Annotated in this window: 49 protein-coding genes (2 of these 49 only partly in view); 15 read left to right on the top strand and 34 right to left on the bottom strand. The window is 72.6% G+C overall.

The features are described from left to right. From AB0B35_RS05405 to AB0B35_RS05415, 3 genes are all read right to left on the bottom strand, one after another. Positions 1-58, bottom strand: the 5' end (the start) of a protein-coding gene (locus AB0B35_RS05405; protein WP_360537095.1) for a hypothetical protein. 632 nt of this gene lie to the left of the window's left edge; only the first 58 of its 690 coding nucleotides appear in the window; the start codon lies at positions 56-58; the stop codon falls past the left edge of the window. Between the two features lie 81 nt (positions 59-139). Then, positions 140-526, bottom strand: coding sequence for a VOC family protein (locus AB0B35_RS05410; RefSeq protein ID WP_360537097.1), 387 nt, complete (start codon positions 524-526; stop codon positions 140-142). Next, on the bottom strand, positions 523-810 hold the full coding sequence (locus AB0B35_RS05415) for a metalloregulator ArsR/SmtB family transcription factor (RefSeq protein WP_361040978.1): 288 nt from the start codon (positions 808-810) through the stop codon (positions 523-525). Before AB0B35_RS05415 ends, AB0B35_RS05410 begins: the two co-directional genes overlap by 4 nt. 90 nt (positions 811-900) lie before the next feature. Between AB0B35_RS05415 and AB0B35_RS05420 the strand changes: the two genes are divergently transcribed. From AB0B35_RS05420 to AB0B35_RS05430, 3 genes are read left to right on the top strand one after another with little or no spacing between them, the layout of a single operon-like run. After that, entirely contained in the window at positions 901-1,554 is a 654-nt protein-coding gene (locus AB0B35_RS05420) for a DUF402 domain-containing protein (protein ID WP_361040980.1), read from the top strand. Positions 1,555-1,609: 55 nt separating this feature from the next. Beyond that, on the top strand, positions 1,610-2,059 hold the full coding sequence (locus tag AB0B35_RS05425; RefSeq protein WP_361040982.1) for a hypothetical protein: 450 nt from the start codon (positions 1,610-1,612) through the stop codon (positions 2,057-2,059). Between the two features lie 41 nt (positions 2,060-2,100). Further along, on the top strand, positions 2,101-2,304 hold the full coding sequence (locus tag AB0B35_RS05430) for a hypothetical protein (protein WP_360537105.1): 204 nt from the start codon (positions 2,101-2,103) through the stop codon (positions 2,302-2,304). Between the two features lie 100 nt (positions 2,305-2,404). Here AB0B35_RS05430 and AB0B35_RS05435 read toward each other — a convergent pair whose 3' ends face one another. Genes AB0B35_RS05435 through AB0B35_RS05460 form a run of 6 tightly spaced genes read right to left on the bottom strand, consistent with a single transcriptional unit; the run spans position 2,405 to position 8,993 of the window. After that, positions 2,405-3,358, bottom strand: a complete 954-nt coding sequence (locus AB0B35_RS05435) for an acetylxylan esterase (protein WP_361040984.1) — start codon at positions 3,356-3,358, stop codon at positions 2,405-2,407. A 3-nt stretch (positions 3,359-3,361) separates the two neighbouring features. Then, complete coding sequence (locus tag AB0B35_RS05440; protein WP_361040987.1) at positions 3,362-4,192, bottom strand: carbohydrate ABC transporter permease; 831 nt, start codon at positions 4,190-4,192, stop codon at positions 3,362-3,364. Continuing rightward, entirely contained in the window at positions 4,182-5,075 is an 894-nt protein-coding gene (locus AB0B35_RS05445; protein ID WP_361040990.1) for a sugar ABC transporter permease, read from the bottom strand. Before AB0B35_RS05445 ends, AB0B35_RS05440 begins: the two co-directional genes overlap by 11 nt. Further along, positions 5,072-6,349 carry a sugar ABC transporter substrate-binding protein gene (locus AB0B35_RS05450; protein ID WP_361040993.1) on the bottom strand — a complete coding sequence of 426 codons (1,278 nt, stop codon included), beginning with the start codon at positions 6,347-6,349 and terminating at the stop codon, positions 5,072-5,074. The genes AB0B35_RS05445 and AB0B35_RS05450 overlap by 4 nt, the downstream gene beginning before the upstream one ends. 26 nt (positions 6,350-6,375) lie before the next feature. Next, entirely contained in the window at positions 6,376-7,950 is a 1,575-nt protein-coding gene (locus tag AB0B35_RS05455) for an FAD-dependent oxidoreductase (protein ID WP_361040995.1), read from the bottom strand. Positions 7,951-7,952: 2 nt separating this feature from the next. Beyond that, positions 7,953-8,993, bottom strand: a complete 1,041-nt coding sequence (locus AB0B35_RS05460; RefSeq protein WP_361040998.1) for a LacI family DNA-binding transcriptional regulator — start codon at positions 8,991-8,993, stop codon at positions 7,953-7,955. A gap of 232 nt (positions 8,994-9,225) precedes the next feature. Between AB0B35_RS05460 and AB0B35_RS05465 the strand changes: the two genes are divergently transcribed. Beyond that, positions 9,226-10,209, top strand: coding sequence for a hypothetical protein (locus AB0B35_RS05465; protein WP_361041000.1), 984 nt, complete (start codon positions 9,226-9,228; stop codon positions 10,207-10,209). 144 nt (positions 10,210-10,353) lie between these two features. Then, the gene (locus AB0B35_RS05470; RefSeq protein ID WP_361041003.1) at positions 10,354-11,907 is read left to right on the top strand and encodes a phospholipase D family protein; all 1,554 of its coding nucleotides are present in this window, start codon (positions 10,354-10,356) and stop codon (positions 11,905-11,907) included. A gap of 4 nt (positions 11,908-11,911) precedes the next feature. Here the strand turns inward: AB0B35_RS05470 and AB0B35_RS05475 are convergent, their stop codons facing one another. After that, entirely contained in the window at positions 11,912-12,247 is a 336-nt protein-coding gene (locus AB0B35_RS05475) for a hypothetical protein (protein ID WP_361041005.1), read from the bottom strand. A gap of 60 nt (positions 12,248-12,307) precedes the next feature. On the opposite strand from AB0B35_RS05475, the gene AB0B35_RS05480 reads away from it, so the two are divergent. The 4 genes from AB0B35_RS05480 to AB0B35_RS05495 all read left to right on the top strand — a co-directional run bounded on the left by AB0B35_RS05480 (position 12,308) and on the right by AB0B35_RS05495 (position 15,061). Beyond that, positions 12,308-12,754: a hypothetical protein gene (locus AB0B35_RS05480; protein ID WP_361041008.1), complete on the top strand. Its 447-nt coding sequence runs from the start codon at positions 12,308-12,310 to the stop codon at positions 12,752-12,754. A 45-nt stretch (positions 12,755-12,799) separates the two neighbouring features. Further along, positions 12,800-13,171 (top strand): hypothetical protein, encoded by a 372-nt coding sequence (locus AB0B35_RS05485; protein WP_361041010.1) that lies wholly within the window; start codon positions 12,800-12,802, stop codon positions 13,169-13,171. 115 nt (positions 13,172-13,286) lie between these two features. After that, positions 13,287-14,504 (top strand): esterase-like activity of phytase family protein, encoded by a 1,218-nt coding sequence (locus tag AB0B35_RS05490; protein ID WP_361041012.1) that lies wholly within the window; start codon positions 13,287-13,289, stop codon positions 14,502-14,504. Between the two features lie 182 nt (positions 14,505-14,686). Next, a complete protein-coding gene (locus tag AB0B35_RS05495; protein ID WP_361041015.1) occupies positions 14,687-15,061 on the top strand; it encodes a DUF4259 domain-containing protein in 375 nt (124 codons plus the stop codon). Here AB0B35_RS05495 and AB0B35_RS05500 read toward each other — a convergent pair. Next, positions 15,058-16,008 (bottom strand): NADP-dependent oxidoreductase, encoded by a 951-nt coding sequence (locus AB0B35_RS05500; RefSeq protein ID WP_361041017.1) that lies wholly within the window; start codon positions 16,006-16,008, stop codon positions 15,058-15,060. The genes AB0B35_RS05495 and AB0B35_RS05500 overlap by 4 nt on opposite strands. A gap of 282 nt (positions 16,009-16,290) precedes the next feature. On the opposite strand from AB0B35_RS05500, the gene AB0B35_RS05505 reads away from it, so the two are divergent. Together AB0B35_RS05505 and AB0B35_RS05510 are read left to right on the top strand one after the other, a co-directional pair. Beyond that, on the top strand, positions 16,291-17,850 hold the full coding sequence (locus AB0B35_RS05505; protein ID WP_361041020.1) for an MFS transporter: 1,560 nt from the start codon (positions 16,291-16,293) through the stop codon (positions 17,848-17,850). 61 nt (positions 17,851-17,911) lie between these two features. Then, entirely contained in the window at positions 17,912-19,276 is a 1,365-nt protein-coding gene (locus tag AB0B35_RS05510) for a condensation domain-containing protein (protein WP_361041022.1), read from the top strand. Positions 19,277-19,279: 3 nt separating this feature from the next. On the opposite strand, the gene AB0B35_RS05515 is transcribed toward AB0B35_RS05510, so the two are convergent. From AB0B35_RS05515 to AB0B35_RS05575, 13 genes are all read right to left on the bottom strand, one after another. After that, a complete protein-coding gene (locus tag AB0B35_RS05515) occupies positions 19,280-22,339 on the bottom strand; it encodes a beta-ketoacyl synthase N-terminal-like domain-containing protein (protein ID WP_361041024.1) in 3,060 nt (1,019 codons plus the stop codon). Further along, complete coding sequence (locus AB0B35_RS05520; protein ID WP_361041026.1) at positions 22,336-25,923, bottom strand: amino acid adenylation domain-containing protein; 3,588 nt, start codon at positions 25,921-25,923, stop codon at positions 22,336-22,338. The genes AB0B35_RS05515 and AB0B35_RS05520 overlap by 4 nt, the downstream gene beginning before the upstream one ends. A 2-nt stretch (positions 25,924-25,925) precedes the next feature. After that, complete coding sequence (locus tag AB0B35_RS05525) at positions 25,926-28,277, bottom strand: lantibiotic dehydratase (RefSeq protein ID WP_361041028.1); 2,352 nt, start codon at positions 28,275-28,277, stop codon at positions 25,926-25,928. Then, positions 28,270-29,652 carry a polyketide synthase gene (locus tag AB0B35_RS05530; RefSeq protein ID WP_361041030.1) on the bottom strand — a complete coding sequence of 461 codons (1,383 nt, stop codon included), beginning with the start codon at positions 29,650-29,652 and terminating at the stop codon, positions 28,270-28,272. Before AB0B35_RS05530 ends, AB0B35_RS05525 begins: the two co-directional genes overlap by 8 nt. Beyond that, on the bottom strand, positions 29,649-32,306 hold the full coding sequence (locus AB0B35_RS05535) for a non-ribosomal peptide synthetase (protein WP_361041032.1): 2,658 nt from the start codon (positions 32,304-32,306) through the stop codon (positions 29,649-29,651). The genes AB0B35_RS05530 and AB0B35_RS05535 overlap by 4 nt, the downstream gene beginning before the upstream one ends. After that, on the bottom strand, positions 32,306-33,676 hold the full coding sequence (locus tag AB0B35_RS05540) for a DUF6002 family protein (RefSeq protein WP_361041035.1): 1,371 nt from the start codon (positions 33,674-33,676) through the stop codon (positions 32,306-32,308). Before AB0B35_RS05540 ends, AB0B35_RS05535 begins: the two co-directional genes overlap by 1 nt. A gap of 33 nt (positions 33,677-33,709) precedes the next feature. Then, a complete protein-coding gene (locus AB0B35_RS05545; protein ID WP_361041037.1) occupies positions 33,710-34,801 on the bottom strand; it encodes a potassium transporter TrkA in 1,092 nt (363 codons plus the stop codon). 3 nt (positions 34,802-34,804) lie between these two features. Next, entirely contained in the window at positions 34,805-35,176 is a 372-nt protein-coding gene (panD, locus tag AB0B35_RS05550; protein ID WP_360537153.1) for an aspartate 1-decarboxylase, read from the bottom strand. Positions 35,177-35,310: 134 nt separating this feature from the next. After that, a complete protein-coding gene (locus AB0B35_RS05555; RefSeq protein WP_361041039.1) occupies positions 35,311-36,960 on the bottom strand; it encodes an AMP-binding protein in 1,650 nt (549 codons plus the stop codon). Then, positions 36,950-38,149, bottom strand: a complete 1,200-nt coding sequence (locus tag AB0B35_RS05560; protein WP_361041042.1) for a cytochrome P450 — start codon at positions 38,147-38,149, stop codon at positions 36,950-36,952. Before AB0B35_RS05560 ends, AB0B35_RS05555 begins: the two co-directional genes overlap by 11 nt. A gap of 165 nt (positions 38,150-38,314) precedes the next feature. Then, complete coding sequence (locus AB0B35_RS05565; RefSeq protein ID WP_361041045.1) at positions 38,315-39,409, bottom strand: winged helix DNA-binding domain-containing protein; 1,095 nt, start codon at positions 39,407-39,409, stop codon at positions 38,315-38,317. Positions 39,410-39,462: 53 nt separating this feature from the next. After that, positions 39,463-40,248 (bottom strand): PIG-L family deacetylase, encoded by a 786-nt coding sequence (locus tag AB0B35_RS05570; RefSeq protein ID WP_361041047.1) that lies wholly within the window; start codon positions 40,246-40,248, stop codon positions 39,463-39,465. A gap of 56 nt (positions 40,249-40,304) precedes the next feature. Continuing rightward, positions 40,305-41,384 carry a class I SAM-dependent methyltransferase gene (locus AB0B35_RS05575; RefSeq protein ID WP_361041050.1) on the bottom strand — a complete coding sequence of 360 codons (1,080 nt, stop codon included), beginning with the start codon at positions 41,382-41,384 and terminating at the stop codon, positions 40,305-40,307. A gap of 112 nt (positions 41,385-41,496) precedes the next feature. On the opposite strand from AB0B35_RS05575, the gene AB0B35_RS05580 reads away from it, so the two are divergent. Both AB0B35_RS05580 and AB0B35_RS05585 read left to right on the top strand, forming a co-directional pair. Continuing rightward, positions 41,497-44,556 (top strand): BTAD domain-containing putative transcriptional regulator, encoded by a 3,060-nt coding sequence (locus AB0B35_RS05580; protein WP_361041051.1) that lies wholly within the window; start codon positions 41,497-41,499, stop codon positions 44,554-44,556. Between the two features lie 89 nt (positions 44,557-44,645). After that, on the top strand, positions 44,646-44,984 hold the full coding sequence (locus tag AB0B35_RS05585; protein WP_361041054.1) for a hypothetical protein: 339 nt from the start codon (positions 44,646-44,648) through the stop codon (positions 44,982-44,984). Positions 44,985-44,994: 10 nt separating this feature from the next. Here AB0B35_RS05585 and AB0B35_RS05590 read toward each other — a convergent pair whose 3' ends face one another. The 6 genes from AB0B35_RS05590 to AB0B35_RS05615 all read right to left on the bottom strand — a co-directional run bounded on the left by AB0B35_RS05590 (position 44,995) and on the right by AB0B35_RS05615 (position 53,149). Then, a complete protein-coding gene (locus tag AB0B35_RS05590; protein WP_361041056.1) occupies positions 44,995-45,408 on the bottom strand; it encodes a hypothetical protein in 414 nt (137 codons plus the stop codon). Between the two features lie 187 nt (positions 45,409-45,595). Next, positions 45,596-48,400, bottom strand: coding sequence for a hypothetical protein (locus AB0B35_RS05595; protein ID WP_361041059.1), 2,805 nt, complete (start codon positions 48,398-48,400; stop codon positions 45,596-45,598). Next, positions 48,397-49,509 carry an AAA family ATPase gene (locus AB0B35_RS05600; protein ID WP_361041062.1) on the bottom strand — a complete coding sequence of 371 codons (1,113 nt, stop codon included), beginning with the start codon at positions 49,507-49,509 and terminating at the stop codon, positions 48,397-48,399. The genes AB0B35_RS05595 and AB0B35_RS05600 overlap by 4 nt, the downstream gene beginning before the upstream one ends. A gap of 351 nt (positions 49,510-49,860) precedes the next feature. Continuing rightward, on the bottom strand, positions 49,861-51,267 hold the full coding sequence (locus tag AB0B35_RS05605; protein ID WP_361041066.1) for a VWA domain-containing protein: 1,407 nt from the start codon (positions 51,265-51,267) through the stop codon (positions 49,861-49,863). Next, positions 51,264-52,646, bottom strand: a complete 1,383-nt coding sequence (locus AB0B35_RS05610) for a hypothetical protein (protein ID WP_361041069.1) — start codon at positions 52,644-52,646, stop codon at positions 51,264-51,266. Before AB0B35_RS05610 ends, AB0B35_RS05605 begins: the two co-directional genes overlap by 4 nt. Beyond that, complete coding sequence (locus AB0B35_RS05615) at positions 52,646-53,149, bottom strand: hypothetical protein (protein ID WP_360537174.1); 504 nt, start codon at positions 53,147-53,149, stop codon at positions 52,646-52,648. Before AB0B35_RS05615 ends, AB0B35_RS05610 begins: the two co-directional genes overlap by 1 nt. Before the next feature lie 498 nt (positions 53,150-53,647). Here AB0B35_RS05615 and AB0B35_RS05620 point away from each other — a divergent pair, with 498 nt between their 5' ends. Then, positions 53,648-54,214: a hypothetical protein gene (locus tag AB0B35_RS05620; RefSeq protein ID WP_361041071.1), complete on the top strand. Its 567-nt coding sequence runs from the start codon at positions 53,648-53,650 to the stop codon at positions 54,212-54,214. Between the two features lie 193 nt (positions 54,215-54,407). On the opposite strand, the gene AB0B35_RS05625 is transcribed toward AB0B35_RS05620, so the two are convergent. The 4 genes from AB0B35_RS05625 to AB0B35_RS05640 all read right to left on the bottom strand — a co-directional run bounded on the left by AB0B35_RS05625 (position 54,408) and on the right by AB0B35_RS05640 (position 57,287). After that, on the bottom strand, positions 54,408-54,797 hold the full coding sequence (locus tag AB0B35_RS05625; protein WP_361041073.1) for a hypothetical protein: 390 nt from the start codon (positions 54,795-54,797) through the stop codon (positions 54,408-54,410). Continuing rightward, complete coding sequence (locus AB0B35_RS05630) at positions 54,794-55,057, bottom strand: hypothetical protein (RefSeq protein ID WP_361041075.1); 264 nt, start codon at positions 55,055-55,057, stop codon at positions 54,794-54,796. Before AB0B35_RS05630 ends, AB0B35_RS05625 begins: the two co-directional genes overlap by 4 nt. A gap of 26 nt (positions 55,058-55,083) precedes the next feature. Next, positions 55,084-56,046, bottom strand: a complete 963-nt coding sequence (locus AB0B35_RS05635) for an NAD(P)-dependent alcohol dehydrogenase (RefSeq protein WP_361041078.1) — start codon at positions 56,044-56,046, stop codon at positions 55,084-55,086. A 116-nt stretch (positions 56,047-56,162) separates the two neighbouring features. Further along, positions 56,163-57,287 carry an NAD(P)/FAD-dependent oxidoreductase gene (locus AB0B35_RS05640; protein ID WP_361041080.1) on the bottom strand — a complete coding sequence of 375 codons (1,125 nt, stop codon included), beginning with the start codon at positions 57,285-57,287 and terminating at the stop codon, positions 56,163-56,165. Positions 57,288-57,345: 58 nt separating this feature from the next. Between AB0B35_RS05640 and AB0B35_RS05645 the strand changes: the two genes are divergently transcribed. Further along, positions 57,346-57,536 carry the beginning of a TetR family transcriptional regulator gene (locus AB0B35_RS05645; RefSeq protein WP_361041083.1) on the top strand. It continues 412 nt past the right edge of the window, so the window shows 191 of its 603 coding nt (coding positions 1-191); the start codon lies at positions 57,346-57,348; its stop codon lies off the right edge, out of view.

A 57,536-nucleotide genomic window follows, 5' to 3' on the forward strand; every position in this document is an offset into this window, starting at 1 on the left:
CGGTGCCGGCGGCCAGCACACAGAGGACGGCCAGCAGAAGGCGAGGGGTACGGCGCATGCCGGGAGCGTAGGGCCCGTGCGCCGTACCCTCAGTCGGCTAACCGTCTCCGTCCCCGGATCGCCGCCTATCCGACACCGGTCAGTGCATGTGCGCGATCTGGATCAGGTTGCCGCAGGTGTCGTCGAAGACGGCCGTGGTGACCACGCCCATCTCCAGCGGCGGCTGGGTGAACACGACGCCGAGCTTGGTCAGCCGCTCGTACTCGGCGTTCACGTCGGGCACGGCGAACGAGGTGTACGGGATGCCGTCGTCGACCAGGGCCTCCTTGAACGGCTTGGCGGCCGGGTGCTGGTCGGGCTCCAGGGACAGCTCGACGCCGTCGGGGTCCTCGGGCGAGACGACGGTGAGCCAGCGGTACTCCCCGGCCGGGAACTCGGTCTTCTTCACGAAGCCGAGCACGTCGGTGTAGAAGGCGAGCGCTTTGTCCTGGTCGTCGACCATGATGCTCATGACGTTGATCCTCATGGGTTCTCCTGTGATTTCGTCCTGATCCACCGCTCGGCGATCTGCGCGAGCGGGCGGGTGTCGATGGTGTGGAACTTGTAGCGCCCCTCGCGGCGCGTGCGCACCAGGCCGGCGGCCTCCAGCAGCTCCAGGTGCTGGGAGACGGCCTGGCGCGAGGAGGTGACCTGATACTTGGTGGTCAGCCGGACGCAGATCTCGAACAGCGTCTGGTCGTCGCGCTCGGCCAGCTCGTCGAGGATGTGCCGACGGGTCGGGTCGGCCAGCGCCTTGAAGACATCACCCACGTCAGCACTATAGGCAAGTGATTGCTTGCCTATCAAGCCGACCCGCGGCGGTTGCGGCCAGCAGCCGCTCGGGTCGGATAGGTTGCCGGGATGGTGACCTTCCAGCCGGGTGAGCCGGTCTGCGTCCGCCACTTCCAGAACCGGCAGATCGGCGGGCTGTACCCGATGCGGGCGGTGCGCCACGACGAGCGCGGCCTGCTGCTGTGGTGCGCCCGCGGCACATACGGCTGGCACCTCAACCGCCTCGACGACCTGACCATGTCGCAGGTGCCGCTCGCCGAGTGGGTCACCGGGCCGAAACGGCCGATGGCGTTCGTCGCCCGGCACGGCGTGCTGTCGTGGCACCCGGCGGGCGCGGACTACTCGATCCGCTGGTTCTTCGGCGACGACGGCCGCTTCCGCAACTGGTACGCGAACCTGGAGCGCCCCGGCGTCGCCTGGCGCGACGACCGGCTCGCGGGCCTGGACACCGCCGACTGGGACCTCGACCTGTGGATCGAAGCCGACCGCAGCTGGCGCTGGAAGGACGAGGACGTGTTCGCCCAGCGCCTGACCCAGCCCGAGCACTACTGGGTCGAGGACGAGGCCCGGGTGCGCCGGGCCGGGCAGGAGGTCGTCGGCCTGGTCGAGGCCGGGGTGTTCCCGTTCGACGGAACGTGGTGCGACTTCCGCCCCGAACCGGGCTGGGGCCCCGACGTCGCCGACGAGCCGCCGCCCGGCTGGGACCGCCCGCGGAGCTGGTGACCGCTGGCGCGGCGGCCGTACCCTCCGATAGAGCACCGGCTATGGGAAGGACGGCATGGCGAACACCGAGGAACGGAACCGGTTCTTCATCCCCGCGCTGATCGGTGTCGCGCTGCTGCTGTGCTGCGGCACCCCCGCCTACGTCGGCTACCGGATGTGGGCCGACCCGCAGACGAAGGCCGGCATGGAGCAGGCGGCCACCGCCTACCTGGACGCGCTGCGCGACGGCGACTACCCGGCCGCGTACGCTCTGGTCTGCGACAGCGAGCGCAAGAAGTACCCGCTGGCGGAGTGGACAAGCTATAACGACGAGCCGGACATCGAGAGCTATCGCATCACCGAGGTCGCGATCGTGGACCAGTCGGAGGGTCCGACGCTCTACCACGTGCGGGCCGAGCTGCGTTACGCCGACGGCAAGACCGCGCTGTGGCACTACAACCTGGCGGACGAGAGCGGCGGCTGGCGCGTCTGCTACGACACCTGGGTCGATCCGCAGACGGGCTGACCGGGCACCGCCGCTGGCGCGAGCCGGTTAGCCTGCACGCCATGACCGCACCGATCCTGTTCGGAATCCTGCTGTTCGCCGTCCAGATGCTCGTCCTGTACCTGGTCGTGCGCGCCGCGGTCCGCGGCGCGCTGCGCGACAACCAGGAGACGCTGAAAGAGTCGCTGCGCGTCGTCCTGTACGAGGTGGACCTCCGCCGCAACCGCGCCATCGCCGACGCCAAACGCGTCGCCCGACGCCCCTGACCGCCGACCGGGTACGCACATTCCGGGAAACTGCACGTATCAGCTCGGCGATTACTGCGGTTTCTCCGAAACTGCAGCCGTCCCCGGGGTGCGGCGGCGGTCAGTACGCGAATGCCTCGTCGAAAAACGCCAGGCGGCTGGCGTCCTGGACGGCTTCGCCGCCCTCGTGGCCGTTGAACGGGTAGACCTCGATCTGCTTGGGCCCCGCGTAGCGGTGGTAGGCGGCGTAGACGGTCGAGGGCGGGCAACTGGCGTCCATGTGCGCGACGGAGAACAGCGCCGGGGCCGTCGCGCGTTCGGCGAACAGCACGCCGTCGCTGTAGGACAGGGTGCGGAACACCTGGGTCTCGTGGTCGCGGTGCACGGCGAGATACGCGGTGACCTCCCGGTACGGCCCGGCGGTGGCCAGTTCCGCGCCGCGCCGGGGGTCGCACAGGAACGGCACGTCCGGCGCGACGGCCGCCAGGTCCGGCACCAGCGCCCCGGCGGCGAGGGCCAGGCCCCCGCCCTGGCTCTCCCCCGTGACCGCGACCCGTGCCGCGTCCACCAGCGGGAACGCGCGGGCGGCCGCGACCGCGCGGACCGCGTCGGTGATGACCCGGCGGTAGTAGTGGGTGTCGGGGTCGAGCACGCCGCGGGTCATGAACCCGGGATGCTGCGGCCCGGTCCCCACCGGGTCGGCAGTGTCGCCGTGGCTCCAGCCGCTGCCCTGGCCGCGGACGTCCATGCGCAGGTGGGCGTAGCCGGCGGCGGCGTAGAGCAGGCACTCGTGGGCCAGCCCGCGGCCGCCGCCGTAGCCGGGGAACTCGACCACGCAGGGCAGCGGCTCGGTGGTCCCGGCCGGTAGGGCCAGCCAGGCCTTGACCGGGTGCCCGCCGAACCCGGCGAAGGTCACGTCGTGGACCTCGACCGTGCGCCGCCACGCGGGCGTGAAGCGCGCGTCCAGCGGGTACGTGCCCGCCTCGGCCAGCGTGCGGGCCCAGAACGCGTCGAAGTCGTCCGGCGCCCGCAGCGTGCTGCGGTACTCCCCCGGGTTCGGCTCGGTGATCGGCATCGGTTATCCCTTGAGGCCGGTGTGGGCCAGGCCCTCGATGAACTGGCGCTGCGCGATGACGAACACCACCAGCACCGGCAGCGCGGTCAGCGACGCCGCGGACAGCTGGATGTCCCACATCGGGCCGCCGTACGCGTCGACGAACTGGGTCAGCGCCTGCGGCAGGGTGAACATCTCGGAGCTGGACAGGAACACGATCGGTTCCAGGTACAGGTTCCAGCTGTGCAGGAAGGTGAAGATGGCGACCGCGCCCAGGGCCGGGCGGGCCAGCGGCAGCGCGATCAGCCGGAAGATCGCGAAGCGGCCGAGGCCGTCGACCTTCGCGGCCTCCTCCAGCTCGCCGGGCAGGGCGAGGAAGAACTGCCGCATGATGAAGGTGGCCAGCACGCTGGGCGCGCCGAGGATCGGCACCAGGATCAGCGGCCAGTGCGTGTCGACCATGCCCCACGCGTCGAACATCTTGAACAGCGGCACGATGGTGACCTCGCTCGGGATCAGCAGGCCGACCAGGATCACCACGAACCAGAAGTTCGCGCCCTTGAACCTGATCCGCGCGAACGCGTACCCGGCCAGCGACGACACCGCGAGCGTGCCCACGGTGACCAGCGCCGCGATGTACATGCTGTTGAAGTACTGCCGCGCGAACGGCTGCAGCTCGAACGCCCCGGCGTACGCGTCGAAGGTGACGTCGCTCGGCCACAGGGTCGGCGGGAACGCGAAGACGTCGTTGACCGGTTTGAGCGACGACGTCACCATCCACCAGGTCGGGAACAGGAACGGCAGCGCCAGCAGGCAGAGCACGCCGTACACGGCGGTCTTGGCCCTACGACTCATGGAACACCCACTTCCGGCGCATACGCCACTGGACCAGGGTCAGCAGCAGCACGATCGCGAACAGCAGCACGGACAGGGTGGCCCCGTATCCGAAGTGGTGGAACTGGAACGCCTGCTGGTAGAGGTAGTAGACGAGCACCGTGGTGGAGGTCCCCGGGCCGCCCTGGGTGAGCACGGCGATCTGCGCGAACACCTGCAGCGAGCCGACCACCGTGATGATCGACGTGAGCAGGATGGTCGGGCTGATCATCGGCACGGTGATGCTGAGGAACTGCCGGCGGCGGGTCGCGCCGTCGACCGTGGCGGCCTCGTACAGGTTCGCGGGCACGCCCTGCAGCGCGGCCAGGAACAGCACCATGTTCAGGCCGACGTTCTTGACCACCTGCACCACGATCACGGCGATCATGGCGGTGCCCTCGCCGCGCAGCCAGTTGGGCCCGTCCACGCCGACGGTCTCCAGCAGGCCGTTGATGCCGCCGTTGTCCTGCAGCAGGAAGCCCCACACGATGGTCCAGGCGACCAGGCTCACCACGACCGGCGAGAAGAACACGGTCCGGAAGAACACCGTGCCGCGCAGCCGCTGGTTGAGCAGCACCGCCAGCAGCAGGGCCAGGCTCAGGTTGAGCACGACCAGCCCGGCGGAGAAGAACCCGGTGGCCACCAGCGCGTCGGCGAGCTTCGGGTCGTCGGCCAGGGCCTGGTAGTTCTCGCCGCCGACGAAGGTGAACGTGTCGGCCAGGACGTTCCACTCGTGCAGGCTGTACCAGAACACCAGGCCCAGCGGCACGAACACGAACAGCACCGAGCCGATGAGCTGGGGGGCGATGAACAGGTAGCCGGCGAGGGTGTCGCGCCGACTACCTGTCCAGAAGCGAGTGCTCACTTGGCCAGCAGGGGGTTGATGGCCGAGCAGACGCCGCCGAGGACCGCCTTGACGTCTGCGTCGGGCTTCCACAGCGGGTCGAGCGCGGCCCGGACCGCCTGGGCGATCTCGGCCTGGCCGGTGTGGCTGGGCTTGACGACGCCAGTGGAGATGCCGTCGATGACGACCTTCTGCAGCTGCTCCGGCTTGAGCAGCGGGTTGGTCTTGGCGAGGGTGTCGGCGGTGAGCAGCGACGTGCGCGGCGGCGGGAAGTACGCGGCGAGCTTGGCGGAGTTCTCCGGGTTGGTGAAGAAGGCGAGGAAGTCGGCGGCGACGTCGGCGTTCTTGCCCTTCTTCAGCGCGCCGAGCCCGGCCTGGCCGATTACGGCGTACGCGCCCTTCGGGCCGGTCGGCAGCGGGACCAGGTCCCAGCCGAACTTGGCCTCCTTGAGCAGCGACGCCCGGGAGATCTGGGTGACCGTCATGGCGGCCTCACCGGCGAAGAAGTCGGCCGTGGTGCCGGGGCCGGGCAGCGCCTTGTCCGTGAAGATCGCCTTGTGCAGGAAGGTCATCGCGTCGACCATCGGCTGCTGGTCGAACCCGCAGGTCTTGCCGTCGGCGCTCCACGCCTGCGCGCCCCAGCCGGTCCAGACCGTGGACAGGTTGTCCCAGCCCTTGTAGTCGAAGTCGCGTACGACCAGGCCCGCCTTGCCGCTCTTGGCCGCCGACGCCGCGGCGACCGCGGCCGCCTTCTCCCAGGTCCACTGGTTGGCGGCGATCAGCTCGGCCGGGGTCTGCTGCCCGGCGGCCTTGAGCTGGTCGGTGTTGACGAACACGCCGAAGGGCGAGGTCGAGAAGGGGTACGCGAACAGCTTGCCGCCGGCCTGCCACAGCTTGGTCGCGGACGGGCTGAGGTCGGCGGCGTTGTAGCCGTCGGCATTGGCCAGGGTGTCGTCCAGCGGCAGCAGCGCGCCCGAGCCGACGAAGTCCGGCGCGGAGTTCTCCAGCAGCCAGGCCAGGTCCGGGCCGTTGCCGCCGGCGATCTGCGTGGTCAGGGTGGTGGTGTAGCTCTCGAACGGGATCGGGTCGAACTTGACCTCGGTGACCCGCGGGTTCTTCGCCCTGTAGGCGTCGGCGATCTCGTTGAACAGCTTCAGGTGCGCCTCGTTCGAGGACCACACCGTCATGCGCAGCGACACGGGGCCGGTGCTCGGCTCCTCGGCGCCGCCGCACGCGGCCAGGCCGAGGGCGAGCGCGCCGGCGGTCGCGGCGGACAGAAGTGCGCGTATCTTCATCGATAACTCCAACTCAAAGTGGCCGGTCAGTAGCCGGAGACGTCGGGCCAGCGCAGTTGCACGCCGTCCCGGATGAGCTGTGCCTGGAACCCGGACAGGTGCTCCGGGGTGTTGCGCACGCCGCGCGGCGACTGGCCGTTGTCCAGGCAGTACGCCGCGAGCGCCCCCGCCACCTCGCCCACGTTCCACTCGACCGGGTGCAGCCGGTACGAGCCGTTGGTGATGTGCGTGGTGCCGATGTTCTTGCCCGCGGGCAGCAGGTTCTCCATCCGGCGCGGGATCAGCGCGCCGAGCGGGATCTCGAAGGGACACGAGCCGACGTCGATGTAGTTGTCGCCGCCGGTGGAGGGGTGCAGGTCGATGCGGTACATGCCGACCCCGACCGCGTCGGGGTACTCGACCGCGCCCTTGTCGCCGCGTACGGCCAGCGACAGGTCCTGCTCGACGACCGTGTACTCGGCCCGGATGCGCCGCGACTCCCGGATGTAGGGGGCCATGGCCAGGCCGTCCGCGCCGCCGGTGACGTCGCCGCGCAGCCGCAGGCCGGGGAAGCCCGCCTCGGTCTGCAGCCAGTACAAGACCGACAGCGACAGCTGCTTGGCGTTCGCGTAGTGCGTGGCCGCGTCGGGCACGTCGATGACCGGGCTCTCGAAGTAGTCGATCATCGGCCAGTTGACCAGGCAGATGTCGCTCTCGTAAGTCCCCGGGGTGAACAGCTTGCGGGCCGCGATGCGCCGGAAGGTCCACAGGTTGCCGTCACCCGGGTTGACCCGCTGGTCGGCGACGACCGACAGCGGGTCGTCGTCGGGGTTCGGGGTGAAGCTGCGCTCGCTGATCGCCAGGGTGCGCGGGTTCGGCGAGCGGAACGACAGCAACCGGTCGCCCCAGAAGTCCGGCTGGTAGGCGCGCCAGAAGTCGTACTGCGCGGGCTTGTCGATGGTGTGGTCGCCGTCGACGTGGTCGATCGCGAAGCACACCGACACCGCCTGCATGTTCATCGGCTGCGCGGTGTCCGGGGCGCTGGGCTCGCCGGTCTCGTGCTGCGACTCGAACCCGGTGACGTACTCGGTCCCGGTCAGCGGCAGCAGCTCCCCGGTCTCGGTCGCGTCCAGGGTGTACGCCGCCTCGACCGTCAGCCGGTCGCCGGTGCGCACGTGCTCGAGCGTCACCGCCGTGACCCGGTCGCCGTCGGTGTCGGCCGCCACCGGCCGGTACGGCTGCAGCACGGTGAGGCGGCCCGACGACCGGTACGGGGCCAGCATGGACTCGATCACCGCGACCGCGACCCGTGGCTCGTGGCACAGGCGGCTGACGTGGCCGCCGCCCGGGTTGAGCTCCCGCCACGCCCGCGCGGCCGGGATCAGCGGGTAGTGGGCCCGGTAGTAGTCGCGGACGCCCTCGCGCAGCGCGCGGTAGCTCGCCGTGACACCGAACTGCTCGACCCAGCTGTGCTCGTCCGGCGGCACGGCCTGGCTGGTCAGTTGACCGCCGAGCCAGTCGTACTCCTCGGTGAGCACCACCCGCCGGCCCGCCCGCAGCGCACCCAGCGCCGCGGCCACCCCGCCGAGGCCGCCCCCGACCACCAGAATCTCGGCCCGCATCGTCAATTACCTCTTTCGCTGAGCGTCTCGCCGGACACGACCTCGCACGGCAGCAGGCGCTGCCGCTCGCCGGGCGCGCCCTCGATCAGGGCGGTCAGGACCTCGACGGCCTGCGCGCCCATCGCCTGGCGCGGTATGCGCAGGCTGGTGAACTCCACTGCCGTCGGCAGCGCGGCCCGGGTGGGTTCCCCGAGCGTCGCCACCGACAGCGAAACCCCGCGTTCGCGGGCCAGCTCGTACAGCGCGACCCCGTCGGCGTGCTCCTCCGCCACCACCGCGGTGACCCCCGCGGCCAGCGCCGCGTCCAGGACCGCTGCGGTGTCCCGCACGACGATCGCGGCGTCGTCGGCCGGTTCCACAGGGTCGCCTGGCGGCGCGTAGTGCGCGCCGTAGGCCGCCGCTCGGGCCACCGCCTCCCGGAATCCGCGACCACGGTCGGCCCACGACTCCGGACCCGCACCCAGGCCCAGGTAGGCCAGCCGGTCGTGCCCCAGTGCCACGGCACGGCGCACGATCTCGGACGTCGCGGCCGCATAGTCGGCGCCGACGTAGGGCACCGGGCCGCCGGCGTCGTCGCGTCGGCCGATCGACACGAACGGGATCTCCTCGGCCAGCAGCCGGGCCAGGTCGGTGCGGTCGATGGTGCGGCCGAGCAGGACGCTGCCGTCGGCCAGGCGCAGCCGGTTGTCGCCGTGGAAGATGCGCCGTCGCCCGTCGACCACCGGCGCGCTGGTCATCAGGAGCAGGTCGCAGCCGAGGACCTCGGCCTGCTGCTCGATGCCGACCAGGAACGGGTGGTAGAAGTCGCTGTTCGCGCTGGGGAACACCGGCTCGTAGGTGAACACGCCGATGATCCGGTTGTGCCGGGCGGCCAGCCGCCGGGCGATCGGGTCGGCGACGTAGCCGGTCTCGGCGATGGCCCGCAGCACCTTCTCGCGGGTCTCGGCCGAGAGCTTGACGTCGGCGTCGGACCGTCCGTTGAGGACGAGCGAGACGGTCGCCTGGCTGACGCCGGTCATGCGGGCGATGTCCTGCTGGGTCACCCGCCTGCGGGCTCCGGTCACGGTGCGTGTCCAATCTTCGGGCTAATGCGCATTAGGTGTTTCGATGAGATGAGATCCTGGGGCCTTCGAGGCGCTTCGTCAAGGCCCACAACGAAAATCGCTCGAGCAGAAGTTCCTGAACTAATTCGTATTAGCCCCTTGACGGCCGCCCGGCGCGAACCCGAGACTCACCGTTACTTTCGGTTATCTCCATCGATGGGAGGCACCACCGATGAAACCGCTCCTCAACCGGCGGCAGCTGCTGGTCGCGGGCGCGGCCGCCGCAGCCGGCGGGCTCACCGCCTCGGCCCTGGGCAGCCCGGCCCACGCCGCCCCCGCGGGCTTCCCGACGTACCAGTACATCGGGACCCCGTTCAACAAGGCCAACCTGCGCTACAACCCCACCAACGAGCTGATCTTCCCGTGCATCCGCGGGGTGTACGACAAGATCAGCTCACCCCTGGGCAGGTACTACCTGTACTACGCCCCGCACGACGCCCCCGGCGGCATCTGCCTCGCCTACGGCGACTCGCTCAGCGGCCAGTTCACCGAGTACCCGAACAACCCGATCGTGTCCAACGTCTGGTCGCCGCACTACTCGGTGAGCCACGTGTCGTCCCCGCACGTCATCTGGAACGCCGCGAACAGCAAGTTCTACCTGTACTTCCACGGCGAGAACAACACCACCCGGATGGCCTGGTCCACCGACGGCGTCAACTACACCTACTTCGGGCGGGTGCTGCACACCGGCGTCATCCCCAACTGCACCGAGACCTCGTACGCCCGCGTGTTCGAGCACGCGGTGCCCGGCCTGGGCAACAAGTACGTCATGGTGTTCATGGGCGTCACCAACGGCACCCGCAAGATCTTCTGGGGCTGGTCGGCCGACGGCAAGACCTTCTCCTTCGACCCGACGCCGCTGGTCACACCCGGCCCCGACGGGCAGACCGACATCGCCGCGCCGCACATCCTCAAGCGCAACAACACCACGTACGTCGTCTACCACGGCAACGGCGGCGACATGTACCTCACCGAGGTCGGCAACAGCTTCGACCGCGAGGTGCACCTCGGCGTCTTCCACTACGCCATGGACGCCTGGCCCGACCGGGGCCGCAGCGCCGCGGCGAGCTTCGGCACCGACGGCGGCGTGCAGTACATGTTCTACGAGGCCGGCCCCCGCCTCGACGGCACCATCGCGGTGGCTCGCGCGGTCTGACGGTGGCCGCGACGGCGAAGATCGCCGTTTCGGGTCAGAAAGTGCTGCCAGACCGCGTTTCTGACCCGAAACGGCGATCATCGCCAGGTCTTCGCGATATTCGCCACTCCCGCAGCGGGGCGGATCGGGGCTACGGTCGCTGGCGTGACCCCCGACTCCTGGTTCCTGGCCGCCGACGAGCGCGGCAACCCGGCCACCGGCATCGACCGCCGCCACGCCGACGGACTGGCCTGGAGCCCGGGAAACCTGGCCCGGCCGCTGGTCCACGGGGCGACCTACTTCAGCGAGCTGGTCAGCGTGCTGAACGACACGCAGGCCGGTGACGTCGTGATGTTCACCGACTGGCGCGGCGACCCCGACGAGAAGCTCGACGGGCCGCGTACCCAGGTCACCAAGGTGCTCGGCGACGCCGCCCGGCGCGGCGTGCAGGTGTACGGGCTGCTGTGGCGCTCGCACCCGGACTGGCTGCACTTCAGCTCGCCGCAGAACCGCCAGCTCGCCGAGGAACTGCAGGCCGCGGGCGCGCACGTGCTGCTCGACATGCGGGTCCGCTTCGGCGGCTCGCACCACCAGAAACTCTTCGTCGTACGCCACCCCGGCCGTCCCGAGCGCGACGTCGCCTACGTCGGCGGCATCGACCTGTGCCGGGGCCGCAACGACGACGCCGACCACCACGGCGACCCCCTCGCCCCGCCGATGGCCGAGGTCTACGGCCCGAACCCGCCCTGGCACGACATCCAGCTCGAACTGCGCGGCCCGGCCGTCGGCGACGTCGAGCACGTCTTCCGGGAACGCTGGGACGACCCCAGCGCGCTGTCCCTCAACGTGCTGGACTGGGCCCGCGACAAGCTGTCCCGGCTGCGCACCGAGGTCCCGCCGCTGCCCGAAGCCCTACCCGACCCGCCGCGCTGCGGCACGCACAGCGTGCAGACGCTGCGCACCTACCCGCGGCGGCGGCTCGGCCGCTACCCGTTCGCGCCGCGCGGCGAGCGCAGCATCGCCCGCGGCTACCTCAAGGCGCTGGCCCGTGCCGAGCAGCTCATCTACGTCGAGGACCAGTACCTGTGGTCGGCCCGGGTCATCCAGCCGTTCGCGCAGGCGCTGCGGAACAACCCCGAACTGCGGCTGATCTGCGTGGTGCCGCTCGCGCCGGACGCGGCCTCACCCGCCGTCTCGCGGGCCGAGTCGTGGGGGCGCAAGCAGGCCATGAAGGTGCTGGGCAAGGCGGGCGGGGACCGGGTCGCCGTGTACGGCCTGGAGAACGCCGCCGGGACGCCGATCTACGTGCACGCGAAGTCGTGCATCGTCGACGACACCTGGGCGACCGTCGGGTCGGACAACTTCAACCTGCGCTCGTGGACGTACGATTCCGAGCTGACGTGCGCCGTCGTGGACGAGTCGGCCGAGCCGTCGTACGCCCGCGACCTGCGGCTGGAGCTGATGGGCGAGCACCTCGGCGGGCCGGATCCGCGGCTGGCCGATCCCGCGGCCGCGTTCGACCTGTTCGCCGCCGCGGCCCGGGAACTGGACGACTGGCACGCATCCGGGCAGGTCGGTCCTCGCCCGCGTACCCGGCTGCGCCGCTACGACCCGCCGAAGGTGCGCGGCCTGCGGCGGCTGCCCGCCCGGCTCGTCTACGAGCTGATCTGCGACCCTGACGGGCGGCCCAGCACGATGCGCGTACGCAACCGCTTCTGACCGCTCACCAGTAGGCGGTGCTCCCGTACACGTCCGGGCGCGGGCGGCGCAGCACACCCGGGTGCAGCACCGCCTCGAACGTCGCCACCTGGTACGGGCAGGAGTCGCTCGGCTCGGCCAGCCATTCCCGCACCGGCACGCCCGGCACCACCTCGGCGACGGCCCACCACCGCGTGCGGTGCTCCTGCCAGAAGCCGTCGTCGAACCCGAGGTCGAGCACCGCCGACCTGCCCACGACCGGCACCGCCGACCTGGCGAAACCGTCCTCGTCGGCGGCGTCCTGGCGGGTCAGGGACAGCTCCGGATCCTCGTCGTCGCCCGCCGCGTGAAGAGTGCTCACCCGGCAGAGTATGACCGCACGGCCCACGGCCGGGACCGGTCTCCATTATCGTTTCGCCGCATGACCGAGACCCCGCTGTCCGACGCCCTGGTCGCACACGCCGTTTCTCCCGACGCGGCTACGTTCGAGCGGTTCATCACGCTGTTCCGGACTTCGACGGTCGGGGTGATGACCAGCATGATGATGCGGCGCGAAGGTCGCGCTGACATCGTCTCCGACGGCAGGCTCACGGTCGCGAGCACGTCCCACGGCGACGGACTCAACCGGATCATGACCTTCGCAGACCCGGAGGTCTTCCTGCGCGTCTTCGGACCACGCTTCGACGCCGGGATCTCCGGCGAGGTCGTGCTGCGGATGGCGGCCGACGGCCCGGACTGCCACGGCATCCTGGTCAACTGCGCCACGAGGGAGATCTCTCAACTGATCAGCAAGGAGACGGCACAGGCCCTCTGCGGGGCGGCGCCGGCAGCCGACCCGCCCCGGCGGTCCTGGTGGAAGCGGCGCTGAACAATCCGCGAGCGCCTGACCGGCGGACGCGGCATGATGCGAGCCGTGACAAGCCAAGATCTGATCCAGATCGACCTGACCGATGCCGAACGCCATCTGATCGTCCGCGGCCTGCTTGACTGGGGTGGGCCCGCTCATGCCACTGCCGCACTGGCCGTCGCCATGGGCTTCGAAGGCGTCGAGGACTTCCATGTGCAGGTCAGTCGCCTGCGCGCGTCCCTCAAGGCGGGGCAGCCGCTCAGCCCCTGGGACTGGCGGCGGGCGCTCCTCGCCACAGAGATCGTCTTCGCCAGCGACATCTTCGGGTCGGGCTACGAGTGGTCGACCACCACCGGTCTGTCCGACGAGGAGACGATTCGCACCCTGCGGCGACTGCAGCACAAGCTCGCGAAGCAGGCACGCGTGCACAGGGCCTGAGGCCACCTCACGGCTGCTCCGCACGGCGATCTCCATGCGCCGTTGAGCGGACGTTCTCGGCGGGTTCAACCGGGATGCCTAACGTCCAGGGCGATCACCCGTTCGAGGAGGACTCATGACACGACTGCCCCGTCTGGCCGTGACCGGCCTGACCGCGCTGACCCTGGCGGTCGCCCTGCCCGCCGGCGGTTCCGCGGCCCCGGCGGAGACCGAGCGGACCGGCGACTTCGGGCCCGCCGTGCTCACCGGCTTCGCGAAGCTGCCCGCGCTGACGTTCGTGCCCGCCAGCGACCCGTCCGGCTCGCTGCTCGGCACCGCGCCGGTCAACGGCGTCACGCCGCCGTTCGCCGACCAGCCCGTACAGGGCTTCAGCGGTATCGCCCGCAACAGCGACGGCAGCTACGACGTGCTGTCGGACAACGGCTACGGCAACATCAACAACAGTGGCGACTTCGTGCTGCGCATCCAGCGCGTCATTCCCGACTTCGGCACCAAGCAGGTCGACGTCGTCGGCGGGATCAACCTCACCGACCCGTCCGGGTTCGTGTCGTGGCCGCTGACCCGGGCCGACCGGGTGCTGACCGGGGCCGACTTCGACGTCGAGTCGATCGTCAAGGCCGCCGACGGCAGCTACTGGATCGGCGACGAGTTCGGGCCGTACCTGCTGCACTTCGACCGGGCCGGGCGAATGCTGGCCGCTCCGGTGCCGCTGCCGGGCGTCAACGCGCCGGAGAGCGCGGCGCGGCTGGGTGTGACCGCGAATCTGGGCAGCAGCAAGGGTTTCGAGGGCATGGCCGCCTCCGTCGACGGCCGGTACCTGTACCCGCTGCTGGAGGGCACGGTCAGCGGTGACACCGCGGGCACGCTGCGGATCAACCAGTTCGACCGGGCCGCCGGGGCGTACACGGCCAGGCGCTGGACGTACCGGCTGGAGTCGCCGTCGAACGCGATCGGCGACTTCATCGCGGTCGACAAGCAGCGTTTCCTGGTCATCGAGCGCGACAACAACCAGGGCGACGCGGCCGCGTTCAAGAAGATCTACCTGATCGATCTGGCCGACCGCGACCGGGACGGCCTGGTAGACAAGACGCTGGTCGCCGACCTGCTGAACATCGCCGACCCGAAGCACCTGGGCGGCACCGCCGACACGTTCCGCTTCCCGTTCCAGACGATCGAGGACGTGCTGATCCTCGACAACCGCACCCTGGCGGTGCTGAACGACAACAACTTCCCGTTCTCGTCCGGCCGCACCCCGGGCCGCCCCGACGACAACGAGTTCATCACCATCCGCCTCGACCGCTCCCTGCACGCCGACCACCGCGTCCTCGACTGACGGAGCCCTGGATCTAGATGATTTGTTGTCGCCCTGACGACCACAAATCATCTAGATCAACGACTGAGGTGCGACCTCGCACCGGCGGGCAGGGGTCAGGGATCGCGGGATCGGTCAGGAGGGTTCGAAACTGTCCCTCCGCGTCGGTAGGCTGCCTGCGGCAACCGGCGCAGGAGGTAGGCATGGGGACCTGGGGCAGTGGGAACTTCGACGACGACACCGCCGCCGACCACCTGTCGATGCTGACCGACCGGCTCATCGGCGAGGTCGTCGAGGCGATGTCCGGTGATCCGGTGGAGATCGAGCCCGACGAGTACTGGGGCGTCGCGGTGCCGTGCAACCTCGAACTGCTGCACCTCATCGCCCGGCAGGGCTACGTCGGTGCCGGGCTGCCCGAGCCCGAGGTCGTCGACGGCTGGAAGACCCGGTTCCTGGCCGCCTGGGACGGGGCCATCGACGGGCTGGAGCCCGCGCCAGGCTTCAAGGAGCAGCGGCGGGCCGTCCTGCAGCGGACTTTCGACCAACTGTCCGAGCTGGCCGCGCACAAACGGGCCTAATCGGCGACGTGGATGACGATCTTGCCACGGCGACGGCCGTGTTCCAGGGCCTCGTAGCCTGAGCGGGTCTCGGCCAGGGGCAGGACGCGGTCGAGCACCGCACGCACCTTGCCGGCGTCGACCAGCTCGGCGATCGCCCGCAGGGCCTCCCGGTCGGGTGTGACGATGAAGTAGGTCGCGCGCACGCCGTGGCGCTCAGCCTCCTGCTGGTCGGGTGGGGCGGCGACGGCGACCAGGGTGCCGCCGGATTTCAGGACGGACCACGCCTGGGCCTGTGCGGTCGCTCCGGCGACGTCGACGACGACGTCCACATCCCGGACATGGTCGGCGAGATTCGGCTGCTTGTAGTCGATGGCCTGCTCCGCTCCCAGCCCTTCGACGAATTCGAGATCGCCGGCCGCCGCGGTGGCGCTCACCCTGGCCCCGAGCGCGGCCGCGAGCTGCACCACGTACATGCCGACGCCGCCTCCGCCGCCCAGCACCAGCACGTGCTGCCCCGGCTGCACATCGGCGTGTTCGCGCAGCGCCTCCCAGGCGCTCAGGGCCGCCAGCGGCAGCGCCGCCGCGTGGTCGTGGTCGATGGTGGCGGGTTTGGCGGCCACGACGTCGGCGGGCAGGACGACGTACTCGGCGGCCGCGCCGTTCAGGGTGAACGGGATCAGGCCGTAGACGGCCTCGCCCACGGCCGGGCTGTCGACGCCCGCGCCGGTGGCCGCGACGACGCCGGAGAACTCGTGCGACGGGGTCACGGGGGTGCGCTCGGGGCCTGAGCCGTCCGCGGTGTACGTCCAGGTCTCCGGCCAGGTGAGCTCCTGCGGGGTCATGGAGGCGGCTTTCACTGCCACCAGCACCTCGCCCGGCCCCGGCTCGGGCCGTGGCGCCTGCTCGTAGACGAGCTGCTCCGGGCCGCCCCTGGCATGGGCCCGCACGGCAAACATCGTGCTCATCCGGCCGCCGCTCCCCTCAGATCGTCAGCGCCCAGCCCGCCCGCCCGGACGCGTTCTGGATGAAACCGCAGTTGAACACCCCCATTATCGGGCGTACAGGCGTCCGCTCACCGGAGTTCACGCGCAAGGAAACCGCCCTCGCGGTGCGGAAACAGGACAGCGCTGCGCATCGACGGCCGGCAGCGACGTGGCTCTATGCTGTGCTTCCCGCCGGACAACGACCGGTGGCGGAGCAGCCGTGGAGGGACTGTGACCGAGCCGGTGCGGGCGGCCTGATCCGGATTGGACACGCTGCCCCGACGCCACCGCGCCGACCTGGTCAGGCTCATCGCCGCGGAAGCCATCTCCAACATCGGCACCCGGATGACCTTCTTCGCGGTGCCGTGGCTGGTGCTGGTCACCACCGGCGACCCGGTGCGGGTCGGCCTGGTCGCCGGGGCCGAGACGCTGACGTACGTGGTCAGCGGCGTGCTCGCCGCGCCGCTGCAGGACCGGGTCGGGGCCCGGCGTACGTCGCTGTGGTCGGACGTGGGCAGTGTCGCGGTGATGGCGGCGATCGCGGTGGCCGGCGCGCACGGGTTCGGGCTGCTGCTGGCGCTGGTCGCGGTGCTCGGGGTGCTGCGCGCGCAGGGCGACCGGGCCAAGGCGACCATGGTGGTGCCGCTGATGGGCGCGGCGGGCAGCGACTACGCCCGGGTCGCGGCGGTGCGCGAGGGCGTGCTGCGCACGTCCACCCTGGCCGGGTCGTCGCTGGCGGGGATCGCCGTGGTGGTGTTCGGGCCGATCGGCGGGATCTGGATCGACGCGGCGACGTACGCGGTCGCGGTGGTGCTGATGGTCCCGGTGCGGGCCGCGGCGACGGCGGCCGCCGACGCGAAGACGGCCGTGCCGTACTTCAGCGCGCTGCGGGAGGGTTTCACCTGGTTCCGGCGCAACCGGTTGATGCGCGCCGTGACCGGGATGCTGTTCTTCACCAACCTGTTCAACCAGGCCAGTGCCGTGGTGTTCGTGCCGCTGTGGGTGTACCAGACGATGGACGACCCGGCGGCGCTGGGCGCGGTCGCCACCGCGTACGCGCTGGGGCTCATCGCCGGGAACGTGCTCGTCGCGTGGGTCGCGCCGATCATGCCGCGCTACCCGATGCTGGTGGCCGGATATCTGATCGGCGGGGTGCCGCGCTTCATCGTGCTGGCGCTGACCGACGACCTGCTCGTGATCGTCGTGGTGACGCTGGTCGGCGGGATCTTCATGTCGTCGCTCAACCCGACGGTCAGCGCGATGATCTACCAGCGGACGCCGAAGGAGATGCTGTCGCGGATGGGCGGCATCATCACCGCGGTGGCGTTCGGCGGCGCGCCGCTGGGCGGCCTGCTCGCCGGATACCTGGTGCAGTTTCTGGGGCTGAGCAACGCGATCCTCGTCGCGACCGGCCTGTACTTCGCGGTGACGCTGACCCCGGTGATCGGGCACCGGCTGTGGCGCGAACTCGACGACACCGCACCTCCCCCGCCCAAGCCCGGCGACGGCAAGCCGCTGCCCGCGCTGTACGGGCTGGCCGGCGCGGCCACCGGGCCCCGGGTCAGCCTCCGCTACGCCGACGGCCGGTGGACCGTGCGGGCCCGGCACGGGCTGCGCAGGCTGGTGTCCGAGCGGCCCCTGCCGCCCAAGACCGCGGCAGCCGCGCTCGCGCGGCTGGAGGCCGAGCCGGTGCTGTCGGCGGTGCGGGCCGCGATCGAGCACGATCGTGCCCTCACCGAGAACCGGACCCGAGCGGTACGCACCCAGGTCGCACTCCTGGACCGGCACCTGTCCGAACTGAACCGGGCCCTGGAAAGCGGTTAGGAACACGACGAACGGCTGGACACCGTCCGCACCCGACTCCAGGATGTTCACCATGCTTGATGTGACAGCGGAATCGCCCGTCAACGTCCGGCCGTCACATCTGGCGGAGCTGCCGCTGACCCCGTTGCAGGCCCGCTGGTGGCAGCTGTGCACGACCCACCCCGGCGGCATGTCGCCGCTGGTGGACCTCGTGCACCGGTTCCGCGGCCCGCTGGACGCCGACGCCTGGGCGCGTGCCGTCGACGCGGTCGTGAACCGGCACGAGATCCTGCGCACCCTGTTCGCCGACCGGCCCGACGGTCCGGTGCAGGTCGTCGGCCCCGCGAACGGCATCGCCATGGAGGTGCTCGACCTGCGCGACCTCCCGGCCGACCAGCGCGAGCAGCGGGCCCGCGAGCTGCTGAACGAGCGCCGCACCCTGGCCCTTGACCTGCGGACCGGCCCGCTGGTGCACACGTCGTTGCTGCGGCTGGCCGACGACGACCACGTATGGCGGATGACGATCCACCACATCCTCGCCGACGGGGCCTCGCTCGGCGTCATCGACCGTGAACTCGGCCTGCTCTACCCGGCGCTGGTCGCGGGAACCGAGCCGGACCTGCCCGGCCTGCCCGTCCAATATGGCGACTTCGCCTGGTCGCAGTCCGTGGCGGACACCGAGAAGGAGGACGAGGACCGGGAGTACTGGCGCGAGCAACTGGCGGGGCTGGCCCCGCTGGAGCTGGTCGACGCGCTGCCGCGCCCCGCGACCAAGGGCGCGCCCGCAGCGCAGCTCGCCCGGACCATGGACCCGGAGCTGGTCCGGCAGGTCGAGGAGCTGGGCCGGGCGGCGCGGTGCACCCGGTTCATGGTGCTGCTCGCGGCGCTGCACGTGCTGCTGTACCGGGCGAGCGGCCGGGACGACTTCGCGATCGGCATCCCGGTGGCCGGGGTGGGGCGCACCCGGCCGGAGCTGGCGCGGCTGGTGGGGCTGTTCAACAACGCGCTGGCGCTGCGCGGCGACCTGTCCGGCGACCCGGCGTTCCGGGAGGTGCTGGCGCGCACCCGGGAGACGGTGATCGACGCGCTGGACCACCAGGACCTGCCCTGGGGGCAGGTGGTCGCGGCGCTCGACGAGCCGTCGCATCCGGGCCGGGCGCAGGGTTTCCAGGCGATGTTCCTGCACGAGGAGGTCGAGGTCGCGAGCCGCCTTACCCTGCCGGGACTGGCCGTGGAGGACTTCGGCCTGGGCATCCCGAAGGTGCTGCACGACCTGATGGTGTACGCCCGGCCCGGCCCGCAGGGCCTGTCGACGACGTTCGTCTACGACACGGGCCTGCTGACGGAGCCGGTGGTGGCCGGGCTCGCCGACGGGTACGAGCGCGTGTTGCGCGCCGTGGTCGACGAGCCCGACATCCGCCTGTCGGAGCTGGTCAAGGGGGTCTGACGGTCACGCCTTGGCCTTGGCGGCGGCCCGGCGCTGCTCGATGGTCCGGGCCATGGCGTCCAGCGTCGGCGCGTCGAAGATCAGCCGCATCGACAGCCGCACCCCGAACGACGCCCGGACCTGGGCGACGAGCTGCACCGCCGTCAGCGACGTGCCGCCGATGGCGAAGAAGTCGTCGTCGGGCCTGATCCGCTCGATGCCGAGCAGCGACGTCCAGATCGGCGCGAGCACGGCCGCCACCTCCGGCTCCGTCGCGCCTGGTGCGCCCGTGGCGCTGCCGGTCGGCGGTGTTCCGTTTAGGGCCGTGCCGCTCGTGGCCGCGCCGTCCCCGGCCGTGGACGGCGCCGTCGCCGCCGGGGGGATTGGAACCGCCGCCGGCGGATCGGGATCGATCCAGTGGCGGGTCCGCTCGTAGGGGTAGCCGGGCAGCGGCACCCGCCGGCCGGTGCCGTCGAAGGTCAGCGGCACCCCGTGCACCCACAGCGCGGCCGCCGCGGCGTAGCAGGTGGGCAGGTCGTCGGCGGGGTCGGCGGGCAGGCTGTGCAGCGGGGCGGGACCGTCCTTGGGCGCCTGCATCTGTGCGAGCCCGGCGAGGCGGCGGCCCGGCCCGCACTCCAGGAACACGGTCGCGCCGCCGGTCAGCGCCGTGGCGACACCGGGTCCGAACTGGACGGGTTCGCGCAGCAGGCCGGCCCAGTACGCCGGGTCGCGGGTCTGGTCGGCGGTGACCGGTAGCCCGGTGCGGCAGGACAGGTAGGGGCTGCTCGGGGCGGCCGGGCGGGCGGCCGCCACCGCGGTGGTCAGCTCGGCGAGCATCGCTTCGGTGACGGCTGACGGGGACGCGTGCACGGTGCGCAGCCGCCGGGTGGCGATCTTTCGGCCGGAGGGTTCGGTGAGCCGCTCCAGCAGTTCGGCCGGGCCGGTGACGACACAGGTGGCGGGGCCGTCGACGGCCACGATCGACGCCTGCGGCGGCAGCAGCGCCGCGAGCCTGTCCGGGGCGGCCGACACCGTGAACGCGGTCCCGGCGGCTTCGCGTGCGAGCCGCCCGTGCAGGGCGACCAGGCGCAGCGCGTCGGCCAGGTCGAACACCCCGGCCAGCGTCGCGGCGACGTACTCGCCGACGCCGTGGCCGAGCATCGTGGCCGGTCGCACACCCCACGACTGGCACAGCCGCGCGGTGGCGTAACCGGCGGTGAACGCGGCGAGCAGCGGGTCGGCCAGCAGCTCACGGGCGTCGCGCCCGGCCGCCGTGGCGCACCCGTCGACGGCGGCGGCGAACTTCGGTTCGGCGTCGTACAGGCCGAGGCCGACCGGTCCGGGTGCCTGGTCACCGAACAGCAGGACCACACGCGGGTTGGCCACGGCGATGCCGGACTGGCGGCGCTGCGGGTCGCGGAGCGCGACTACCGCGTCGGGGCCGCCAGTGGCGACGACGGCGGCGCGGTAGGGATGCTCGGCCCGGCCCGCCCGGAGGGTGAACGCGACGTCGGACAGGTCCGGGTCACCGGCTGCGGCCAGGTGGTCGGCAAGCCGCGCCACGGCGGCGTCACGGGCCGCCGCCGACCGCGCCGAGACAATGAGCGCCTGCGGCATGCCCGGTTCAAGGACGGCCGGAGTAGCAGGGGCGGCGCTGCTGCCGGCCGCCGCGTGCGGTGACGGCTGCTCCGGGGCCGGTGGCGCTCCGGACGGCGCGGACGCGGCCTGCCCGGTTGCGGCGGGCCGCGGTGCGCGGATAGGGCCCTGCTGTAGCACGACGTGGGCGTTGGTGCCGCCGATGCCGAAGGAGCTGACCGCGGCGCGGCGCGGGGCGGTCCCGGTATCCCATGTGGCCAGGGCCGCGTTGACGTAGAACGGACTCTCGTGCAGGTTCAGGGCCGGGTTGGCGGCGGTGTAGCCGAGGCTGGCCGGGATCCGCCCGTGGTGGAGGGCGAGCGCGGTCTTGATGAGACCGACGACGCCCGCGCCCTGGCTGAGGTGGCCGATGTTCGACTTCACCGAGCCCAGGGCGCACCACTGCCGGTCGGCGCGGCCACGGCCGTACACCGAGGTCAGTGCCTCGACCTCGATGGCGTCGCCGAGGGCGCTGCCGGTCGCCGACGCCTCGACGTAGGTGACGGTGCGCGGGTCGACGCCCGCGGTGGCCAGGGCGTTGGCGACGGCGGCGGCCTGCCCGGCGACGCCGGACGCGGTGAAGCCGACCTTGGCCGCGCCGTCGTTGTTGACGGCGTTGCCGAGCACCACGGCGTACACCTGGTCGCCGTCGTCGACCGCGTCGGCGAGCCGTTTGAGCAGCACGACTCCCCCGCCGCTGCCCGCCACGACACCGGAGGCGGCCGCGTCGAACGGGCGGCAGTGCCCGTCGGCGGAGTCGGCCGCGCCCTCGCGGTGCAGGTAGCCCCGGTCGCCGGGCAGCTCGATGCTGACGCCGCCCGCCAATGCCATGTCGCACTCGCCCGCGCGGAGCGCCTCGGCGGCCGTGTGCACGGCGACCAGCGACGTGGAGCAGGCCGTGTAGACACCGACGCTGGGGCCCCGCAGGTTCAGGTGGTACGACGCGAGGGTGGTGAACGTGTCGGCGTGGTTGCCGTTGCCGATCGTGGTGTGGTCGGTGACCGCCATGATCGCCCGGTTGGCGTGGATGTGCTGCCAGCGGTAGGTCTCCATGCCCCGTCCGCCGTAGACGCCGATGTCGCCGGGGAAGCGGGCCGGGTCCCAGCCCGCGTGTTCCAGGGCGCTGTGGCACAGCTCCAGGAACAGCCGGTGCTGCGGGTCTGCCAGCGCCGCCTCGCGCGGGGTCAGGCCGAACAGGCCCGCGTCGAAGTCCTCGACGTCGTCGAGCAGGTAGCCGACCGGCACGAAGTCGGGGTCGTCGAGCTGCTCGGCCGGGACCCCGGCGCGCAGCAGGCGCTCGCGGCTCAGCTCGGTGCGCGCGGACCGCCCGGCGACCAGGTTGTCCCAGAAGCGGGCCAGGTCGGGCGCGCCCGGCACCCGGCAGGCCATGCCGATCACCGCGATCGGCTCAGCTCCGTCGGTCTGGTCGTCGGTCAGGTCGTCGCTCACCGGTGATCTCCTTCTGTCGCGGCGCGGTGCCGGGTCCGCGCACGCCGGGCCGCGCCCCGGCGCAACGCCAGTTCCACCGCGTCGTCCGGGTCGCCCGCGGTCGCGACACCGTCGAGGAAGGACGCCAGCGCCCGTACGGTCGGGTAGCGGAACAGGTCGACGACGCGCAGGTCCCGGCCGAGCATCCGGTTGAGCCGCTGCTGCACGGTGACCGCGGCCAGCGAGCCGCCGCCGGAGTCGAAGAAGTTGTCGGTCACCCCGACGGCCGCGCGGCCCAGGACCTCGCACCACACGGCGGCGACGGCGTGCTCGGTCGGCGTCACCGGTGCTGCGCCCGCGGTGTTCTCCGATCGCTGCGGTCGTGCCGTGGCCCGAGGGGAGGCGACGGCGGTGACGCCGCGCGACGGGGCCAGCTCGCCGCCGGTCAGGTCGCCCGCCGCGACACCACGGGTGATCACCTGCCGGAGCGAGTCCAGCAGCAGGTCCATCCGGGACACGTCGTAGAGGTCGCTGTTGTGGACGATCTCCAGCCGCATCCGGCCGTCGCGTTCCACGCCGTACAGCGTCAGGTCGAACGCCGAGCCCGGCGCGGGCACCGGCACCGGCTCGCTGACCAGGCCCTTGAGGTCCAACCGGGGCGCGGCGAAGTTGAACACGTTGAACAGCACCTGGACCAGCGGGCTGCGGACCGTCTGACCGCCCAGCCCGAACGCCTGCACCAGGCGTTCCAGGGGCGCTTCGGGATGTGCCAGCGCGGCGATCAGCTCGTCGCGGGCCGCGCGCACGTGGTCGGCGAAACCGACCGTGGCGTCGGTACGCAGCCGCAGCGGGGTGATGTCGACGAAGAAGCCGACCATCGGTTCGAAGTCGGGGTGGCGGCGGTCCACCGCCGGGGTGCCGATCACGAGTTCGTCCTGCCCTGCCCAGCTCGCCAGGACCAGCCCGAACGCGGCCAGCAGCACCGCCGACGGGGTCGCGCCGTGCTCGCGGGCAAAGCGGTGCAGCTCGGCGGTGGTGTCGGCGTCGAGCCAGGTGCCGCAGTAGCCGGCGGGGTAGGTCTGCTCGGCGGGCCGGGGCCGGTCGCCGGGGACCTCGAGCACGGTCGGCGCACCGTCCAGGTGGGACGTCCACCAGCCGAGGTCGGTGTCGGCGCGCTGCTCGCGCCGCTCGGCCCGCCAGGCCACGTAGTCGCCGTAGGTGGCGGGCAGCGGCGGCAGGGCCGCACCGGCGTACGCGGCGGCGAGGTCGTCGTAGAGCATGGCCTGTGACCAGCCGTCGAACACGGCGTGGTGCGCGGTGACCGCCCACACGTGCTCGTCCTCGCCGAGCCGGAACAGCCGGTGCCGCCACAGCGCGTCGGTGGCCAGCCGGAACCGGCCGCCCGCCTCGGCGGCCAGCTGTGCGGCGAGTTCGCCTTCCCGTTCGGCCGGGAGCAGCGCGCTCAGGTCGGTGACCGGCAGCGGCACCGGGCCCACCGGATCGGCCACCGCGTACGGCACTCCGTCCGCGTCCGGGATGCGCCAGCGCAGCACCTCGTGGCGCTCGGCGACGGCGGTCAGCGCGGCGCGCAGCGCCTGCTCGTCGAGGGGTCCGCGCAGCCGTTCGGCGAGCACGATGTTGTAGGCGGCGGCGGCTTCGGGCGAGTAGCGCTCCAGGAACCACAGGCGCTGCTGCGCGGGCGACAGCGCGGGCGGGCGGCCGCGTACCGGCGGCTCGTCGCCGAGCGCGGCGGCGGCCGACACGCGGGCCGCGATCGCCTGCAAGGTGCGGCCCTGCAGCACGTCCTCGATCGCCACGTCGCGGCGCAGGCGCGGGCGCAGCGCGGCGACCAGCCGCATCGCGGTGATCGAGTGCCCGCCGGTGTCGAAGAAGTCGTCGTCGCGGCCGACCCGGGCCAGCCCCAGCAGCTCGGCCCAGACGGCGGCGACCTCGGCCTCGGCAGGTGTGGCCGGCGCGGCGAACGGCGTTCCGTCCACGGAGCCGGTCTGCGCGACGAGCCGGTCGAGGTCGACCTTGCCGCTGGACAGCAGCGGCAGGTGCGGCACCACGCTGATCCGGGCGGGGACCAGCGCGGGCCCGAGCCGGGCCGTGACGTGTTCGTGCAGCGCCTGCGGGGCCGCGGCACCGGTCGTGAACGCGACCAGCTGCTTGCCGCCGGGACCGTCGACCGCCGCGACCGCGGCGTGCCCGACCTCGGGGTGGCTGCGCAGCACCGCCTCGACCTCGCCGATCTCGACGCGCTGACCCCGGATCTTCACCTGCCGGTCGACGCGCCCGAGGAAGTGCAGCAGCCCGTCCGGTTGGCGGACCACCAGGTCACCGGTGCGGTACAGCCGCGCGCCCGGCGCCCCGGAGAACGGGTCGGGCACGAACCGCTCCTCGGTCAGCTCCGGCGCGCCCAGGTAGCCCAGGGCCAGCCCGGCTCCCCCGGCCAGCAGTTCGCCGGGTACGCCGTCGGCGACCGGGCGCAGGTGCTCGTCGACGACGTGCACCCGGTGGTTGGCGGCCGGGCGGCCGATCGGCAGCGGCCGGTCCCAGTCGCCGGTCGCCTCGAACCAGGTGACCAGCACCGTCGTCTCGGTGGGGCCGAACAGGTTGAGGAACCGGCGGCCACCCGCCGTCCAGCGCGCCACCTGCTCCGGCCCCGGCGCCTCGCTGCCGGTCAGCACCACCCGCAGCTCGGGCAGGCCGGCCGGGTCCAGCACGGGCAGCAGCGCCGGGGGCACGAAGGCGACCGTGACCCGGTGCTCGGCACAGAACCGCTGTAGGCGGGTCGGGTCGGCCCGGTCGGCGGTCCCGACGAGCGCGACCGTGCCACCAGCCGCGAGCGGGGCCAGAATGTCGATCACGGAAGCGTCGAACCCGATCGACGCGAACCCGAGCGAAACGCTGTCGCGGGCGAGCCCGGCGATCACGGCGAGGCTGGTCACGAACTCGGTCAACGCCCCGTGCGGGATCATCACTCCCTTCGGCCGACCCGTCGACCCCGACGTGAACATCACGTAGGCGAGCTCGTCGCCGCCCAGGGTCTCCCCGCCTGCCGGAGCTGTCTGGGGTGTTTCGGCGGCAGGTGCGGCGTCGGCGGCCGGATCGCCGGACCTGACGCGGCCTGCCGCACCGCGACCAGCCAAGGCATGGCCGGTCGGGGCATGGCCGGTCGGGGCACCTGGAGCAGGCAGCGATGGGAGCGGCAGCAGTTCCAGGTCTGCGCCGTCGAGCAACCGCGCGCCAACCGCATCGCAGACGACGGTGCGCAGGCCCGCCTCGCGGGCGATGTCGCGCAGTCGTGCGGGTGGCAGGGCCGGGTCCAGCGGCACGTAGGCCGCGCCCGAGGCCAGCACCCCGAGCAGCCCGGCGACCAGCATCGGCTGCCGGTCGGCGCAGACACCGACCAGCGGCTGCGGGCCGTTCGCGCGCAGGGTGGCGGCGAGGTCGTCGGCGGCCGCGCAGAGCTGCCGGTAGGTGAGCTCGGTGTCCCACTGCCGGACCGCGATCGCGTCGGGAGCCGACGCGGCGTGGTCGGCGACGAGGTCGGCATACCTGCGGTCGGGGAACGGCAGGGTCTCGCCCGATGCCATCGACATGGTCAGCTCCTCGTCGGTGCGGTCGCGGGGTCGCGGATCGCCATCCGCAGCTCGCTGAAGTACCGCCGGCCGGCCCCGTCCGGCACCCACGCCTGCTCGGGCCCCGGCAGCATCTCGGACACCGTCAGCGGCACCTCGGAACCGCCGGTGCGTGCCGCGGCCCGGACCATCGCCACGAACGCGGCGACGTACGCCGGGCTGGTGAAGTCGACGTAGACCGGTTTGACCTCGGTGCCGACCCGGACGAACACCTGCTCGGGCAGCCCGAGCCGGTCCCGCCAGCGGCGTACGGCGAGGTAGCGGGCGGCCTCGTCGGGCAGGTCGGCGGCGTGGGCGCAGTCGGCGACGGTGGTGCGCCAGGTCTGCCGGTGCACGACCAGGCGGCCGATGCTCACCCGCGGGGTGTGCGCCCCGTCGGCGGCCACCTTGAACGCGTTGACCGCCCGCGACGACAGGAACGGGCCGAACAGCTCCAGCAGCGGCCAGGACCGGCCGTCCGGGGCGCGCCCGGCCAGCTCACCGTCCACGAGCGACACCGTCACCGCCGCCAGCGGCAGCACCTGCGCCGGGTCGGGCACGGGTGCGGCGGTGTACGCGAGCCGCACGTCGCCCGGCCCGTCGAGGGTGAACGCGATCCGCGCCGTGAACTCGGGGAAGTCCACCGGGTAGAGCAGCAGGTTCCGGTCGCCCAGGTCGCGGTGCAGCGCCGCGCGCAGCGCGCCGGGGTCGGGGTGGAAGCGGGTGAGGGTGCCGCTGTCGCAGGTGAGCCAGGAGACGTGCAGCTCGCCGAGCACCGCGGTGAACTCGCCGTCGGCCAGGGCCTGCGCGTTCGGCGCGCACAGGTGCAGGTCGGGGCTGTGCAGGCGAGCCGCGGTCCAGCCGGGCCCGGCCGCGCCGAACAGCCGGGCGACCCCGGCGCGGGCCTCGCCCGGGTCGAGGGTGATCGGGCCGTCGGCCGGGTCGCCCAGCCCGAGCAGCCTCGACCAGCGGGTGGTGAAGTCGGCGAGCACGTCGGCGACCGGCCCCTGCCCGAACAGGACCCCGAGGGCGGCGTCGAACAGGTCGCCCAGCACGACGGGTCCGTCGGCGGCGGCGTCGTCGTACAGCTCGCGCAGGGCTCCGGTGAACGCGCCGGCCATCGCGGCGGTCAGCCAGCGGGCGGCCTCCAGCAGCGGCACGAGAGTGTCGGCGAGCACGGTCAGCAGCGGCTCGCCGAAGGCGACGTCCAGGTCGCGCAGGGTCTCCTCGTAGGCCAGGCCACGCCCGGCGTAGGTGGCGCCGGGGCGGTGGAGCACGTCTCCCCCGGTCACCGCGACGAACTCGTCCTGCAGCCGCAGCAGGGCGGCCCGGACCGCGTCGGCGTCGCCGGCCGCCGCGCCCAGCCCGTCGCGGGCGGCGAGCAGCCGGGCCAGCCCGGCGAGCGCCTCCTCCCGCAGCGCCGGTTCGGCCAGGGCGGCCAGGCGGTGCTCCAGTGCGGACTCGGCGAGCACGGTCAGCGGCAGTTCGATGCCCCAGCGCAGCAGGTCCTGCTCGGCGAGCTGGGTCAGCGCGAGGAGCGCGTCCGACGTGCCGCGCAGGCCGGTACGCGGATCGGCCACCGCGAGCGCGGCCACCTCGTGGGCGCTGCGCACGCCGTCGCACGCGCCCAGCAGGACGGCGTGCGCCGGGGACAGCCGCCGCGCGGGCAGGCCCGGCTGCAGCAGGTCGTCGCCGCGCAGCGCGAGCTGAGGCTGCCGGGTGACGGGCAGCCAGGGCCGGAACCTCGGGTCGGCGGCGAGCCGGTCGGCGTACGCGGACAGGACCCGGCGTTCCAGGTCCACGACGCGGGCCCGGACGAGATCGGGACCGGCCTCGACACGGGCGGTGACGTCGTCGGCGGTCAGCGACGCCCAGCAGACCGGGCCGAAGAAGCCGATGGTGTCGTTCTTGGCGCAGTAGCGCTGCCAGTAGCGGGTCACCAGGATCTCGCGCGGGCGGTGGCGGGAGTTGCGGTTCGCGTCCGGACCCGCGCGCAGCAGCCCGTCGAGGGCTTCGACGGCGTTCAGGCTCTGCCAGGTCACCGCCTCGCGGAACAGCGGATCGGCGGCGATGCCGTGCAGGCGGGCGGTCATCCGCCGAGTCGCGGCCGAGAAGGCCTCGTCGAACGCGGCGCGGTCGGCTCCGGCGGCGAGGAAGGCGTCGGCTTCCTTCGCGCACTCGGGCGCGGCGAGCAGGTCGAGGCCGGTCGCGGGGAACCCGGGCGCGCGCAGCACGGCCGAGCGCCACGCCTGCCATCCGGTGTCACCGAGCGGCACGAGCCCTTCGGGCTCGGTGGTGCCGGTGTTCCGCCATTCGAGCTTGTCGGTCTCACGCATGCCCGGCCGCCACGGGCTCGATCCAGTGCCGCCGCCGCTGGAACGCGTAGCCCGGCTGCCAGGGCCGCGGCGGGCCGGAGCTCCCCGGTGCCTGGCCGACGAGCACGTGGGCGTTGGTGCCGCCCAGCCCGAACGAGCTGACCCCGGCGCGGCGCGGGCCCGGCCAGTCGCGCGCTTCGGCGCTGACGGTGAACGGCGTGGCCGCCAGGTCCACATCGGGGTGCGGGCGGCGGAAGTGCAGGGTCGGCGGGATTCGCCCGTCGCGTACGGCGAGCACCGTCTTGATCAGGCCGAGCACTCCGGCGGCGGCGTCGAGGTTGCCGGTGTTGGGTTTCATCGAGCCGAGCACGCACTGCCCCGGCCGCGCGCCCGACGCCCGGAACGCGCGGGTCAGCGCCTCGATCTCGATCGCGTCGCCGACCGGGGTGCCACTGCCGTGGCCCTCCACGAAGCCGACGCCGTCCGCGTCCCAGTCGGCGGCGGCCAGCGCCTCGGCGACCACGGCCGCCTGGCCGGCCAGCCCCGGCACGCTGAAGCCGGCGCGGGCCGCGCCGTCGTTGTTGACCGCCCAGCCGGCCAGCACCCCGTGCACGTGGTCGCCGTCGGCGAGCGCGTCGGCGAGGCGTTTGAGCACCACGGCGCCGCCGCCGTTGCCGAAGACCTGGCCGGTGGCGTCCGCGTCGTACGGGCGGCACACCCCGTCGGCGGCCCACGTGCCGCCGGGCCGGTGGCGGTAGCCGAGCTGCCCGGTCGACACGACCGCCGCCCCGCCCGCGATCGCGACGTCGCACCGGAAGTCCAGCAGGCTCTGCGCCGCCTGGCACACCGCGACCAGCGACGACGAGCAGGCCGTCTGCACGGCCACTGCCGGCCCGGTCAGGCCCAGCGCGTACGCGACCCGGGTCGGCAGGTAGTCGCTCGTGCCGCCGGCCAGCGCGTCGTCCCAGTCGTCGGGCAGCGGCCCGGCCGGCTTCACGGCCGGGTTGCCGAGCAGGTGGTGACGCAGGTAGCGGTTCACGCCACAGCCCGCGAACACGCCGATCTGCGCCTGCCCGCGCGCGGGGTCGAGCCCGGCGTCCTCCAGCGCGTGCCAGGCCGTCTCCAGGAAGATCCGGTGCTGCGGGTCCAGCAGCGCCGCCTCCGTGTCGGAGTAGCCGAACCGCCCCGCGTCGAAGTCCTCCAGCGCATCCAGCCAACCGAACGCGGGCACGTACGTCCCGTCGGCGGGCAGGCCCGCGGCGGCGAGTTCGGCCGGGGTCGACCGGCGGACCGCGTCCACCCCGTCGAGCAGGTTGCGCCACAGGGCAGCCACGTCCGGCGCGCCGGGCACCCGGCAGGCCATGCCCACGACGGCGATCAGGTCGTCGTCGCTCATGACGGCGTCTCCACCCGCTCGGCGGAGCCCTGCCTGGCGGCGCGGCGGCGGCGCATGCGCTCGGCGATGTGGCCGGGGTCGGTCACCGGCTGTACATCGAGTTCGGACCAGGCGCTCCCGGCCGCCGCGGCGTTCGGGGCGTCCACGGACTCGGCTATCGTGGCCTGGTCCGCCGCCTGGTGGCCGCCGCGTGCGGCCGGAGCCGCCGACGGCCGGGCCTCGGGGCGTGCGGCGCGCAGGTGGGTGGCGAGCCCTGCGACGGTCGGGAACTCCAGGAGCCGAAGCATCGAGATGCGCTCGCCGAGCGCGTGCTGCAGCCGCTCCTGGACCAGTGCCAGCAGCAGCGAGTGCCCGCCCAGGTCGAAGAACGCCGTGTGCCGGTCCACCTCGGCCACGCCGAGGGCGTCGCACCACGCCGCCGCGATCACCTGTTCCAGCAGGTCGGGCTGACCGGCCGCCGTGCCTCCGCTGCGCTGTGCCGGGATCACCGGGGACGGGTCGGGCAGCGCCCGGAGGTCGAGCTTTCCGGTGTCGCCCATCGGCAGCGCGTCCAGCAGGACCACGACACGCGGCACCATGTAGTCCGGCAGCAGGTCGGACAGCGCCGCCCGCAACCCGGTCGGATCCACGGACGCGCCGGCGGCGGGAACGGCGTACGCGATGAGCTCCTTGGCTTCGGGTCCGGTGCCGTGCGTGGTGGTGCGGGCCACGACGGCGGCGTGGCCGACGCCGGGCAGTGCCGCGAGCCGGGACTCGACCTCACCCAGCTCGACCCGGTAGCCGCGGATCTTGACGAGGCGGTCGGCGCGGCCCAGGAAGACCAGCCGTCCGTCCGGCAGCCGCCGTGCGACGTCGCCGGTCCAGTACGCGCGAGTGCCGCGGTAGTCCCTGAACCGGCTCGCGGTCAGCTCCGGCTGCCCGTGGTAGCCGAGCGCCACGTGCGCGCAGCGCACGACGACCTCGCCGGTCAGGCAGGCCGGCCGCCCGGCGGCGTCCACGAGCACCACGTCGATGCCGTCGAGCGGGTGCCCGATCGGCACCACCGCGTGGTCGAGCACGGCGTCCGGGCCGAGGTGGTGCTGCGCCGCGAAGCTGATCTCCGTGGTGCCGTACCCGTTGACGAACACCGCCCCGGGGGCGAAGTGGCGGCGGCACAGCTCCACGTCGTGCCGGGTGACCTCCTCGCCGCCGAGCAGCACCGCGCGCACACTCGGCAGCCGCCCGCCCTCGCCGAGGCCCGCCAGCAGGTAGCGGTAGACGGTCGGGGTGGAGTGGTAGACGGTCACGCCGTGCCGGTCGATGGTCCGCGCGAGGTGGCCGAGGCCGTGCGCGCGGATGTCGGACGGCACCGCGGCGGCCCCGGACAGGATCGCGCCGAACAGGTCGGTGACCGCCATGTCGTACCCGAACGAGGTCAGCACGCTGGTCCGGTCCGCCGGGGTGATCGCGAAATTGCGGATGTGGTTGGCCACCCCGGCCAGCACGTTGCGGTGGCTCTGCACCACGGCTTTGGGCGCGCCGGTCGAGCCGGACGTGTAGAGCAGGTAGGCCGGATCGTCCGGCGCGGCCAGCCCGGCGAGGGCCGCCACCAGCTCGTCGAGGTCCACGGGCGGCGCGTGCACGCCGATGTGGACCATCGTGAGGTCCGGTCGGCCCGCCTCGGCGGCGATGCGCCGGGCCAGGTCGGCGTACGCGTCGTCGACCAGCAGCACGTCGGCGTCACTGTCGGCGAGGATGTGGACCAGCCGCCCGGCGGGGAAGCTCGGCTCCAGCGGCACGTACGCCCGGCCGCCTGCCAGCGCGGCGAGCAGCCCCACCACGGTGGTCGCGCCGTGCCGGCACAGCAGCGCCGCCCGGCCACCACCGGTGTCACCGGTCGCGGCTCGCACCGCCGCCGCGGTGGCCGCCACTGCCGACCCGAGCTGCCGGTAGGTCAGCTCCCCGTCGTCGGCGAGCACCGCGAACCGGTCGGGATGCCTCGCCACCTGCGCCGCGAACGCGGTGCTGATCGTGTCCGAGCCGGGCTCCCACCCGGTCGGCTCCCGGCGCGGCCCACCGTGCAGCGCCGCCCGGTCCCCGGGACGGCCGCGCTCGTACGCCGAGTCCGGCAGCAGGTCCGCAGTGGACCGGCCGGGATCGGCGGCCATGACCGACAGCAGCGTCGCCAGGTCGGCGGCGAAGGGTGCGGCCAGCTCGTCCGGACAGCCGAGCACGAGCAGCGTGCCGTCCACACCGGGGAGCACGGCCAGATCACCGAGCTGCTCGCCCGCCCCGACTGACGGCGACTGGTCACGGACCAGCTCGCCCGGGTCGGACGATGGCGGCGGAACCACCGGAACACGGTCCTCCACCGCCGCCGGCTGATCGGCGACCCGAAGCCGGATTGCCGGCAAACCGGCGGACGTCCCGACGCCGGTCACGTCGATCCCCCGGCCTGGCGGTAGCTCCCCGCGCCGGCTGACCAGGTCATGGACCGAGCCGTCGGCGGCCAGGTCGAAGTGGGCTACGCCGTCGGGACACCGCACCGACTGCATGGCGCGGCCGGTGTAGCGGCGGGCCAGCAGTGCGACGGCAGCGCGGGCGGCCCGGTCGGCGGTGACACCGCAGGCGCTCGCCAGCTCGTCCACCGCCGCCGGGGGCAGGGCGATGGTCATCAGCGGCCGCCCAGGACCGCCGCCGCGATCTCCTCCACCGTGGACACCTCGGCGTCCGGCTCGCACACCGCGTAGTCGTCGTCGCGGTAGCTGCCCGAGCCGTGCACGACGATCTCCCGGCCGGCGGGCACGAGCCCCCGGTCGATCGCGTTGAGCACGCCGGTCAGCGCCATGACGATCGACCACTCGCGCAGGTCGGCCGGGTCGGCGGGCAGCTCGCAGGGGGTGTTGCGCAGCCATTCGCGCAGCTGCGGGTAGCGGGCGACGCACTCGTGCCGCGACACCGTGATGCCGTCGCCGCCGTACCGCTTGATGAGGTCGTTCATGGCGGGCGAGGTGACCGGCTGGTGCGTGTAGAACGTCGGGTCGAGCACCTCGTCGAGGTCGTCGGCCACGGCCGGGAAGTGCGGGTCCGCGTCCTGCGACCAGAGGCCGGTCGCGGCGTCCGTCCGGTATGCGGGCAGCCCGTCCCGGGAGAACGAGCCGGTGCGCAGGTTGAGCACCATGTCCGGCGTGCCCAGGTGCTGCACCAGCAGGAAGCCGGGCCGCGGCGAGCCGTCGGCGCGGCCGGACTCCTCCAGCACGTCCCGGCCCAGGTTGTAGCCGAGCAGGCCGAACGCGCTGGACACGGCGTGCGCGTGCCAGCGCGGGGCGGCGGCGATCGCCGGGGCCGCGTCCAGCTCGAAGGCGGCGCGGGCCGCGTCGGCGACGAGGTAGTTCGGCAGGGCCAGGGAGAACCACAGCGTGGTGCCGTGCTTGTCGTACGCCTCCTGCGCGTACGCGTCGACGAAGGCCCGGCCGAGCGCCTTGACCCCCTCGGGCTCCGCGCCACCGAAGCGCAGCAGCGGGTTCGCGGCCCGCAGCGCGGGGTCGGCCGACAGCGCGTCGCGGCGGAACTTGTGCCGGGTCGAGGCCGGTGCCAGCACGACGACGCGTAGCTGCTCGGGGGTGACCAGCTTCGCGGCGATGGCGCGGCTGACCGCGTCGCGCAGCGCGATGCCCTTGTTCGCGGAGGTCGGGGTGAAGACGCAGATCGACTCGCCGGTGCGCCGGATGTGCTCCACGGCGCGGGCGACGATGAGCATGGACGGGAACGTCTTGGTGGTGTGCGTGCCGGGGTTGCCGGTCAGGTCCATGAACTGCACGCCGTGGCCGCCGTGCGCGCCCAGCTCGCGCCACGTGGCGTTGGCGGCGGCGAAGAACTGCCGCACGTCGTCGGACAGGTCCGGCAGGTCGAACCCGGGCGCGAAGCCCGCCGTGCCCGCCGGGCCACCGGGGCCGGCGGCCAGCCGGGCCACGGCGGCCGCGATGACCTGGTAGTAGTCGACGATGAGGTTGCGGGTCACCGGGGCGGTCGCTGTCGTGAGCACCCTTGCTCCTTTTGGGTCGGCGTGGGGTTCGGTTCAGATGAGGGCCGGGCTGGGGCTCGTGGCCCGCAGCCGTCGGCGCAGCACGCGGAACAGGTCCTGCACCGCGTCGTAGTCGGTGGCGTCCCAGCCGTGCGCCAGTTCGGGCAGGTGGGGCTCCAGCGCGGCCACCGCGGCGGGCAGGTGCCGGACCCGGCCGCCGCCGAGTTCGATGCCGTCGCGGCGGCCGGCGCGCACGTTCCACTCGATCGCCTCCGCCGGGCTCAGCCCCGGCAGATTGAGCGCGAGCCCGCCGCCGGTCAGCCGCACCGGGTAGCCGCCGGGCAGGCCGAGCGGCCCGGGCAGGCTGGTGTGCACCTCCGCGCCGGACAGCAGGTCGGTGAGCAGGCGCGCGCCCGCGTGCCCGGCGATCGCGTTGAGCTGCGTCCGGGGCAGCGCCCGGTCGGGCGCGAGCAGCGCCGTCACCCCGGGCACCGGCCGGCCGTCGCGCCAGGCGAGCACGTCGTCGCCCGGGTCGTCGGGGGCGTCGAGGTGCGCGTGGTGGCCGAGCACGGCCAGCCGGCGCTGGTCGGGCAGCCCCAGCGCGGCCTGCAGGCAGGCGGCCAGGGTGGCGACGTTGCCAACGCCGCAGAGCACCGGCAGCCCCATCGCGGCCAGCAGCGGGTTGACCGCGTCGGGGAAGCAGGCGTTGATCAGCGCGGTGTGCGGGCTGGCCGTGGTGATCGCACGGGCCAGCCGCACCACGACGGTCGCCTGCAGTGGCAGCGTCACCCCGAACCCGGCCTGCCCGACCAGCCGCGTCCACGACGAGGGCCGCTCGACCTTCTCGTACGGCGACTGCGCGGACGCGCAGCACACCAGGTACGTCGGCTGGAGCCGGGCCAGGGTGGCGGCCTCGTCGCCGAGCCGCTCCCCGGTGAAGCTGATCGCCGTGCCCGCCACCGCGGCCCGGGCCCGGCAGTGGCGGGCGAGGGCCGACACCGCGTCGGGGTTGCGGGCGAGCACGGTGACCTCGATCGGGGCCGCGTTCAGCGCGCCGTGCGGCGGTGCGAGCACGGCCAGCGACTCGCAGATCGAGGTCGCCAGCGAGCCGCTGCCGACGATGGCGATGTGGTGCCGGTTCGTCATGGCTCAGACGGCGGGATCGCTGTGCACGGCGGCGATGCGGTTGGCCTCGTCGACGAAGACGACCTTCGGTTTGCTGTCGCGGGCCTCGTCGTCGCTCATCATCGCGTACGCCGCGATGATGACCAGGTCGCCGGGGTGGATCAGGTGCGCGGCCGCGCCGTTGACGCAGACCACGCCGCTGCCCCGCTCGCCCTCGATGACGTAGGTCTCGAGCCTGGCCCCGTTGGTGACGTCCAGGACGTGGATCAGTTCACCGGGCAGCAGGTCGGCGGCGTCCATCAGGTCGGGGTCGAGGGTCAGCGAGCCGACGTAGTGCAGCTCCGCCTGGGTGACCGTGGCCCGGTGGACTTTGGACTTGAGCATGGTGCGGTACATATTCCGCGCAGCCTCCGATGACAGGACATGTCCGAGTGGGTGTTCGACGGCGAGGGCGGGGCCTTCGCGGAAGCCATTCTCACATGGAAATACTCGAACAGATAGTTGCTGTCACAGATATGCCACAGCCTGCTCTATCGCGCCGCGATACCTGCCCCTGCCAGGTATTTCTCGCGCAGCAACCGCTTGTCGATCTTGCCGAGTGCGGTCAGTGGAAGGCGATCCACGACGTCCATCGTCTGCGGCGCCCACAGTGAATTGAGGCGCTCCACACACCATTGCCGCAATTCGTCGATGTCGACCGAGACGTCCGGATGGAGTTGGACCACCGCGTGCACCGCCTCGCCGAGCCGCTCGTCCGGGACCCCGATCACCGCGGCCGCGCCCACCGCCGGGTGGGCGTTGAGCACGTCCTCGACCGTTCGGGAGTACACGTTGGACGACGTCAGCCCGGTGACGATCATGTCCTTGGCCCGGTCGACGAGGTACAGGTACCCGTGCGCGTCCAGGTAGCCGACGTCGCCGGTGCACAACCAGCCGCCGACCAGCGTCTGCGCGGTCAGCTCGGGCTGCCCCCAGTAGCCGGAGGTCATCAGCCGCGCCGACGCCCACACCTGCCCCACCTCGCCCGCGGCGGCGGGCCGGCCCGCGTCGTCGCGGATCTCCACCCGGGACGGCGGAAGCGGCCTGCCGCAGGAGGCCAGCCGCTCGGGAAACGCCGGATCGTGTTGCGCCGCCGGGTACGCGGCGAGCAGCGTCGCCTCGCTCATCCCGTACGCGACGAGCACGACCGGGCCGAACCGGTCCATCGCCTGGGCCAGCCGGGACGGGGCGATCGCGCTGCCCGCGCACGACAGCATGGTCAGGCTGCTCGTGTCGGTCGCGGCCAGGTCCGGGTGGTCGAGCACCTGGTAGAGCATCGGCGGCGGCAGCGTCGCCACGGTGATCCGCTCCCGCTGCACGGTGGCGAGGAAGCGCCCGGCGTCGAAGCCGTCGTGCTGCACCAGCAGCCCGCCGCTGAACAGCGTGATCAGCCCCGCGGCCTGCTGGCTGGAGTGCCAGAACCCGGCCACCGCGAGCTGCCGCAGCCGCGGCCCGCCCGCGTCGAGCTGCCGCCGCGCCGCGGCGAGCACATTGGCGAAAAAGTCGTGCCGGTGGTGCACCAGCTTAGGCAGGCCGGTCGTGCCGCCGGTCTGAAACAGCGACTGCGGCTCGGCATCGCCCGACGTCCGCAGCAGGGCCGAAGGCAACTGCGCCACGTCGGGTCCCGCAGGACCAGGGCCAGCCATGTCCGAATCGGCGGGGTCGGCGCCGGCCTCGCCGGACACGGCCGGATCGGAACCGGCCGGGTCCGGGCCGGTCACGTCGGGGCCGACCCCGCCCGCACCGAAACACAGCACCGGCAGGTGCGGGGCCTGGACGGCCAGGGCCGCGCCGGGCTCGGCGTGGGTGCGGGCGTCGTACACGAACCCGTCCACCTCGGCCAGCGCCAGGTACTGGGCGCTGAGCGAGGGCGGGGCGTTCGGCGCGATCCAGACCGAGCGGCAGCCGAGCAGGTGCAGCGCCAGTTGCGCGTACACGGCCTCGGGCTGGTTGCCCGCGAGCACCGCGATCGCCGAACCCGGCCGCACGCCGTGCCCGCGCAACGCCGCCGCCATGCCGAGCACGGCGGCACGCAGCTGCGCGTACGTGATCCGCCGGTCGCCGTGCACGATCGCCTCGGCGTCGCCGTGCCCGGCGAACAGCGCCAGCCCGCCGCGGACGTAATTGTCCTCAGCCGCCATGGCACGCGACGGTGAGCGTGTCGTGCCCGCGCAGGATCAGCGGTTTGGCCACGGTGCCCGGCTGCTGCGCCAGGGCGAGCTTCGGGAACCGGTCGAACAGCGCCGGGAACGCGACCTGGCCTTCCAGGCGGCTCAGCGCCGCGCCGAGGCAGTAGTGCGGGCCGAAGCCGAAGCTCAGCGACCCGGAATCGGGCCGGGCCGGGTCGAACGCGTCAGGGTCGGTGAACCGCGCCGGGTCCCGGTTCGCCGCCCCGACCATGACGAGCACCGCCTGACCCGCTGGGCAGGGCACACCCTCGATCTCGGCGTCCTCCGGCGCGTACCGCACCAGGATCTGCACCGGCGGCTCGAAACGCAGCATCTCGTCGACGTAGGAGCCGACGTTGTGCGGGTTCAGCTCCGCGCGCAGGTGCGGGCGCTCCAGCAGCATGGTCAGGCCGTTGCCGAGCAGGTGGGTCGTCGTCACGAACCCGGCGTTGAACGTCGTGATCAGGTTCGCGACGAGCGCGTCGTCGCCGAGGTCCGTGGCGGCGAGCAGGCTGACCAGGTCGTCGCGGGGTTCGCTGCGGCGCTTGCCGACCAGGTCCGTGAAGTACGCCGACAGCTCCCTGGCCGCCGTGTCGGCGCGGACCATGTTGCGCCAGTTCGCGCCGTCGAGTTCGAGGATCGCCCCGATCGCCAGCACCCGCGGCCGGAACCAGGCCAGGTCCTCCTGCGGCACACCCAGCAGCTCGGCCATCACGCTGCTCGGCAGCAGGTAGGCGAACTCGCCCATGAACTCGACCGGGCCGTCCGCGGCCAGCTGCGCCAGCCGGTCGAGCAGGCGCTCGGTCAGGTCCGTGACCGCGTGCTCCAGCGCGGCGACCCGGCGCGCGGTGAACGCCCGGCCGATGATCTGCCGTACGCCGTCGTGGGCGGGGCCGTCGGTGAAGAACATCGAGTCGCGCAGCACCCGCAGCGCCGGATGCCGCCGCCACTGCGGGGTGTGCAGGTCCAGGTAGGCCGCGTCGAGCTGGCGGAACCGCGGGTCCTTGAGCACCTGGGCGACCGCGTCGAAGCCGTGCACCGCCACGGCGAAGCCCTGCGCGCCGCCGTCCACGGGCACGGCGACGCCTTCGCGGTGCAGGCGCGCGTAGAGGGCCGGCGGATCCACACGTCCCTCTTCGGAGAGCAGTGCATTGAGATCCATGAGCACGTTCCTACCACACGGGCGATCCGGTCGGTATGCCGTCCTGCCTGGCCCGCAATGAATCCCAGCTCCGGCATGCGGACGGCGGACCACTGCCGGGAACCGGACAGCGCGACACCGGCAAACGCGGGCGGGTCCCGGTCCGGGTCGCCGCGCGGCGGCCAATCACCAGCGCGAGTTGAACCGCACGTCGCGGCGGGTGGCGTCGGCAGCGGCGAAGGCGAGCAGGCGCTCACCTTCCTCGGTCAGCTCCTGCACGTCCTTCGTCGGGATCTGGAACAGGGGCCGCACGACCAGCGTGGCCGCGCCCTTCTTCCGGGTGATCGTCCAGATCGCCTGGACGAACCCGTCGACCAGCACCGTGCCGGGCACGACCCCGGGCACCGCGAACACGTCACGCCGATCCCGGTCGTCCATGATCCGGAAGGTGTCGTCGAAGGCGTGCAGCATCGCGTCGAAGTCCGCGAGATAGCGGGCAGGCGCGGGGGTGTCCGGGTGCGGCAGCGGCGCGTCGGGCAGGTCGAGCAGCTCGGCGCCCTCCTCGTCCCGGTACGCCACCAGCCGCTCGCCGAGCCGGTCGGCGACCTCCCGGAGCCCGCCGAGCCCCGACCAGGCCTGGATGTCACGCACCGTCGCCGGGCCGAACGCGGCCAGATACCGCAGCACCAGGTCGTCCACGGTGGCCGGCGGCCCGTCGCCCGCGCCGAGCCAGTGCTCGGCGGTCGTGTACGCGGGCTGCCCGACCGCGCCCCACAGCCCGTGCGGCGGCACCGGCACCAGGGGCAGCCCGGCCCGCGCCGCCGCCCCGAGCGCGGCCGGATCGGCCTCGGGCCGGCGCTCGGCGAGCGCCGCGCCCAGCTCCTTGACGGTGTACGGCCGCTGCTCCACCAGCCCTCGCGCCTCGGCGGCGATCTCGGCGAGGTCCGCGCCGCGCAGGCGCTCCCGGGTCGCGGCGCTCAGCTGCCGCTCCTGCACGCCCTGCAGCAGCGGCCGGAAGGCACGGGCGTCACGGGCGCTGACCAGGTGCGGCGTGGCCTGCATCAAGCCCAGCCGCACGGCTGTCCGGGAGGTCAGCAGGTCGGACAGGTCGTCGACGCGGAACTCCCGCAGCCGCGTCCACAGCCCGAGGTAAGGCGGGTTCGGCGACTGGGCGGGCAGGCCGACGAGGTGCTCGACCGCCTCCAGCGCGGTGAGCGGCGAGCGCTCCAGCAGCAGCTGCCGCGCGAGCAGGGCACGGTTGAGGTCGCGGCGGGTCAGCATGTGTGGATCATTTCACGCCGCGCCGCCCCTACTGCCACGAGCACGGCCGTGGTTCAGCACTGGTGGTCCCATACGGCGTAGTCGGGCACGCGCGCCGCCGCAGGCCGCCACGAAGCCCATGTGCGGTCGGGCACCGGCCGAGCGTCGATGAAGCCCTCGGTCGCGCACCAGTCCCGCACGGTCTGCTCGCCGAGCAGCGCGACCAGCCCGGAGGTCTGGGTGGCCTGCGCTCGCAGCGCGACGAGCTTGCGGTCGGCCAGCGCGTCGTCGAAAAGCACGTCCAGGCTAAGCGCGGCGGCGGGCACCGCGTGCGGCAGCCCGTCGGCGAGGAAGACGTCGATCCGGTCGTACACGTCCTGCCAGCGAGCGAGGAACTCGTGGGTGAGGACCGGATGCAGCAGCCGGGCGTTCGGGGCGGCCCGCTTCCGCGCGGCCGTGGCCCAGCGGGAAACCGCCTGGTGGTCGGCGTGCCCGGTGAAGCCGTCGGGTCCGAAGGTGACGATCGTGTCGGGCCGCACCTCGGCCACGATCGCGGCGAGCCGGTCCACGACGGCCTCCCCCTGCTCGGCGCAGCCGCCGTCGGGAAGGCCGAGCACGTGGTGTTCGGTGACGCCGAGCACGGCCAGTGAGGCGCGTTGCTCGTGGGCGCGTACCGCGGCCAGCCGAGCGGGCGGCCAGCTCACCGGATCGCCAGTGCCGTGCTCGCCGAGCGTCGCGGTCACGCAGACCACGCGCTGCCCGGCGTCGCGGGCCGTGGCCATGAGCCCGGCGGAAAGGTAGACCTCGTCGTCGGGATGGGCCCAGATCCCGAGGACGGTGCCGAGTGCGGACACGGACATGGCGGCTCCTCATCGGAGAACGGGCCCGGTCACGTGGACCGGGCCCGGGGTCGGGTTCAGACGGTGATCTCGTACAGGTTGTTGAACGGGTTGCCGATCTCGACCTTGGTGACCGAGCCGAAGCCCGCCCGCGCGCACAGTTCGCGTGCGGTGTGCTCGTTGAATCCGCACGTGCCCAGGCCCGCGCCGTGCTGGGCCAGGGACGTGGTCAGGCAGTACAGGATGCTGATGCCGTAGAAGTAGGCGCCCAGCGGTCCCGCGTTGTCGGGCAGGTGGTGGCTGGCGTTGATGTCGACGCACACGTAGTGCCCGTCCGGGCGCAGCGCGCCGCGGATCGCCTTCAGCACCGCCGCTGGCTCGACGAGGTCGTGGATCACGTCGAACGTGGTCACGATGTCGTACTCGCCGGGGATGCCCGCGGCCGCGTCGCAGACCTCGAACCGCACCCGGTCGGCGACCCCGGCCTCCAGCGCGGCGGCACGGGCCGCGGCGATCGACTCCGGGTGCACGTCGAATCCGACGTACCGCCCCGCGGGGAAGGCGCGGGCGAGGCCGATCAGGGCCCGTCCCCGGCCGCAGCCGACGTCGGCGACCTGCGCGCCCAGCGCCAGCTTCGCGTACACCTGCGGCATCGCGGGCACCCACACCTGCGTCAGCAGGTGGTCGAAGCTGCCGGCGGTGAACCGCTCCAGCCCCTGCCACCAGTCCTCGCCGTACGCCGCCAGCGGCACCCCGCCGCCGTCGCGGAACGCCTCGGTCACCCGGCCGAGCACGCCGGTGAGCCCATACAGGGCCTGGTGCAGGCCGCCGAAGTAGACCGGGCTGTCGGCGGCCAGCACGGGCACGTGCTCGGCGGGCAGCGTGAAGCGCCCGGTGGACTCGTCGTAGGTCAGATAACCGTGCGAGGCCATGGACGACAGCCACTCCCGGACGTAGCGCTCGCCGGTGCCGGTGCGGGCGGCCAGTTCGGCGCTGGTCACCGCGTCCGAGTCGGCCAGTGCCCGCCACAGGCCCAGCCGGTCGCCGAGCATCGCCATGGTGGTGACCATCCAGGCGCTGGTGTCGCCCGTGACCCGGCCCGCGAACTCTTCGACGGCCGCCGCGGACGCCTCGACGGTGATCTCTGCGGTGGTCATGATCCTTACGCCTCCTATAGTGAGGGGTTGTGACGGTGGAACCGACAACTCCGATGCTGGCGGCCACACCTTGCAGCGCTCTTGCAGCCGCCTTGCGGCGGGCGGGGCCGCGGTGCTGACGTTCGGCGTGCTCGGGCCGCTGCGCGTCCGGTCCGGCGAGCGCGACGTGGTCATCGGCAGCCGGACGCAGCGGCTGCTGCTCACGGCCCTGATCGCCCAGGCGGGCTCGGTGGTGTCCGGCGACCGGCTGATCGAAATCCTGTGGGGCGACGACGCGCCCGCGACCGCGGTGCCGTCCCTGCACACGTACGTGTCCCGGCTGCGCGCGCTGCTGCATGCCGACGGCGAGGCGGCGCTGTCGACCCGGCCGCCCGGCTACCTGCTGCGGGTCACGCCCGCGCAGACCGACGCGGGCCGGTTCGAGTCCCTGGTCGGCGAGGCCGGCCGGACCCTCCCGGGCGACCCCACGGCGGCGCTGGCGCGCCTGGACGAAGCCCTGGGCCTGTGGCGCGGTACGGCGTACGCCGAGTTCGCCGACGAGGACTTCGCCCGACCGGAGGCGGCCCGGCTGGCCGAGCTGCGACTGGGTGCGGTCGAGCAGCGCTTCGAGGCCGGACTCGCCCTGGGCCGCCACGCCGACCTGGTCGCCGCGATCGGGGCGTACGCCGACGAGCAGCCGCTGCGCGAGCGGCCCTGCGGCCAGCTCATGCTCGCCCTGTACCGGTGCGGCCGCCAGGCCGAAGCCCTCGCGGCGTTCCGGGCGTTCCGGCAGCGCCTGGACGACGAACTCGCCGTCGAGCCGTCCGCGGCGCTGCGCGGCCTGGAGACCGCGATCCTGCGCCAGGACCCGCGGCTCGACCCGCGCCCGGCAGCCGCCACGGCATCAGACGGACCTGCTGCCACGACGGTCGGCGAGCCACCTGCCGCGGCGGCGAGCGCGTCAGCCGACGGCGCCGATGTCCAGGCCGCACCTGAAGGTGGCACGGTTCCGCAGGAATCGTCCAGTTTCATCGGCCGCGAGGATGAACTGACCGCGATCCGGGCCGCCTTGGACACGAACCGGCTGGTCACGCTCACCGGACCCGGCGGCGTCGGCAAGACCCGGCTCGCCGTCCAGGTCGCGGCCGGGGCGCGGGAGCACCCCGACGGTGTGCGCTGGTGCGAGCTGGGCGCGATCACCGACCCGGCCGCGGTCGGCCACGCCGTCGCCGCCGCGATCGGGGCACGCCAGCAGCCCGGCTCCGACATCACCGAGTCGGTACGCGCCTACCTGGCCACCCGCTCGCTGCTGCTGGTCGTCGACAACTGCGAGCACGTGCTCGACGCCGCCGCCGCGCTGCTCGCCGCCCTGCTGCGCAGCTGCCCCCGGCTGACCGTGCTGGCCACCAGCCGCACACCGCTCGGCGTGCCGGGCGAGCAGATCCAGCCGATCGCACCGCTGCCCGTGCCCGGCGACGACACCGACCCTGCGGGATCGGCATCGGTGCTGCTGTTCGCCGACCGTGCCCGCGCGGTGCGGCCGGGGCTCGACCTGACCGGGCCGAACCTCGACCACGTGGCGGAGGTCTGCCGCCGCCTCGACGGGCTGCCGCTGGCCATCGAACTCGCCGCGGCCCGGATGCGCGCGCTCAACCCCGCCGACCTCGCCGACCGGCTCGGCGACGGCCTGAAACTGCTGGCGGCCCGGTCCACCGCCGTCGAGCGGCACCGCACCCTGCGCGCCGTCGTCGACTGGTCGTACACCCTGCTCAGCCCCGCCGAGCAGCGCCTGTTCGACCGGCTGTCGGTGTTCGCCGGCGGGTTCACCCTCGCCGCCGCCGAGCAGGTGTGCGCCGAACCGGGCCTCGTCGACACCCTCGCCGCGCTGGTCGACGGCTCGCTGGTCACCGCCGGGCCGAGCGCCGGGCAGGTGCGCTACGGGATGCTGGCGACGCTGCGGGCGTACGCCGCGGAGAAGCTCGCCGAGCGGGGCGAGGCGCACGCGCTGCACGACGCGCACGCCGCGTACTTCGCCGCGACCGCCGAGCGGTTCGGCGCGACCATGCGCGGTCCCGACGAGGGCCGGTGCGTGGCCGTGCTCGACGCCGACCTGGCCAACCTGCGCGCCGCGCACCGGTGGGCCGTCGAACGGCGCGACGCCGACCTGGCCATGCGCGTCTCGGCCGGGCTCTACCACTACGTCGTCTACCGGTTCCACGACGAGGTCGTGTCCTGGGGCGAGACCGTGCTCGGCCTGCCCGACGCCGCGACCCATCCGCTGTACCCGGTCGTCTGCGGCGCGGTCGGCGAAGGGCTCACGCTGCGCGGCGACCAGCGCCGTGCCCTCGCCATCGCCGAGTCCGCGCTGGCCGGAGCCGCCGACCCGCAGGGGCCGTCGTGCCTGCCGGTACTCAAGGTGCTGGCCGCGGTCGCGCTCTACGAGGGCCGACTGGACGACTGCAGCCGCTGGGCGCAGGAGCAGACCCGGCTCGCCCGCGTGCACGGCGACGCGTGGCGCGAGGGCGAAGGCCTGCTGTTCCACGGACTGGCGCGCACGTACGCCGGAGATGTCGCGGCCGGGCTGGCCGTCGCCGAGGAGAACCTGCGCGTCACCACGCGCCTGGGCAATCCGAGCCTGCTCGCGTGGGCGAAGTACTGCCAGGCCGAAGCCTTGTGCGGCGACGACCCGGCGCGGGCCCGCAAGCTCTACACCGAGGCCGTCGCGCTCGCCGACGGCGTGGCCGGCACGTTCACCGCCACCATCGCGCAGGTCGGGCTGGCCGCTCTGCTGGCCCGGTCGGGTGAGGACGCCGCCGCGCTGCGCGCCTTCCGGCAGTGCGTGGACCGGTGGCACCGCCTGCAGGTGTGGCACCACCAGTGGACGACGCTGCGCAACCTGGTGCCGCTGCTGGTCCGGGTCGGCTCGGCCGAAGCCGCCGCGACGCTGCTCGGCGCGCTCGACGCCGCCGACACGGCCGCGTACGGCTCCGACGCCGACAGCCTCGCCGAGGCCGCCGCCGGCCTCACCGCGACGCTGGGCCCAGCCGGCTACGCCGACGCCGTCGCCGCAGGTAGCACACTCGGTCCGGATGGGACGGTCGCCTACGCCCTGTCCGCGGTAGACGCAGCCCTCACCTCCATCGACCCGGATCTAGATGATGTGTTGTCACCCGGGCGACAACACGTCATCTAGATCCATTGTTGCGTCGCGCGTCCCGGCACATGGGCCGCGGCGGCGAGGCCGATTCCGGTGGCCAGAGTGGGGGTGTCACCATCTGGTTCGTGATCACATCATTGGAGGGGCGGCGATTCCTCGCCGAAGCGGATGTCGCCGGAGGCGAGGTCGGCACGCAGACGGTGTTCGACTACCACGAGCGAGACGGCACGGTCTGGGCCGAGTACTCCGGCGGCGCGATCCGGCGCGGCTTCCTCGTCGGCACCCGCGTCGGCGACCGGCTGGACTTCCGGTACACCCAGCTCAACACCGACGGGCAGACCTCGACCGGGCACTGCGTGTCGGTGCTGTCGCAGCTCGACGACGGCCGGCTCCGGCTGGACGAGACCTGGGAGTGGGAGTCCCGGCCCGGCTCCGGCACCAGCGCCGTCGTCGAACAGAACTGAACCGGGCGGATCAGGTCGGCGGCAGCACGGCGCCGACCGCGGCGAGATCCGCTTCGGGGATGGCCAGTTCCAGCGAGCGCTCGCCGACCCGAACGGCCAGGATCCGGCACGACGGATTGACGTCCCAGCCTTCGCGCACGGAGACCGCACGGTTGCCGTGCACGGTCAGCCCTTCGGGACCGAGCGCGATGCGCCGGGTGGTCATGCCCGGCGGGGTCCACCACATGCTGTCGGCCGTGATGAGCAGGTCGCCGTGACGCCACTGGGTCTGCCCGGCGCCGGTGTCCCGGATCCCGCACGGCACGCGCACGGGTTCACCGGCGGCGAGCGCCGCCCGCCGCGCCTCGGCACGCCGAAGCTCGCGCCGCTCGGCCCAGCCTCCGCCGAGCAACCCGCCGATCAGCCCTGCCACCAGGTCCAACACCCGCCACCCCCAGCCGTCGGGGCCAGACCTTAGCCGACGTCTGCACGCGGACAGGATCGCAGTGCCGGGCATCCGCCCAGGTCAGCACAGATGATGACGGTATTGATACCGTAATGTCCCAATCTTGCGGCACATCCTGCCCGGGGGCCGTGGCGGAGCCGACTCCGCCACGGCCCGAGGACCTCGGTCAATCGACGCCGATGGCGACGGCCAGCTCCGCGGCCGACAGCGGATACCGGGTCAGCAGGTCGTTCGCCGGGCCGGTGCCCGCTGCCTGCTCCGAGGCAGCCCAGGTGCCGTCGCAGCCGAGGAGCGCGGCGAGCGCGTCGGTCGGCTCCGGGTGCGTGGCGAGCAGCGCCGCGACCGGACCGGCCGGGGCACGCGGCGCGACGGCGGCGGCTGCCGGCTCGACGGCCGCCGCCGACCAGGGCGGGGTCCACGCGTCGAGGGTCGGCAGGTCGCCCGGGAACACCCGGCCGGCCTCGCGGACCAGCAGGCCGACGTGGTCGCCGCCCTCCTTGCGCAGCGTCGTGATCAGCGCCGGCAGCCAGGGCAGCAGCACGGCGTCGGGCAGCCGCCCGAACGCCTGCGAGATCGCCTCGACGACGAACCCGGCCAGCGCCGGCACCGGCTCCAGGGCCTGCACGAACCCGCTCAGATACTGCGGGTACGCAGGCAGCACCAGCGGGTTGTCCAGCAGTGCGACGCAGCGTTCGCGCAGCTCGGCCCGGGACAGCAGGCCGAGCTGGTGCTGGGCCGCCCACAGCAGCGCGGTCTTGCCGGGCGTCGTCGGGTGCGACTGCGCCACGGCCAGCTCCAGCTGGGCCCGGTCGCAGCCCAGCGACAGCGCGAGACTCTCCATGCTGAACAGGAAGCCCAGCATCGCGGCGACCTGCTTGGCGCCGGTCTCCTCCTCGACGAAGGCGTTCGGCAGCAGGGTGCAGTAGTGCGCGTACCCGGCCTTGACGAACGCCTCCAGCCAGGCGGGCAGCACCGGCTCGGTGGCCCGGTAGTGGGCCAGCAGGCGGCGGGCCCGGCGCAGCACGTCCGGGGCGTCGTCGACGGTGCGTTCGGCGGCCAGCAGCTCGACCGCCCGCGCGCCGAGCTCGTCGGCGAAGCGGCGGCTGCGCAGGTACAGCGTGGCGTCCTCGACCGCGCCGAGCGCGACCGCGGCCGTGGCCTGCGGGCCCCACACGGAGCGGCGCAGGCGCTGTTCGAGGACCTGCTCGACGGTGATGCCCTCGTAGCCGAGTTCGATCAGCTCGCGGGAGTGGGTGCCCAGCGCCAGGTCCCAGGACTCCTGGATGGCCCGGTGGCCGAGCCGCCGCTCGCCCATGATCGGGCGGGCCGCGCCCTGCGGCAGCAGGTGCCGCAGGATCCACAGCAGGTCGGAGCACTTGCCGAGCACCGGATCACCCGCGATGTCGAGCAGGGCCCGCTGCACGCCGCGCTGCTCCAGCTTCAGGCCGAGCGGCGCGAGCCGGTCGTGCACGTCGCGGGCCAGCGGCGGCAGCGATTCGTAGCCGACCTGGCCGATCCGGTCGCCGCCGAGCATGATCTCGCAGAGCCGCCGCACGTCGCGGCGGCCGGGCACGGACTCCTTCTCGATGCAGGTGACGGCCGCGTCCTGGAAGTCGTACGGCGTGGGCCGGGCGCGGCCGCGCATCCCGGCGAGCAGGATCGAGGTCTCGAACACGGCGATGGCGTCGGCGGTGCTGGACAGGTAGCCGTTGCGGCGGGCCAGCCGGACGATCTCGACGGACCAGCCGAGCAGCTCGTCCTCGTCGAGCGTGTCGAGCACCGGGGGCCGGGCGAGGAACCCGGACAGCCGGTCGGCGACCTGCTGCGACTGCGGCGAGTCCACCGGGGCCGGCTTGGCCTTCTTCTTCGCGGCGCGGCCGCCCTGCTGGCCCTCCAGCCGGTACGGCTCCACGCCGGTGCGGGTCAGCGACTTCGCGAAGACCGCCGCGGCGATCGACACCGAGCCCGAGGCCAGCCCGAACTGGGCCTCGATCGACGAGTGGCTCGACGGGATCAGGCCGTAGTGCCACTTGGTGGCGGTCCGGGGGCTGATCTCGTAGCTGTCCGCGCCGTGCAGGCCGAACTCGTCGACGTGACTGGCGGCGTGGAACGCCCCACAGATGTAGAGCGTGTCGGCGGCGTCTACGCCGGACGTGGCGAGGTGCTGCCGCATCCGGGTCCACATGTAGCGCTCGCGTTCCTCGTCGGAGGTGACCCGGTCGCGCGCGCCGGGCGCGAGCCGCCGGAACAGGCTGCCGATCAGGACCATGACCTGCCGGTACGTGTCGTAGTCGGCGTCGCCGAGGGGCTGCTCGACGTACTGGTCCCACCACTCCGACCAGTGCCGCACCTTGCCGTGGTGCAGCAGGTGCTCCTCCAGCTCGGCGAAGCGCGGACGCAGGTCGCCGATCTCGACGCCGACGGCGTCGCCGTGCAGGTCGGCGTCCTCGGCCGGTTCCGTTCCGGCTTCGGGTGCGGGCTCGGCGGCCTTTTCCTTGCGGGGCTGCCATTGGAAGACGTGGTCGGTGGACCGGTCCACGAGCACCAGCTCGACCCCGGGCGTGTCCAGGGCGTACGCGATGGCCTGGTATTCGGCCGACGCCTCGGTGATCGGCGCGACCACCGACAGCGGCGCCCAGTCCTGCGGGAAGCCGTCGAGTTCTGACGCGAACGCCTGCACCGCCACCGGCAGCTTGCAGTTGCGCAGCTCGGTGAGCAGCGGCGTCATGTCCTCGCACAGCTCCAGGTAGATGACCTTGGGCTGCTTCTCGCGCAGCCGTTTGGCCATCGCCATCGCGGACGCGGGCGAGTGGTGGCACACCGGGCAGATCTCCAGCGGCTCGGCGAGCGCCCGGTCGACGTCGTCCACGATGCCGGACAGAATCCCGGCGAGCGCGTCCGGCCCGTCGGCGAGCGCCGCCGCCGCGTCGAGCAGCTGCGAGCGCAGCGCCCCGAAGGTGGGTTCCGTCACGACAGTGTCTTGATCGCTTCGCGGCCGCCGTCGAGGAACTCGGTCCACGACCCGCCCTCGGCCTTGCTGCGCGGCTCGACGACGCCGTGCCAGTACTTGTTCAGGATCGCCAGGTCCTCCGGGGCCCGCCGAGCCAGCGACCCGACCAGCGAACCGGCCAGGGTCTGCGCGCGCAGGGCCCGGTCGCCGAAGAAGTTGCTGTGCAGGATCGCGTCCTCCAGGACGCCGATCTGCTCGGCGGTGGACAGCGCCGATTCGAGCTTCTCGTCGTCGCTGCCCGCCGACGCGGCCGCGGCGCGCAGGTCGGCGAAGCTCTGCAGCAGGATGTCGAGCAGCGTCGGCGGCACGTCCAGCTCGATCTGGTGCCGCCGGAGCAGCTCGACGGTGCGGAAGCGTACGATCTCGGCTTCGCTCTTCTTGTTGGTCACCACCGGGATGCGCACGAAGTTGAACCGGCGCTTCAGCGCCGACGACAGGTCGTTGACGCCCCGGTCGCGGCTGTTCGCGGTCGCGATGATGGAGAAGCCGGGCTTGGCGAACACGATGTTGTCGTCGTCCAGCTCGGGAATGGACACGTACTTCTCGGACAGGATCGAGATCAGGGCGTCCTGGACGTCGCTGGTGGAGCGGGTCAGCTCCTCGAAGCGGCCGATGACGCCCTGCTCCATCGCCGTCATGATCGGCGACGGGATCATCGAGGCCCGGGACTGGCCGTTGGCGATGACCGCCGACACGTTCCAGGAGTACTTGATGTGGTCCTCGGTGGTGCCCGCGGTGCCCTGCACGACCAGGGTCGAGTTGCGGCTGATCGCCGCGGCGAGCAGCTCGGCCAGCCAGCTCTTGCCGGTGCCCGGGTCGCCGATGAGCAGCAGACCCCGGTCGGAGGCGAGGGTGACGATGGCGCGTTCGACGAAGCTGCGGTCGCCGAACCACTTCTGGGCGACCTCCCGGTCGAGGCCGTCGGCGCGCTCGCTGCCCAGGATGAACAGCCGCACCATCTTCGGGCTCAGCCGCCACGAGAACGGCTTCGGGCCGTCGTCGATCGACTCCAGCCAGTCCAGCTCCTCGGCGTACTTGGTCTCGGCGGGGGCGCGCAGCATCTCGGTCATCAGATTCCTATCGTGGATACTCCGGCCTTCAGGCCGGAGAGGAAACGGAACCCCTGCGGAGCAGGGCAGGAAAAGCCGGTTCGCCGCCAGGCCGAATCCGGCGTCCGCCGGTGTCGCATAGGTGGACAGGTGTGCTAATTTGTTGAGGCCTGGCAGGCGATAACCAAGCCGGTCGGGCCTACCGCCGGGCTGGCGGAATGTCAGGTCTGTGGAGCTTGTGTAAGACCGATGGGCGGTACACCGTCCCTTGCTGGTAGCCCAGGTCGGCAACGGGCTGTGAAGCAGAAAGTTCAACCCGCGAGGGTCGAATCCCCCTGCTTCAGCTGGGGGAGATGTCAAGGGTCGGTTCTCCTAAGCGAGGAAGTTCTTGAGTTCGAACACGAGCTTGCGGATGTGGCCGGACACGACCGGCGTGCCGAGGTCCTTGAAGCGCTGACGGAACCACGGGTTGACGATGTTCTGCCCGGAGCTGGTCACCGAGCCGACGGGGATGAACCGCACCCCGGAGCGCTGCACGGCGACGATGCTGTCGTACAGCGGCTGGGAGCGGTCGAACTCGTAGAAGTCCGAGATCCACACCATCGCCGTGTTGGCCGGTTCGGCGATCTTCGGGCGGGCCATCGCCATCGCGATCGGCCCGTCGTTGCCGCCGCCCAGGTTCGTGCGCAGCAGCACCTCGAACGGGTCGTGCACCCACGGCGTCAGATCGATGGCCCTGGTGTCGTACGCGATCAGGTGCACGTCCACCTTCGGCAGCCCGGCGAAGATCGAGGCGAGGATGGTGCAGTTCACCATCGAGTCGACCATCGAGCCGGACTGGTCCACCACCACGATCAGCCGCGACGGGGTGGTCTTGGCGGCGGTGTGCCGGTAGAAGAGCCGGTCGACGTAGAGCTTCTGGTCGTCCGGGCTCCAGTTGGTGAGGTTCTTCCAGATGGTGCGGTCGAGGTCGAGGTTGCGGAACACCCGCTTCGGCGGCACGCTCCGGTCGATCTTGCCGACCGCGGTGCGCTCCACCTGGGTGCGCAGCACCGCCGCGACCTCCTCGACGAACCGCCGGATCAGCGACTTCGCGTTGGCCAGCGCGACCCCGGACAGGTTCGACTTGTCGCGCAGCAGCTGCTCGATCAGCGACATGCTCGGGGTGAGCTGGGCGGCGAGCTTCGGATCGGCCAGCACCTCGCGCAGCTTCATCCGGCTCACCAGGTCGCCTTCCAGCTCACCGAGCGTGCCGCCCATGCCCTGCCCGCTGCCGCCGCCCATCGCCCCGCCGCCGCCCTGCCGGCGCAGGCTGCCCGGCTCCTCGCCCAGCGCCTTCTCCAGCCACCCGGCATCGGACTGCCAGCGCGCCAACTGCGTCGCCGACACCGAGCCCGACCCGGTGTCGAACACGTTGAGCAGCAGCTTCGCCGCGAGCGCGGCCCGGCGCACCTCGGCGGCCGTATCCCGCCCGGCCTCGGCCGGCGACGCGGCGGCCTCATCGGCGGTCGACGCGGCCGCGCCGGCCTCGCCGGAAGCCGCGGCACCGAGTTTCTCGGGCGTCATCAGGCCGTCGAACTCCGTGGCCAGGTCGGGGAATCGCTGCACGATGTTGTCGATCGACACCGACGGGTCGAGCAGCGCGGCGGGCAGCCCGATGTCCTCGGTCACGGCCAGGCTGGCCGCTTCCAGGGTGCCCTGCTCCTCGCGGCTGAACAGCCGGGCGATGAGCCGCCAGTAGATCACCTGGCGGCGGTTGACATCCGCGTCCACAGTCATCGGCGCAGCAACCTTCCGGCCCGCTCACGCAGCACCTTGACCGCGTCGGCGGCGGCCGCCTCGGCCTTGGCTCCGGCGGCATCGGCTGCCCCGCCCGCCCACGCGCCCGCGTGCACGGCGACCGGCTTACGCTTGACCTGCGCCTCGACCGCGAGCGGCTGGACCGTCCAATGCCCGTCCCAGCGCAGCAGCCCGATGCAGGCGGTCGACGCGGCGACCAGCGCGGCCGTCAGCGGCCCGGCGCCGTGCATCCGCTCGATGTCCACCTCGACGGTCAGGCCCGGCAGGGTGAGCGTGACGCCGTCGTCGTGCGCGGCCGCCGTGTACCCCTCCAGCAGCACCGGCTCGGCGATGCGGACCGGATGCCGCTCCAGCGGCGGGACCGGCGCGGCGCTCGCCGCCGCGAGCTGCACCCGTGCGGTGGCGAACGGCTCGGCGGGCGCTCCCGCCTTCGCGTTCCCGTCGGACCAGATCAGGTCGCCGCACACGGTGACCGGCATGTCCGTCAGGTCCATGGCGCGCTGCTCGGTGACCGCCGCCAGCAGCGAACTGTGCCCGCGCAGCAACTGCCACACGCCCGACCCGACCAGTGTGTCCACCTTCGGGGTGGAGACGCTCGCGCGGACCAGGCGCGGCCCGTCTGCCGTCTCCAGCACCGCGTGCACCTGCGCCTGCACCGCGGTCGGGTGCTCGTGCAGGTCGATCCCGAGCGGCAGCAGCCGCCCCGACACCGTGCTCGGCTCGGGCGCGGCGAGCGCGCCCGGCTGGGCCAGCAGCACCGCGCGGGCCCACAGGTCGGCCCAGCGGCGCACCGGCACCCGCGGCATCGTCGCGCCCGGCGCGCACGCCCGCAGTTCCCCGGCGAACCCGTCGAGCAGCGCGCCCAGCCGCCGCAGCCGCGGCTCCGCGAGCAGCGCCTGCACCGCCTGATCAGCGTGCGCCACGAGGTCGTGGTCGATGCCGCGCCAGCCCGCGATGGCCAGATCGGACAGCCAGGACCGGGCCGCCGCGAGCAGGTTGTCGGCTCCCGCCATGCTGCCCGGTCCGGGTGCGGGCCAGGCCTCGCGGTTGCGTCCGGCCGCCTCGTCGAGCCGGGCCAGCAGCGCGTCGTGGGACGCGCCGAGCAGCGCCGAGCGCGCCGCCACCAGCGCCGCCAGGTGCTCGTCGGAGATCGAACCGGCGATGGTCTTCTCCACCGCCTCGGCGGCACGTCCGGCCAGCGGGGTCCCCGACACCGCGGCGGCGAGCGCGTGCAGCGCCGCGATCTGCTCCACGCCTGGCCGCAGCAGCCCGCCCACCAGCGCGCCGTCGAACCCGGCCACCACCTCGTACGCCTCGGACACCCCGTCGACCGGGGCCGCCAGCAGGTCGAACCGCATCAGCGCACCGCCCCGCCGGCCGGGAACCAGTGCAGCTCGGGCAGCGGCTCGGTGGTCGCGGCCAGCTCCAGGTAGGCCAGGTGCCGCAGGAAGCGGCTGAACACCGGCGCGCCCGCCGACGGCTCGTGCCACGGGTCGACCGCCGCCAGCACGGCCGCGCCGGTCGTGGCGTCCTCGGCGACGTCGGCGCGCACGTACCGGGCGACCCGCTCGACGCCGTACTGCAGCACGGCCTCGTCGGCCAGGGCGCGCAGGTGGTTGCAGCCGCCACGGCGGATGCCGCCGCACGGGCGGTTGTTGTTGGTGCTGCAGTGGAACGAGTGGTTCGCGGCGGTCAGCGAGGACACGTACACCCGCTCGATGTCCGAGCCGCTGGACACCACTCCCTGCAGCCGGCCGTCGGCCAGCTCCACGAACGGCACCTTGGCGAGTTTGCGCGGCCGCGCGGGCGCGACCACGCGCGCGGCGCTGCGCTCCTCCCACGGTTTCCGGGCAGCATTCACCCTGCCTGCACCTCCTTGAACGGTGGTTCCACCGGCCAAGGTCGGCTTCGGCGGCGCGGTGAAGTTACCGTCGCCGCCCGACAGTTTCCACTCGGTGCTAAGCAACCCACTTCGTCATGCCCCGGCGTACGCGAGAGGGAGACGGCATTCTGTCACTCCGCACCTTGTCAGCATTGTGGGAACCTTGCTCCGACGCCCAACTTTGTAGCGAAGGGTGTCGGCGCGTATACGGATCGGGATCGATTACGGAGAACCGTGAACCGACCACGGCGCAGCGGACCTTGCAGACCCGGCCTACAGTCAGCGTCGAACCGCTGGCATTGCAGGCCAAGCGCGCCAGCGAATCTAACCAGGACAGTCGGACCGGTACCGCCTGGATAGTGAGGTGTTTAATTTGACAGTGCCGTTAGGGGTATTAAGTTGAGGCAGGAAAGCCGAAGTGCCGACCACAAGGTACAGCTACTTATCGCCGGTTTAACAATCTTATTTTCGGCGGCCGTGTCCTTCGGTGTAGCCGATTTTCAGGTAACAGCGGTACGTAATGATGAGCGCAATGAGAAGCTGTCGAACCTTCAAAAGTCGATTACTCAGGTTGAAATGCCGCATCGGGACTTCCGGGCGTCCTTGTTAGCGCTATCAGCCGGGGAGGACGACTCCAAGCTCACGCAGACGGATCTCCCATTGACAAAAGCAATCGAGGACATGCTTATGCCGGCTCTCGATCTGCGCTCCAGCTGGCTTGATGCACGAAGCGACCTGGGCGATAAGACAGAGATTGCAAACTGCCTGGACAAGGTAACTAGTTATTTTGATGCCATCTCGAGAGTGTCAAGGCCCGCTAGCTGGAATAGCGTAAATGGTGGCGTGGTGGACCAGAGAAGAGCAACCGAGTATGCCATGACGATTCCCCATTTCGATGTTCGAACCATTGACACGATTGATGCTCAAAGCCACAATGTCGCAGAAGTACTGAAGCGACTCGAGAGAGATATTGGCTCTTTCCGGGATGGAACTTCCTCCTCCGCAGGTTTGAGCTGTGACCATCTCTTCTTTGTGTCGGCCTAGTTTCAGCCCGTTGGCCCGCACCACGAAACTGGGTATCCGCACTCAATTGCCAGGTACTGCCGCTGAACGACCCGCATGGCGCAAGGCGGCGGAGTTGAGGTGCGGCAACTGTCCGGACAGCGCTGTCCGGACCCCATTCAGCCGCCCGGACGAACCCTTGTTGTCGCGACTCAGAACGTTAATCTATATGAAACTACGACAGTTTGAGCACGTCGTACGGGTCGAGCACGTCGGCGTAGCGGTCGGGGTGGAACGTCGCGAGCGTGGCGCCCGGGTCCTGGACGACGGCGACCGCATGGGCCGGGCCGTGGCCGAGGGAACGGGCCGAGGCGGCGACCGCGGGCACGAGGTCGGTGTGCATCGGCAGCACCTGCACCGGGCTGTCCGCGCGTCCGATCAGGTCGGTGAGCAGGCTCTGCTCCTCCTTGCCGAGGTCGGGCCACAGGTCGACGAGCGCGAGCACCGGTATCCCGGCCAGGTCGCCGTCTTCGGCGACCGTCTGCAGCAGCTCGCCCACCGACACGCTGTCCAGCCGGGCGTACGCACGCAGCGCGGAGGCGTCCAGCACGACGGTGATGTTCACGCGGTCTGCCGGCGGCCGGCCCGCTCGCGGCGCACCCGGTGCAGCCGGTCGCGCATCGCCGCCACGCCCGCGTCGGTGATCGCCTGCTCGCCGGTGTAGCCGTGCTCGGCGAGCATCGCCTTGATCCGGTCGAGGCGGCGGTCCTTCTCGATCAGGCTCGCCAGGTACGCCGAGGTGTTCCCGTTGCCCTTGGCGCGGGCGTACTCGGCCAGGTCCACGGGCAGGCTGATCGAGGTGCGGTCGACCTGTTCTCGGTTCATACGATTACTGTACTCCGTAATACTGATCAACCGACGGTGATGACGACGTTGCCGGTCTTGTGGCCGGTGTCGACGTGGCGGTGGGCCTCAGCGATCCGCTCCAACGGGTAGGTCCGGTCGATGACGATGCGCAGCTGGTCCCGTTCGATGAGGTCGCGCAGGTAGACCAGCAGGTCGGCCTTGTTCACCGACATGCCGCCGACGACGCGGCGGCCCCCGGTCAGCGCGGTCAGCCAGACCAGCGGGACATTGTGCAGCCCGGTCGTCGGCACATAGCAGCCCTTCGGGGTGAGCGAGCCCCGGCAGGCGCGGAAGGAGCTGCCCGCGATCGTGTCGAAGACGACGTCGTAGCGCTCGCCGTTCGCGGTGAAGTCCTCCTTCGTGTAGTCGATCACGTGGTCGGCGCCGAGCTCGGCGATCAGCGCCGTGTTGCGGGTGCCGCAGACGGCGGTGACGTGCGCGCCGAGGTGCTTGGCGAGCTGCACCGCGTACGTGCCGACGCTGCCGGACGCGCCGACGATCAGCACCCGCCGGCCCGGCCGCACCTTGGCCTGGTCGCGCAGGAAGAACAGCGCGGTGGTGGCCCCGTCGACCGCGGCGGCGGCCTGCTCGAAGGTCACGTTCGCGGGCATGAGCGCGAGCGAGCCGTCCTCCGGCATGCACTTGTACTCGGCGTACGCCCCCAGCCCGAAGCCGGTGAAGCCGGACACCCGGTCACCGGGCTTGAACCGGGTCACGCCCGCGCCGACCGCGGCCACCTCGCCGGCAAGTTCCATGCCGAGCCGGCGCATCCGCTGGCGCGGGCGGGTGAACCCGAGGACCACTCGGCCCCAGCGGGGCTCGCCGCGCCGCATGGCGGCCTCGGCCGCGGTGACGGTCGTCGCGATGATCCGGATCAGGACGTCACGCTCGCCGGGCACGGGCGGCTCGACCTGGGTCAGGCGCAGCACGTTGGGGGTTCCGTAGGCAATGTGCTCGATCGCGCGCATGGCTGCCCCATCCCTGAGGTGTCACTGGACGGACGACGTCGGCCGATGTCCGCCACGCTAAGCGCGCTGCCGGACCACCCGCATCGGCACTAACCCTGAACACGCCCCTTAAGCCGTCAGACGGTCTCGTCGTTGAGGACGCTGCTGATCCCGCGCAGCTGCGCGGCGTACGCCCTGCCGATGAGGGTCGGCGGCATCAGCCTGGTCAGCCTGCGTACCAGCGGGGGCAGTGGCTTGTTGGTCTGCTCGCTCGCAGCGCGCCGGGAGACCTTGCGCACCCGCCGGGCCCGCAGCGCCTCGTAGCGCCGCAGCGCGCCGGGCAGGTCGGCGGTGTCGCCCCGTAGCGCGCGGCTGAGCAGCCAGGCGTCTTCGAGGGCCTGGTTGGCGCCCTGCGCCTGGGTGGGCGGGAAGGCGTGCGCGGCGTCGCCGAGCAGCGTCGCCCCGCCGCGTCCCCACTGGTCGGGGATGCGATGGGTGACGTGCCGGAACGACTCCAGGTCCTGGTCCCGGATCTGACGCAGCAGCCCCTGCACGAGCGGGCCGTATCCAGCGAACCGCTCGGCCAGTTCGGCGGCGGGCGATCCGCCCAGCGGCCGGTGCACGTCGAACCACCACATCAGCAGCCCGTCGCCGGACGGCAGCAGCCCGACAAGACCGGCATCACCGACGACACAGACGCCCGTGGTGCCGTCCACCAGCTCGGGCAGCACCGGGGTCAGGCCCTGCCAGGTGGTCCACTCGTTCTGGGCGGCGGGTGCCGGGTCGAGGACCGCGCGGCGTACGGCGGAGCGGTGCCCGTCCGCGCCGACCACGACGTCGGCCTCGTGCCGGTCGCCGGTGGCGTCGATCGCGGTCACGCCGTCGGGACGGACCTCGACGTCGACGATCTCGCGCGAGAACTCCACCGGCACCCCCTGCGCGAGATGCCTGACCAGGCGCTCGCGGGGCACCGACGTCACCGGGAAGCCGATCCGGTCGGCGAGCACCGTCAGGTCTGCGGTGACCATGGTCCGGCCGTCGGCGGTGTCGAACCGCAGCCGGTCGAGCCGCCCGCCGAACCCGGCCAGCGGCGCGCCGAGCCCCGCGAGCGCGGCCGCCCCGTTGCTGAAGATCGTGACGGCGGCGCCGCCGGTGCGCAGTTCAGAGGCTTGTTCGAGGACGCTGACCTCGTGCCCGGACCCGGCGAGTCCCCGGGCCAGGGCCAGCCCGCCGACGCCGCCTCCCGCGATCAGCACCTTCACCGCGACACTCCCATTCACTACGTACGTTGTACAACGGATGGTGCCATACAATGCACGGGTGCCGCCACCCAACGAACAGCGCCGGGCGCAGCTCACCGACGCGGCGATCGACCTGCTCGTGGAATCGGGCGTGCACGGGGTCACCCACCGGGCCGTCGACCGGCGCGCAGGGCTGCCCGCCGGGACGGCGTCGAACTACTTCCGCAGCCGGGAAGCCCTGCTCGTGGCGACCGCCGGACGCGTCGTGGA

Origin of the sequence: Catellatospora sp. NPDC049133 (genome assembly GCF_040648455.1) — a bacterium.
Classification (GTDB): Bacteria; Actinomycetota; Actinomycetes; order Mycobacteriales; family Micromonosporaceae; genus Catellatospora; species Catellatospora aurea.

Bases quoted from the DNA above. Each gene is read 5' to 3' on its own strand.
- AB0B35_RS05410 (WP_360537097.1), bottom strand. From the start codon at position 526: ATGAGGATCAACGTCATGAGCATCATGGTCGACGACCAGGACAAAGCG.
- AB0B35_RS05420 (WP_361040980.1), top strand. From the start codon at position 901: ATGGTGACCTTCCAGCCGGGTGAGCCGGTCTGCGTCCGCCACTTCCAG.
- AB0B35_RS05425 (WP_361040982.1), top strand. From the start codon at position 1,610: ATGGCGAACACCGAGGAACGGAACCGGTTCTTCATCCCCGCGCTGATC.
- AB0B35_RS05430 (WP_360537105.1), top strand. From the start codon at position 2,101: ATGACCGCACCGATCCTGTTCGGAATCCTGCTGTTCGCCGTCCAGATG.
- AB0B35_RS05435 (WP_361040984.1), bottom strand. From the start codon at position 3,358: ATGCCGATCACCGAGCCGAACCCGGGGGAGTACCGCAGCACGCTGCGG.
- AB0B35_RS05440 (WP_361040987.1), bottom strand. From the start codon at position 4,192: ATGAGTCGTAGGGCCAAGACCGCCGTGTACGGCGTGCTCTGCCTGCTG.
- AB0B35_RS05450 (WP_361040993.1), bottom strand. From the start codon at position 6,349: ATGAAGATACGCGCACTTCTGTCCGCCGCGACCGCCGGCGCGCTCGCC.
- AB0B35_RS05455 (WP_361040995.1), bottom strand. From the start codon at position 7,950: ATGCGGGCCGAGATTCTGGTGGTCGGGGGCGGCCTCGGCGGGGTGGCC.
- AB0B35_RS05465 (WP_361041000.1), top strand. From the start codon at position 9,226: ATGAAACCGCTCCTCAACCGGCGGCAGCTGCTGGTCGCGGGCGCGGCC.
- AB0B35_RS05480 (WP_361041008.1), top strand. From the start codon at position 12,308: ATGACCGAGACCCCGCTGTCCGACGCCCTGGTCGCACACGCCGTTTCT.
- AB0B35_RS05490 (WP_361041012.1), top strand. From the start codon at position 13,287: ATGACACGACTGCCCCGTCTGGCCGTGACCGGCCTGACCGCGCTGACC.
- AB0B35_RS05495 (WP_361041015.1), top strand. From the start codon at position 14,687: ATGGGGACCTGGGGCAGTGGGAACTTCGACGACGACACCGCCGCCGAC.
- AB0B35_RS05500 (WP_361041017.1), bottom strand. From the start codon at position 16,008: ATGAGCACGATGTTTGCCGTGCGGGCCCATGCCAGGGGCGGCCCGGAG.
- AB0B35_RS05520 (WP_361041026.1), bottom strand. From the start codon at position 25,923: ATGTCGATGGCATCGGGCGAGACCCTGCCGTTCCCCGACCGCAGGTAT.
- AB0B35_RS05525 (WP_361041028.1), bottom strand. From the start codon at position 28,277: ATGCGTGAGACCGACAAGCTCGAATGGCGGAACACCGGCACCACCGAG.
- AB0B35_RS05530 (WP_361041030.1), bottom strand. From the start codon at position 29,652: ATGAGCGACGACGACCTGATCGCCGTCGTGGGCATGGCCTGCCGGGTG.
- AB0B35_RS05535 (WP_361041032.1), bottom strand. From the start codon at position 32,306: ATGACCATCGCCCTGCCCCCGGCGGCGGTGGACGAGCTGGCGAGCGCC.
- AB0B35_RS05545 (WP_361041037.1), bottom strand. From the start codon at position 34,801: ATGACGAACCGGCACCACATCGCCATCGTCGGCAGCGGCTCGCTGGCG.
- panD (WP_360537153.1), bottom strand. From the start codon at position 35,176: ATGTACCGCACCATGCTCAAGTCCAAAGTCCACCGGGCCACGGTCACC.
- AB0B35_RS05555 (WP_361041039.1), bottom strand. From the start codon at position 36,960: ATGGCGGCTGAGGACAATTACGTCCGCGGCGGGCTGGCGCTGTTCGCC.
- AB0B35_RS05560 (WP_361041042.1), bottom strand. From the start codon at position 38,149: ATGGATCTCAATGCACTGCTCTCCGAAGAGGGACGTGTGGATCCGCCG.
- AB0B35_RS05565 (WP_361041045.1), bottom strand. From the start codon at position 39,409: ATGCTGACCCGCCGCGACCTCAACCGTGCCCTGCTCGCGCGGCAGCTG.
- AB0B35_RS05570 (WP_361041047.1), bottom strand. From the start codon at position 40,248: ATGTCCGTGTCCGCACTCGGCACCGTCCTCGGGATCTGGGCCCATCCC.
- AB0B35_RS05575 (WP_361041050.1), bottom strand. From the start codon at position 41,384: ATGACCACCGCAGAGATCACCGTCGAGGCGTCCGCGGCGGCCGTCGAA.
- AB0B35_RS05600 (WP_361041062.1), bottom strand. From the start codon at position 49,509: ATGACCGAGATGCTGCGCGCCCCCGCCGAGACCAAGTACGCCGAGGAG.
- AB0B35_RS05605 (WP_361041066.1), bottom strand. From the start codon at position 51,267: ATGACTGTGGACGCGGATGTCAACCGCCGCCAGGTGATCTACTGGCGG.
- AB0B35_RS05610 (WP_361041069.1), bottom strand. From the start codon at position 52,646: ATGCGGTTCGACCTGCTGGCGGCCCCGGTCGACGGGGTGTCCGAGGCG.
- AB0B35_RS05630 (WP_361041075.1), bottom strand. From the start codon at position 55,057: ATGAACCGAGAACAGGTCGACCGCACCTCGATCAGCCTGCCCGTGGAC.
- AB0B35_RS05635 (WP_361041078.1), bottom strand. From the start codon at position 56,046: ATGCGCGCGATCGAGCACATTGCCTACGGAACCCCCAACGTGCTGCGC.